Annotated in this window: 51 protein-coding genes, 1 pseudogene, 1 riboswitch and 2 other annotated features (1 of these 55 cut by a window edge); of the genes and pseudogenes, 9 read left to right on the top strand and 43 right to left on the bottom strand. The window is 44.0% G+C overall.

Translation table 11 applies throughout. The annotated features are described in order from the left end of the window. Positions 1–173: 173 nt before the first annotated feature. The 28 genes and pseudogenes from H539_RS0115550 to H539_RS0115705 all read right to left on the bottom strand — a co-directional run bounded on the left by H539_RS0115550 (position 174) and on the right by H539_RS0115705 (position 31,824). Complete coding sequence (locus H539_RS0115550; protein ID WP_026694282.1) at positions 174–1,355, bottom strand: iron-containing alcohol dehydrogenase; 1,182 nt, start codon at positions 1,353–1,355, stop codon at positions 174–176. 148 nt (positions 1,356–1,503) lie between these two features. After that, entirely contained in the window at positions 1,504–1,938 is a 435-nt protein-coding gene (locus H539_RS0115555; RefSeq protein ID WP_026694283.1) for a DMT family transporter, read from the bottom strand. Between the two features lie 130 nt (positions 1,939–2,068). Then, complete coding sequence (locus H539_RS0115560; RefSeq protein ID WP_026694284.1) at positions 2,069–3,166, bottom strand: 5-methyltetrahydropteroyltriglutamate--homocysteine S-methyltransferase; 1,098 nt, start codon at positions 3,164–3,166, stop codon at positions 2,069–2,071. 208 nt (positions 3,167–3,374) lie between these two features. Further along, positions 3,375–3,480: riboswitch (SAM riboswitch) on the bottom strand. A 239-nt stretch (positions 3,481–3,719) separates the two neighbouring features. Beyond that, positions 3,720–4,145: an organic hydroperoxide resistance protein gene (locus H539_RS0115565; RefSeq protein ID WP_026694285.1), complete on the bottom strand. Its 426-nt coding sequence runs from the start codon at positions 4,143–4,145 to the stop codon at positions 3,720–3,722. A gap of 156 nt (positions 4,146–4,301) precedes the next feature. Next, positions 4,302–4,565: pseudogene (locus H539_RS28745) on the bottom strand (peptidylprolyl isomerase); the annotation flags it as partial. Between the two features lie 469 nt (positions 4,566–5,034). After that, positions 5,035–5,475: a peptidylprolyl isomerase gene (locus H539_RS0115575; protein WP_026694286.1), complete on the bottom strand. Its 441-nt coding sequence runs from the start codon at positions 5,473–5,475 to the stop codon at positions 5,035–5,037. A 413-nt stretch (positions 5,476–5,888) separates the two neighbouring features. Next, a complete protein-coding gene (locus H539_RS0115585) occupies positions 5,889–6,434 on the bottom strand; it encodes a GNAT family N-acetyltransferase (RefSeq protein WP_051348616.1) in 546 nt (181 codons plus the stop codon). 22 nt (positions 6,435–6,456) lie between these two features. After that, complete coding sequence (locus H539_RS0115590) at positions 6,457–7,239, bottom strand: sugar phosphate isomerase/epimerase family protein (RefSeq protein WP_026694288.1); 783 nt, start codon at positions 7,237–7,239, stop codon at positions 6,457–6,459. Between the two features lie 337 nt (positions 7,240–7,576). Then, on the bottom strand, positions 7,577–9,058 hold the full coding sequence (locus H539_RS0115600) for an amidase family protein (protein ID WP_026694289.1): 1,482 nt from the start codon (positions 9,056–9,058) through the stop codon (positions 7,577–7,579). Positions 9,059–9,195: 137 nt separating this feature from the next. Then, the gene (locus H539_RS0115605) at positions 9,196–9,963 is read right to left on the bottom strand and encodes an alpha/beta hydrolase (RefSeq protein ID WP_026694290.1); all 768 of its coding nucleotides are present in this window, start codon (positions 9,961–9,963) and stop codon (positions 9,196–9,198) included. A gap of 188 nt (positions 9,964–10,151) precedes the next feature. Beyond that, on the bottom strand, positions 10,152–12,578 hold the full coding sequence (locus H539_RS0115610; protein ID WP_026694291.1) for a molybdopterin-dependent oxidoreductase: 2,427 nt from the start codon (positions 12,576–12,578) through the stop codon (positions 10,152–10,154). A 5-nt stretch (positions 12,579–12,583) separates the two neighbouring features. Next, on the bottom strand, positions 12,584–13,018 hold the full coding sequence (locus H539_RS0115615; protein ID WP_026694292.1) for a hypothetical protein: 435 nt from the start codon (positions 13,016–13,018) through the stop codon (positions 12,584–12,586). A 191-nt stretch (positions 13,019–13,209) separates the two neighbouring features. Beyond that, positions 13,210–14,217 (bottom strand): galactose/methyl galactoside ABC transporter permease MglC, encoded by a 1,008-nt coding sequence (gene mglC / locus H539_RS0115620; protein ID WP_035322714.1) that lies wholly within the window; start codon positions 14,215–14,217, stop codon positions 13,210–13,212. A 13-nt stretch (positions 14,218–14,230) separates the two neighbouring features. Then, the gene (gene mglA / locus H539_RS0115625) at positions 14,231–15,733 is read right to left on the bottom strand and encodes a galactose/methyl galactoside ABC transporter ATP-binding protein MglA (RefSeq protein ID WP_026694294.1); all 1,503 of its coding nucleotides are present in this window, start codon (positions 15,731–15,733) and stop codon (positions 14,231–14,233) included. A gap of 180 nt (positions 15,734–15,913) precedes the next feature. Continuing rightward, the gene (gene mglB / locus H539_RS0115630) at positions 15,914–16,975 is read right to left on the bottom strand and encodes a galactose/glucose ABC transporter substrate-binding protein MglB (RefSeq protein ID WP_026694295.1); all 1,062 of its coding nucleotides are present in this window, start codon (positions 16,973–16,975) and stop codon (positions 15,914–15,916) included. Positions 16,976–17,217: 242 nt separating this feature from the next. Beyond that, positions 17,218–18,783 (bottom strand): response regulator, encoded by a 1,566-nt coding sequence (locus tag H539_RS28750; RefSeq protein ID WP_245602201.1) that lies wholly within the window; start codon positions 18,781–18,783, stop codon positions 17,218–17,220. Further along, positions 18,767–20,248 carry a sensor histidine kinase gene (locus tag H539_RS0115645; protein WP_180321055.1) on the bottom strand — a complete coding sequence of 494 codons (1,482 nt, stop codon included), beginning with the start codon at positions 20,246–20,248 and terminating at the stop codon, positions 18,767–18,769. Before H539_RS0115645 ends, H539_RS28750 begins: the two co-directional genes overlap by 17 nt. Positions 20,249–20,251: 3 nt before the next feature. Next, a complete protein-coding gene (locus H539_RS0115650) occupies positions 20,252–21,247 on the bottom strand; it encodes a sugar-binding protein (protein WP_245602194.1) in 996 nt (331 codons plus the stop codon). Positions 21,248–21,420: 173 nt separating this feature from the next. Then, a complete protein-coding gene (locus H539_RS0115655; protein WP_026694298.1) occupies positions 21,421–23,136 on the bottom strand; it encodes an ABC transporter ATP-binding protein in 1,716 nt (571 codons plus the stop codon). 188 nt (positions 23,137–23,324) lie between these two features. Further along, on the bottom strand, positions 23,325–23,747 hold the full coding sequence (locus tag H539_RS0115660) for a VOC family protein (RefSeq protein ID WP_026694299.1): 423 nt from the start codon (positions 23,745–23,747) through the stop codon (positions 23,325–23,327). Between the two features lie 91 nt (positions 23,748–23,838). Further along, a complete protein-coding gene (gene trpA / locus H539_RS0115665; RefSeq protein ID WP_026694300.1) occupies positions 23,839–24,636 on the bottom strand; it encodes a tryptophan synthase subunit alpha in 798 nt (265 codons plus the stop codon). Then, complete coding sequence (gene trpB, locus H539_RS0115670) at positions 24,629–25,840, bottom strand: tryptophan synthase subunit beta (RefSeq protein WP_026694301.1); 1,212 nt, start codon at positions 25,838–25,840, stop codon at positions 24,629–24,631. Before trpB ends, trpA begins: the two co-directional genes overlap by 8 nt. Next, positions 25,833–26,450: a phosphoribosylanthranilate isomerase gene (locus tag H539_RS0115675; RefSeq protein WP_026694302.1), complete on the bottom strand. Its 618-nt coding sequence runs from the start codon at positions 26,448–26,450 to the stop codon at positions 25,833–25,835. Before H539_RS0115675 ends, trpB begins: the two co-directional genes overlap by 8 nt. Next, positions 26,447–27,223, bottom strand: a complete 777-nt coding sequence (gene trpC, locus H539_RS0115680) for an indole-3-glycerol phosphate synthase TrpC (RefSeq protein WP_026694303.1) — start codon at positions 27,221–27,223, stop codon at positions 26,447–26,449. The genes H539_RS0115675 and trpC overlap by 4 nt, the downstream gene beginning before the upstream one ends. Continuing rightward, on the bottom strand, positions 27,220–28,251 hold the full coding sequence (gene trpD, locus H539_RS0115685) for an anthranilate phosphoribosyltransferase (protein ID WP_026694304.1): 1,032 nt from the start codon (positions 28,249–28,251) through the stop codon (positions 27,220–27,222). Before trpD ends, trpC begins: the two co-directional genes overlap by 4 nt. Then, positions 28,232–28,834, bottom strand: a complete 603-nt coding sequence (locus tag H539_RS0115690; protein ID WP_026694305.1) for an anthranilate synthase component II — start codon at positions 28,832–28,834, stop codon at positions 28,232–28,234. The genes trpD and H539_RS0115690 overlap by 20 nt, the downstream gene beginning before the upstream one ends. Then, a complete protein-coding gene (locus tag H539_RS28755) occupies positions 28,831–30,207 on the bottom strand; it encodes an anthranilate synthase component I family protein (RefSeq protein WP_051348618.1) in 1,377 nt (458 codons plus the stop codon). The genes H539_RS0115690 and H539_RS28755 overlap by 4 nt, the downstream gene beginning before the upstream one ends. Before the next feature lie 70 nt (positions 30,208–30,277). Continuing rightward, positions 30,278–30,520, bottom strand: a binding site (T-box leader). A 54-nt stretch (positions 30,521–30,574) separates the two neighbouring features. Beyond that, positions 30,575–30,820: a binding site (T-box leader), on the bottom strand. Positions 30,821–30,888: 68 nt separating this feature from the next. Beyond that, positions 30,889–31,824, bottom strand: coding sequence for a Gfo/Idh/MocA family protein (locus tag H539_RS0115705; protein ID WP_026694306.1), 936 nt, complete (start codon positions 31,822–31,824; stop codon positions 30,889–30,891). A gap of 70 nt (positions 31,825–31,894) precedes the next feature. Between H539_RS0115705 and H539_RS0115710 the strand changes: the two genes are divergently transcribed. Next, entirely contained in the window at positions 31,895–32,098 is a 204-nt protein-coding gene (locus H539_RS0115710; protein ID WP_026694307.1) for a cold-inducible protein YdjO-related protein, read from the top strand. Positions 32,099–32,230: 132 nt separating this feature from the next. On the opposite strand, the gene H539_RS0115715 is transcribed toward H539_RS0115710, so the two are convergent. Continuing rightward, positions 32,231–32,503: a type II toxin-antitoxin system HicB family antitoxin gene (locus H539_RS0115715; RefSeq protein WP_026694308.1), complete on the bottom strand. Its 273-nt coding sequence runs from the start codon at positions 32,501–32,503 to the stop codon at positions 32,231–32,233. Positions 32,504–32,542: 39 nt separating this feature from the next. Next, complete coding sequence (locus H539_RS28760; RefSeq protein ID WP_051348619.1) at positions 32,543–34,690, bottom strand: alpha-galactosidase; 2,148 nt, start codon at positions 34,688–34,690, stop codon at positions 32,543–32,545. Positions 34,691–34,925: 235 nt separating this feature from the next. On the opposite strand from H539_RS28760, the gene H539_RS0115725 reads away from it, so the two are divergent. The 4 genes from H539_RS0115725 to H539_RS0115740 all read left to right on the top strand — a co-directional run bounded on the left by H539_RS0115725 (position 34,926) and on the right by H539_RS0115740 (position 38,463). Continuing rightward, entirely contained in the window at positions 34,926–35,363 is a 438-nt protein-coding gene (locus tag H539_RS0115725) for a Dps family protein (protein WP_026694309.1), read from the top strand. A 472-nt stretch (positions 35,364–35,835) separates the two neighbouring features. After that, positions 35,836–37,569, top strand: coding sequence for an AAA family ATPase (locus H539_RS0115730; RefSeq protein WP_026694310.1), 1,734 nt, complete (start codon positions 35,836–35,838; stop codon positions 37,567–37,569). Between the two features lie 149 nt (positions 37,570–37,718). Further along, positions 37,719–37,895 (top strand): hypothetical protein, encoded by a 177-nt coding sequence (locus H539_RS31615; protein ID WP_155890086.1) that lies wholly within the window; start codon positions 37,719–37,721, stop codon positions 37,893–37,895. A 109-nt stretch (positions 37,896–38,004) separates the two neighbouring features. Further along, the gene (locus tag H539_RS0115740) at positions 38,005–38,463 is read left to right on the top strand and encodes a DinB family protein (RefSeq protein WP_026694311.1); all 459 of its coding nucleotides are present in this window, start codon (positions 38,005–38,007) and stop codon (positions 38,461–38,463) included. 188 nt (positions 38,464–38,651) lie between these two features. Here the strand turns inward: H539_RS0115740 and H539_RS0115745 are convergent, their stop codons facing one another. Both H539_RS0115745 and H539_RS0115750 read right to left on the bottom strand, forming a co-directional pair. After that, positions 38,652–39,836 carry a DHH family phosphoesterase gene (locus H539_RS0115745; RefSeq protein WP_026694312.1) on the bottom strand — a complete coding sequence of 395 codons (1,185 nt, stop codon included), beginning with the start codon at positions 39,834–39,836 and terminating at the stop codon, positions 38,652–38,654. Positions 39,837–40,094: 258 nt separating this feature from the next. Further along, positions 40,095–41,792: a methyl-accepting chemotaxis protein gene (locus H539_RS0115750; RefSeq protein WP_051348620.1), complete on the bottom strand. Its 1,698-nt coding sequence runs from the start codon at positions 41,790–41,792 to the stop codon at positions 40,095–40,097. A 220-nt stretch (positions 41,793–42,012) separates the two neighbouring features. Here H539_RS0115750 and H539_RS0115755 point away from each other — a divergent pair, with 220 nt between their 5' ends. Further along, positions 42,013–43,677 (top strand): DUF2339 domain-containing protein, encoded by a 1,665-nt coding sequence (locus H539_RS0115755; RefSeq protein ID WP_026694314.1) that lies wholly within the window; start codon positions 42,013–42,015, stop codon positions 43,675–43,677. Positions 43,678–43,708: 31 nt separating this feature from the next. Here H539_RS0115755 and H539_RS28765 read toward each other — a convergent pair whose 3' ends face one another. Next, complete coding sequence (locus H539_RS28765; RefSeq protein ID WP_051348621.1) at positions 43,709–44,050, bottom strand: DUF2680 domain-containing protein; 342 nt, start codon at positions 44,048–44,050, stop codon at positions 43,709–43,711. A 254-nt stretch (positions 44,051–44,304) separates the two neighbouring features. Between H539_RS28765 and H539_RS28770 the strand changes: the two genes are divergently transcribed. Beyond that, positions 44,305–45,138, top strand: coding sequence for an MBL fold metallo-hydrolase (locus tag H539_RS28770; RefSeq protein WP_081415908.1), 834 nt, complete (start codon positions 44,305–44,307; stop codon positions 45,136–45,138). A gap of 49 nt (positions 45,139–45,187) precedes the next feature. Here the strand turns inward: H539_RS28770 and H539_RS0115770 are convergent, their stop codons facing one another. The 9 genes from H539_RS0115770 to arcA form a co-directional block, all read right to left on the bottom strand. Beyond that, positions 45,188–46,744 (bottom strand): fatty acid--CoA ligase, encoded by a 1,557-nt coding sequence (locus tag H539_RS0115770; RefSeq protein WP_026694315.1) that lies wholly within the window; start codon positions 46,742–46,744, stop codon positions 45,188–45,190. Positions 46,745–46,818: 74 nt separating this feature from the next. Beyond that, on the bottom strand, positions 46,819–47,970 hold the full coding sequence (locus H539_RS0115775) for a thiolase family protein (RefSeq protein WP_026694316.1): 1,152 nt from the start codon (positions 47,968–47,970) through the stop codon (positions 46,819–46,821). A 15-nt stretch (positions 47,971–47,985) separates the two neighbouring features. After that, complete coding sequence (locus H539_RS0115780) at positions 47,986–49,131, bottom strand: acyl-CoA dehydrogenase family protein (protein ID WP_026694317.1); 1,146 nt, start codon at positions 49,129–49,131, stop codon at positions 47,986–47,988. Between the two features lie 40 nt (positions 49,132–49,171). Next, a complete protein-coding gene (locus H539_RS0115785; protein WP_026694318.1) occupies positions 49,172–49,939 on the bottom strand; it encodes a 3-hydroxyacyl-CoA dehydrogenase in 768 nt (255 codons plus the stop codon). A 469-nt stretch (positions 49,940–50,408) separates the two neighbouring features. Then, entirely contained in the window at positions 50,409–50,858 is a 450-nt protein-coding gene (locus tag H539_RS0115790) for a DMT family transporter (RefSeq protein WP_026694319.1), read from the bottom strand. A gap of 11 nt (positions 50,859–50,869) precedes the next feature. Beyond that, positions 50,870–51,298 carry a DMT family transporter gene (locus tag H539_RS0115795; RefSeq protein WP_026694320.1) on the bottom strand — a complete coding sequence of 143 codons (429 nt, stop codon included), beginning with the start codon at positions 51,296–51,298 and terminating at the stop codon, positions 50,870–50,872. Between the two features lie 82 nt (positions 51,299–51,380). Beyond that, positions 51,381–51,695, bottom strand: coding sequence for an ArsR/SmtB family transcription factor (locus H539_RS0115800; protein WP_026694321.1), 315 nt, complete (start codon positions 51,693–51,695; stop codon positions 51,381–51,383). Positions 51,696–51,793: 98 nt separating this feature from the next. Next, positions 51,794–52,693: a WD40/YVTN/BNR-like repeat-containing protein gene (locus H539_RS0115805; RefSeq protein ID WP_026694322.1), complete on the bottom strand. Its 900-nt coding sequence runs from the start codon at positions 52,691–52,693 to the stop codon at positions 51,794–51,796. A gap of 112 nt (positions 52,694–52,805) precedes the next feature. Then, positions 52,806–54,122, bottom strand: a complete 1,317-nt coding sequence (arcA, locus tag H539_RS0115810; protein ID WP_081415909.1) for an arginine deiminase — start codon at positions 54,120–54,122, stop codon at positions 52,806–52,808. 163 nt (positions 54,123–54,285) lie between these two features. On the opposite strand from arcA, the gene H539_RS0115815 reads away from it, so the two are divergent. After that, complete coding sequence (locus H539_RS0115815; RefSeq protein WP_026694324.1) at positions 54,286–54,504, top strand: hypothetical protein; 219 nt, start codon at positions 54,286–54,288, stop codon at positions 54,502–54,504. 30 nt (positions 54,505–54,534) lie between these two features. On the opposite strand, the gene H539_RS0115820 is transcribed toward H539_RS0115815, so the two are convergent. Further along, positions 54,535–55,689, bottom strand: coding sequence for a cation:proton antiporter (locus tag H539_RS0115820; RefSeq protein ID WP_026694325.1), 1,155 nt, complete (start codon positions 55,687–55,689; stop codon positions 54,535–54,537). A 1,202-nt stretch (positions 55,690–56,891) separates the two neighbouring features. Here H539_RS0115820 and H539_RS0115830 point away from each other — a divergent pair. Continuing rightward, a protein-coding gene (locus tag H539_RS0115830) for a nuclease-related domain-containing protein (RefSeq protein ID WP_026694326.1) crosses the window boundary here: on the top strand, positions 56,892–57,671 show its 5' portion. The gene runs 171 nt beyond the window's last position; only the first 780 of its 951 coding nucleotides appear in the window; it begins with the start codon at positions 56,892–56,894; its stop codon lies off the right edge, out of view.

A 57,671-nucleotide genomic window follows, 5' to 3' on the forward strand; every position in this document is an offset into this window, starting at 1 on the left:
GGATAGCCGCCCATTCCTGGGTATCCTCCCATTCCATAGCCGCCCATTCTTTCATCTGGTTTTTTCTTTCTAAACATTTTATCTCTCCTCAAATTGGGTTACAGTCCAGATTATGCAAAAAAATAAAAATGGCATGGGCTCATGCCCAGTTATTTTGGAGAGAATAATTCCACTTAGTTTGATAATACAGCAGGAACAGCGCTATAAGCTTTTTCTAAAATCTGAAGATAATCCTGAGGAAGGATTTCTTTTACATTGCTTGAGGTTGAATTGTTATTCATTGATAACTCTACAATCCGCTCAAAATCGGCCTTCTTTACTCCAGGAAGCTGCTTGAGTTTTGGAATGTTTATTTGATCCGTCAGTTCAACAATGCCCTTTATCAGCTTTTCTGCTGCTTCTTCATCTGAATCTTTTTCAGCAGCGAAGCCGGCAATCCTGGCAATCCGGCCATGAATTTCTTCGTGGCCACTAATGTTATATTCCAAAACATGCGGTAAGAATATTGCATTCGCTACACCATGCGGGGTGTCATAGAGTCCCCCAAGTGCTTCGGCCAGGCAGTGGACGGCTGCTACGTCAGCTGAACCAAAACAAAGTCCGGCCAAAAGGCTGCCTTCCAGCATTTCTGCCCGGGCCTTCCTGTTTTCTCCATTTTGGTACGCGAGCGGAAGAGCCTTGACGATCTTTGAAATGGCACTTGCCCCAAGTGCCTGAGAGATAGGGTTGCTCACCCGGCATGTATATCCCTCTATTGCATGAACAAGCGCATCCACCCCTGTGGCGGCAGTAATGTCGGGCGGAACACTGAGAGTCAGTTCAGGATCCAGCACCGCTAATTGGGGCCGGAGATTCGCATGCTTCAATGTCATTTTCCGATGAGTAGATTGTTCAGTGATGACGGCCGATCTCGTCACCTCAGAACCGGTTCCGGCTGTTGTGGGTATACAGATCAATGGTGCCGTCTGTCCATAGCTTCTTTTGCCATCTGCATATTCAGACGGAATGCCTCCATTCGGTCCGCATAAAGCAATGGCTTTTGCGGTATCCATGGCGCTGCCTCCCCCAATGGCTGCCACTGTGTTTATACGGTTCATCCGGAACTCCTCTGCTCCAAGCATACAGTCTGTATCCCTTGGATTTGGAAACACTTTATCAAATACCGTTACCCGATAGCCGCCTGCTTCAAGAGAATCCTTAATACCGGAAATCAATCCAGCACGGATGATTCCTGGATCACTGACTAGCATGATAGAAGCTCCTGCCCCCATTTTTCCTAATAGCTCGGGAAGAGTTTTTGATTTTCCTTCTCCCATCTCAATCTTTGTTGGACAATGATAACTGTAGTTCATCAACATACCTCCAAGTTTTAATGGCCTCATTAGTATTATTGGGCACACAAACTGCAAATCCCTTCTTTTCGAGTGACTTTTCTGTAAAATCCAAATGGACGGTCTGATTATTTTCATGCTATCAAAAAAGAAGCAGGCAAACGCCTGCTTCTCATTTTTTATTAAATAGATATAAGGACACAAAGAGCAGGAGAATCGCTGCTATTTTTTTGCCGTCGATTGGTACTCTTACCCCGCCCAGCAATCCAAAGTGGTCAATGATTGAGCCGATGATGATTTGTCCTGCAATAACAGAAATAAGCGTGGTTGCCACTCCGATTTTCGGGACTGTCAGGACCATAATAAAAACATAAAATGCTCCCAAGAGGCCGCCGATTAACTGCCACTTCGGCACAGAGCCTGCCGCAATGACGCTTCCTTTACCAAAGAAGATGGTAACAAAAAATAAAGCGGCTGTCCCGATTAAAAACGAGATAAAGGCTGCTTCAATTGAGCCAGCCTTTTTTCCAAGGCCTCCATTAATCTGTGCCTGGAATGCAATGGCCACTCCCCCAATCAAAGCAAGAATTGGATAAATGAATTTCATGATTTATAACTCCTTACGTTTCTTTACTATGGGAAAGTATACAGGTAGATATCGCTTTTTGTCCATATTTTGGACTTATTGACAAGAATCCAGAAAAAAGACCCGGATCCCGGGTCTTCCATATTTTTAATTATCCCCAAATATCACGGGCAATATTGATCACATGCCTTATTTTTGCCCACTGCTGCTCTTCGGACAAAATATTCCCATCCTCTGTGGATGCAAAACCGCACTGAGGGCTTAGGCACAGCTGGCTGATATCAACATACTGACTCGCTTCTTTAATTCGTGCTTTAATTCTTTCGGGGTTTTCTAATTCACCATTTTTAGACGTAATCAAGCCAAGGACAATTCTTAGATCCTCACGATTTACATGCTTGAGCGATTCGAATCCTCCAGACCTTTCATCATCGAATTCAAGGAACAGCCCATCAACATTCAGCCTGCCAAAAATGATTTCAGAAACACTGTCGTATCCTCCGCTTGACATATAGGTGGATTTATAATTCCCTCTGCAAATATGCATGGTGATCGTCATATCCTCTGGCTTGCCTGCAATGGATTCGTTGACAGCCCTAGCGAAGGTCAGAGCCAGCTTATCAGGATCTTCCCCTTCTTTTCTTAATTTCTCTCTTCCTTCCTCAGAAAAGAACGCTGCCCATGAAGTATCGTCGAGCTGTAAATACCGGCATCCTGCTTCATAAAATTCTTTGATTGCTTTTTGATAAGCTGTTACCAGATCGCTTAGTAATGCTTCACGGTTTTCATAGGATTCAATGACCGCTCTAAGAAGCAGCATATTTGGGCTCGGAATGGTAAACTTGACAGTCGTATCGCCTGCAGCCTCGTGCAGGAACTTATAATGCTCCAGCATAGGGTGGCCGGTAAAGCCTACTTTTCCTGTTACCTTGATTCCATGAGGCTTGGTTTCCACTCCTTTAAACTTCAAGCCTGTTTCCGCTTCAAACAGCTCTACGCCATCAAGGCCTGCCAAGAAATCATAATGCCACCAGGCTCTTCTGAATTCCCCATCTGTCACAGCACTGAGTCCCGCTTCCTTCTGCTTTGCAATCAGCCTGATGATTTCTTCATCTTCAATGCCGCGAAGCTCTTCTGCTGTAATTTCCCCATTCTGCTTCTTCTTCCTTGCATCCTTTAATCTTTTGGGCCTTAAAAAGCTTCCCACATGATCCGCGCGGAATGGTATCTGCGTTAACGTTTTTGTCATTTCAATTTCCTCCTTGAAGATGCTGATTTCTAAAAAAGTGGTCGATTTTCAAACGTGTATAGCGGCTGAAAACTAAATTTGAAACAACCTCTATGTCACTTGCCATACACCTTACCAAAAACAGACTTTTAAAAAGCCGCAAGGACGTAAAAAACGCTCCTCCTTATAAAAGGAAGAGCGTTATCGCACAATACGGCCAATGATCCCTTCCTTATCTTCCAGAGTAAATTCTGCAGGATTTAGCACCAGCTGTTATAAATAACAGGGGTTGCCGGGTTTCATAGGGCCAGTCCCTCCACCGCTCATGATAAGGTTTTTATTATAGTAAGAATATTCATAAATCATATAACATTATGACGGAAAAGTAAATAGTCTATTTTAAATGAATGAAGTAATAAAACAATAAAAAGGCACCTGACGTATCAGGTGCCCGCGTATTGAGGCGAATGACAACACTCCACATTGCGCTTGCCATTTAAGGCATGTCATTCGGCTTACACAATTCAGCTCATCGCTTTATTAATATAACATGATAAAAAGAATTATACAAGCTTTATTTTTCGGCGTTCACTTGAAGTTCCACATCAATATTTCCTCTTGTAGCCTTGGAGTACGGACACATTTGATGCGCCTTTTCAGCAAGGCTCTGTGCTTCCTCCTTAGAAACTCCATCAATATCCACATTTAATACTACTGCCAGTTTAAAGCCATTATCACTTTCATCTTTAAGCAGGCTGACATCAGCGGTAACAACCGGATCGACGTTCAGCTTTTCCTTCTTTGCGATAAGGGCCAATGCAGAATTATAGCACGCTGAATACCCTGCAGCGAAAAGTGCCTCGGGATTTGTCCCATTCCCGCCTTCCCCATTCAAAGCTTTGGGATTGGCAAGCTGGAAATCAATGACCCCGTCATCCGAACGGACAGTACCAGCTCGTCCTCCTCTTGATGTAGCAGATGCAGTAAACAATACTCCCATTAGTAAAACCTCCCTTGGATTGAATACTCTTGTATTTTTCCCGAGTATACACGCTTCAAACCTATTAAGAACACTGCACTTAAAGTTTACATAATATATTTATTGTCTAAAAAAAGAAGCTGTCTCCATGCAGTGAGACAGCTTCCCTAGTAATGATTATTCTTCTACGATTTTTACTTCCTTCATTTTGTCACCCTGCTGGATGTCATCCACATACTCCATTCCTTCAACTACCTTACCGAATACAGTATGCACACCGTTTAGATGCGGCTGCGGCTCATAAACGATGAAGAATTGGGATCCGCCAGTATCTTTTCCTGCATGAGCCATGGGAAGTGAGCAGCGTTCATACTTATGGGGATTTCCTGCTGTTTCACATTTGATCGTATATCCAGGGCCGCCAGTGCCTGTTGGAACGGGAGTCATTTACCCTCCCCTAAATTATTTACATCCTCAACAGTACCAATCTCATTCAATAAAGCATTTTGAATTGCTATCTTAAATTTAAGTACAATCCTTTTTTTAGTAACAGCTACTTCTCTAGCACCTGTCCTAGCATAGCTTTCTTTTCATCTAAGCTAACAGAGTTTTTAAAAGTATCTACCCATTTATCTAGCTGTACCTTTAACTTTTCTAAATCATCTGACTCTACCTGAGTCTTTTCAATCTCATCTTTTAATGAATTAAGTTGAGAAGAAAGCTCTTCTTTTTTAGCCTTATACTCATCTATTTTACTTTGTACAAAGTCTAAGCCATTTAGTGACCTCTCCCTTGTCCAATTGTCACTACTCCCATTAGATAATTATTTTCAAGTGTGACAGACTGAGCCAAAAAGACATAAAAAAAGAGCAGGTGCTTTTGCACCTACCCTAGTTAATTCCTACTATAATTACTCTGCATCAAATACTTTTACTTCTTGCATCTTATCCCCATTTTTCATGTTAAGAGCTGTCTCTAGACCAGATGTAACTTTACCAAAGACTGTATGTACTCCATTAAGGTGAGGCTGTGGCTCATGTACAATAAAGAATTGACTTCCACCTGTATCTTTTCCTGCATGAGCCATAGACAAGCTGCCTGCCTCATGTTTATGAGGATTTCCAACTGTCTCACATTTAATTGTGTACCCTGGACCACCTGCTCCTGTTCCTGTGGGATCTCCACCCTGACTTACAAATCCAGGAATTACTCTATGGAATGTAACTCCATCATAAAAGCCCTCATTAGCTAATTTTTCAAAGTTAGCTACTGTTTTAGGAGCTTCATTAGGGTAAAATTCAAGCTCCATTTTTTCTCCATTTTCCATTACTATATATCCTTTTTTAGCCATGATAACATCTCCTTTAGTAAGTAAAAATCAATTATAATAATAACATTATATGATACCAAAAGGAAATACAGAGCTTATGCCCTACCTGATCTTATCTACTATCTGCTTTAATAGCTTTAATACCTCAGCATCATTACTTTCTATCTTGCCTATCTTATTGCCAATTTCCCCTCTAAACTCTGACATATCTTTATGTAGCTTCTGTATTGCCTCTAGGATGTCCTGTACCTTTTTCCAATGTCTTTCTCCATGTTATCTAACCTCCTGACCTGCTCCTGATGCTTTTAATTATAACAAAAAAAGCAGAACCTAAGCCCTGCTTAACTCTATTAGCTTTTTCAGAAGATGACTGACTTTTATTTCTTAGTGATTCATCAATTAAAATAAACTCTTCAATTATGATTCTTTTTCCACTATCCATCTAAATCCTTTGCAAGAAGTGCATACAGATAGTGATCCTTCCATTCACCATTGATAAGCAGATTCTCTCTCATCAATCCTTCCCTTCTAAAGCCGTTTTTCTCAAGTACCCGCATAGAGCGGGGGTTCTCTGGTGAAACACCTGCTTCCATCCTTCTCAATTTCAAGGTCTGAAAGGCAAAGGTAATCATTAAATCGAGCGCCTCACTTGCAAAGCCTTTGCCTGTAAGGTCTGTATCAATGGAATAACCTGTTGATGCCGATTGGAAGAATCCCATTTTCACATCGTAAAGACTTATATCACCGATCAGGCCGCCATTGTCATTTAGGAAAATTCCAAAATTATAAGCTCGCCCTTTTTTAAATAATTCCTTGTCTTCACGGATGGCCTTTCTCTGGTTTTCAATCGTATAATACTCCTTGCTCCTTGAAGGTTCAAAAGCCTGCCAGACATGGCGGTTCCGTATCAATAAATCTGTATATGCGGCTGCATCCGATTCTTCCATTTGTTTTAAAACAATTCGATTTCCTGTAAGCATGGTCATTCTCCTGTAAGGTTATTTAAGCGTGATCAATTAAGCTGGTCAAGAGCTCCTTTTTAAGATCCAGGATAAACTGCAGGCTTTGTTTACAGCTGTCGACAGGGCTTTGTTCAAACTGCTCCTGTTCAATGATATACCAATCGATTTCCTGCTCCATTCCAGCCGTAATCAGGCTTTTAATATCGATCGTGCCTGTCCCAAGTTCTGTGCTTCTCTTCTCTCCGTCCCCGATTTTCATATCTTTTAGATGCAGGGAGATGAACCGACCGGGATGTTCCCTCATCAACGCAATCGGATCCACACCAGCATAAACAGCCCAGTAACTATCAAGCTCGAATTTCACGTTTTCAGGAGAAGTATGCTTCAAGAGAATATCAAGCCCTGTTCCTTCCCCGTATCGCTGAAACTCAAAATCATGGTTATGGTAAGCGAACATAAACCCATTTTCCCTGCATTTCTGTCCTATCTCATTAAGTAGCGAAGCAGTTTCCTTATAAGCCACTGCGGTCTTCCTTTTTTGTTCAGGAAGCCAGGGAAGGACGATCAACTTATTTCCTATCCCCCTATTATAATCAAGAACTTCCTCCAGCTTTTGTATCAGTTCCTCAAGCGGGGTGTGGCTTCCGGCAGGTTTAAGACCTGTTTCCTGCAGCAGTTCTTTTAAACACAGAGAAGAGGCCTGGTAAAACCCAGCAAATTCAACTCCCGGATACCCCATTTGAGCCAGCTTCCTTAATGTCCCTTCAAAATCCTTTTCTGTCTCTTCTTTTACTGTCCACAGCTGGAGCCCAATATTGAACATCTCTCTTCCTCCTCTGAGATTTTCTGATATGAAATAAATTGGCTATTCATCGTAAAAATCCCTTTAAAAACGGAAAAAAGAAGCAAGGAGGTGTCCAATAAGTCCCTGAAATAAGCAGGAGGAGAAAACAAAAAGTTTTCTCCTCCTGCTTTTGTTTTGTTCGACTGATTTCATCATCTGCGGATTTATCAGCCCGGGATCAGCACATACAAGGGAGCTGGCACTGTTTACCCCATCTGACACTTCTGCCTGTCAAGAAGATCACTTGCATGTATAAGAAGGGTGTCCAGCACGTCGGTTTACCCCACTTTCCGGACAGCCCCTTCAAAGGAGAACCTTATTTAACGGTGAGTTTTTCAAAAACCGGAGCCTTCCGGACAGGCGCCGCCTGTTCATAGGAATACGAGATTTCGATCAGCTGCTGCTCGCTATACGCGGTTCCTGTAAAGGTAATCCCAACAGGCTCCCCTTCCTCCGTATAGCCCGCCGGCACCGTGATGGAAGGATAGCCGGCTTTAGCCGGGATGCCTGCTCCGATGTTATTAGGAAAAACAATGGCATCAAGCCCATGCTGTTCAAGCGCAGCATCAATTCCCTTTTCGGTGGATAAGAAGTAATCCTTTTCAAGAGCATCTAAATAATCGGCTTCTGTAAGGCTCCCGCTTGTTTTTTCTGCTTCAATCAGCAGCGTCTGGCCGTATTTCAGCCTATTTTCCGGGTCTGTCTCGTTGAACGCGATCACATCTGCCAGTGATTGAACACTGCCTGTGAGCCTGCTTAGGTAGGCATTCAAATCCGCCTTAAATTCGTAGGTGAGTACATCATAGCTCCAGTCCTCTTTGCTCGAGGGAATCTCCACTTGATCTATGATCACTGCTCCCTGCTGTTTAAGCACCTCTATAGCAGAGTCAAGGATGTGCTGTTTTTCTTCACTGAGATAATCAAAATAAACCTCTCTCGCAATCCCGATTCTTTTCCCTTGAAGTCCATCTTTCTTTAAGGAGGCCGTAAAATCGACAGATGCTAAACGATTGGCACCTGTCGCAGGGTCAGCAGGGTCCTGCCCCCTGAGAGCATTTAGAAGAATCACAGCATCTCCTACCGTTCTGGCCATGGGACCTGCCGTATCCTGGGTATGTGCGATAGGTATGATGCCGGTCCTGCCGATGAGGCCGACGGTTGGCTTGATTCCCACCAGAGAATTCTGGCTGGCCGGACTCAAAATCGAGCCGGATGTTTCTGTTCCCACAGAAGCAGCCGCCAGGCTTGCAGCAATAGAAGCTCCGGAGCCTGAACTGGAACCGCCCACATCAAATTTTCCGGGACCATAAGGATTCAGTACCTGTCCCCCCCTTGAGCTATAGCCGCTCGGCATATTGTCTGTCATAAAATTGGCCCATTCCGTCATATTCGTTTTACCCAGGATGATCGCCCCTGCTTCCCGAAGACTGGCAGCCACAAAAGAATCAGATGGAGCAAACGAATTTGCAAGCGCAAGCGATCCAGCGCTTGTATGCAGCTTGTCTCCTGTATCTATATTATCTTTAATCAATAAGGGAATTCCGTGCAGCGGCCCCCTCGCACCCTTTGTTTTTCTTTCGGCGTCAAGGGCATCCGCGATCTGCAGGGCATCTGGGTTGATTTCAAGGACAGAATTAATGCTTGGCCCCTTTTTATCCAGTTCACTTATTCTCTTTAAATAAAGAAGTGTAAGCTCTCTTGCTGACAGCTCTCCTTGATCCATTTTAAACTGCATGTCTTCAATTGATGCATCCTGCAGCCACTCTTTATATAGCACTGCTAGTTTTTCATTATTCATGGTTATGGCTCCTTAATACTTTGTTGAATTTTCAGTTTATTCTTAACTGATTATACCTTAAATCTCGCTTTATGTAAGCAGGAGGAATTCATTATGGGAAAAAGCGGCAGATGCCTGGACACCTGCCGCTTTCCTGATTACTGCAGCTCTTTGTTAAACCACTGAAGAGACGCCTGCATAAGCTCTCTAAAGTGCTTTTCCGTAGAGTACGTATGGCATGCCCCCTTTACAATATGAAGACTGCAGTTCTTGTTTTTCTTATTAAATTCGATACTATATGAACAAGGGATTTCCTTATCCTCAGAACCATGAATCAAAAGTGCGCTTCCATTATAATCATTTAATGCATGTCCTGTCAGGTAGCCTTTCAAGGAATCAATGTACTTTCTCGTAAATTCAAATCCTGCGTAATCAACAGCCTGTCCAGCCTGAAGCCTTGAGACCCTTTCACTGCCGAGTATCTCTGTTATGTCTTGATATGGATTTCCGACAGCAGACCAAAGAAGCAGTTTCCTGATTCTTTCATCCCTTGAAGCGTTTATGGCTGCCGCCGCTCCCCCCAGACTGTGGCCAAGGAGGAATATATTCTCGGAATCAGCAAAATCCAATGAACATGCATAATCTACAACTGTTCTTGTTTGACTGAGGATCTCCTCAAAGCGGGTATGCCCGTACTCCCCTTCACTCTCGCCGCATCCTGTATAATCAAACCTTAATACGGCAGCCCCAGCCTTATTGAATTCCTCCGCTGCTTTAACAAACAGACGGTTCACCCCGGTCTTGCTGCCGATAAAGCCATGGCAGATGATGATCAGCGGAAGCTTTGACCATGCCCCTTCAGGCACATCCAATGATGCTGAAAGATTTCTGCGGTCCCAGGGAATGAAAAAATGCTGTCTGCCCATCTAATGACGCCCCCCTCTTTCTTACTCTTTATAAAATTCCGTCATCTATTTCAAAACATTTTATTCCTATGAGTTTTATAGGATTTAATATAACGGAAGTGGAGGATCCATGTCAATTTCTTTTTTTATTTTTCAAAAAAACTGTCTCATGCTGAAGAGTGCAGACCTTCATGAGACAGTTTTTTGTGTTACATCTTCTGCCGGTATGGCATATAAGGCGGAATGGGTGTATTAATGACAGACAAAGGAATTTCAAGAGTTTCCCCTGTTTGGATTTGATAAGGATTTGTGAGCTTATTCGCGGCCTTAAGATCCTCCACTCGTAATCCGTATTGGCCGGCAATGAATTCCAGGGATTCTCCTGTCTCCGGTCTATGTTCTTTCCTGATTTTTTCAATCTTGCAGGCAGACTGCTTGAAAGTCGGCTGCTTGGATAAAGGGTCCACAAAATCAGCTGTAAGCTCATTGGCGGATTCTTTTTTCTCCCAGCTTCCAAAATGGAACGGAACGAACACCAATCCTTTCTGCACTGCCTCCCCTATCCTTGCCGGTACGCTGATCCATCCCCGCGGTGAAGAGATCCGCACGACTTCTCCCTGAATGATACCCAGCTTTTTGGCATCTTCTTCATGAATTTCCACATACGCATGCTGTGCGGCCATATGGAGATTTGGAGCACGTCCTGTTTTTGTCCGGGTATGCCAATGCCAGACAAGCCTCCCTGTGGTAAGCCAAAATGGATAGTCATCATTGGGCTGTTCTGCAGGCGGGACAAACCTTGTCGGGTGAATGATAGCACGGCCATCTGCGTTTAAATCCGTAAATTCTTTTTTTGTCAAGGCACGGCCTGTCACCTGGTCCTTTGCAAAGCTTTGGGCATAATCCGGATTTGTATGGAATTGAAAGTCTGCGTACAGCCGGGGAGTACCTGTTGATTCTTCGTCCTTTACCGGCCATCTTAGCCCGTTATATTTCTCAAGCCTCTCATATGTGATTCCCATCATATCGCAGGGACGGCCCTTCGAAACAAGCTTGAATTCCTCAAAGCATTCTTCCGGGCTATGATAGGAAATCAGCGGGTCTCCATCTTTGTCCGTAAAATCCATACGTCTGGCAAAATCGAGCAGAATGTCAAAATCTGATTTCACTCCATGGGGAGGATCTACTGCCTTGCGCAATAGATTAATCGTCCTGTCCGCATTCTCCATTGTTCCCTCTTTTTCTCCCCAAAGAGCAGCCGGGAGAACAACGTCCGCGACTGAGGTTGTCTCAGTTAAAAAAGGATCCTGTACGACAACAAATGTCTTTTCGAGTGCTTTTCGAGCTCTCTGCCGGTTCGGGAGCGACACTAAGGAATTTGTCCCGATATTCCAGAAAAGCCCTATTTCATCTCTTTCCATCATGGCAATCTGTTCTTCAATCCCTTTTTCAGGACCAACCGGAAGGACCATCTTATCCACATTCCAAAGAGCAGCTATCTCTTCGATATGATCGGGATTCATAGGATTCCTGTGGGCTGGATACGTCCCTACCCCGCCCGCGGTCCGGTTCGCCGAAGAACTAGGCTGCCCTGCCATATGAAGAGGGCCCGAGCCAGGCTTCCCGATCAGCCCGCGCATCAAATGAAGATTATTTATCGCCACACAGGCCGTGGTTGCATCTGCACTCTGGAAAGTACCCTGGAGAGTGGTTGTGACAAGCGAAGATGTGGTCCCAAGCCTGTGAATGGCTGTTTGTAAAAGATCCTGGCTTATACCTGTAAAACTGGCCGTCTCTTCTAGTGACCATTCAGAAACAGATTTTTTCATTCCATCCATTCCTATGGTGTGATTCTGGATAAAATCATGATCAAGATTTCCCTGCTGGATCATGCCGTTAATGAGCCCGTTCAGCAATGCCACGTTGGAGCCGGGATACAGCTGAAGATGGAGATCGGCCTCCATGGCAGAAAGTGTCTTCCTCGGATCGACGACGATGAGATACGGTTTTCCCGTCCGTTTTTTTCTCTCCATAATACGTTCAAATAGTACCGTGCCTGTTTCGGCTGGATTATGGCCAAATAACATAAGAGTTTCTGTTTCATCAATGTCATCAAAGGAAGCGGGCGTCCCATCTGCCCCAAACGACTGCAAAAGGCAGAATTCGGTCGTTGCAGTACACAGGCGGGTATTCGCATCCAGCAGATGCGTTTGAAGCCCAGCCCTGCCGATCTTGGCAATTGTATAGTAATCTTCCAGGAACCCCTGGCCCGTTGAATAAATCGCAATGCTGTTCGGCCCCTTTTCCCTTAGAGACTTTTTCGCCTGCTCCGTGATCCGGTTCATGGCTTCATCCCAGGTTGCCGGGATTAAATTTCCTGATTCATCACGGACGAGGGGAGTGGTAAGCCTGTCACTGGCATTATTGGCATACCACTGGTTTTCCCCTTTTGGCCCAAGCCTGCCCCGGTTAATGGGATGCTTCCCGTTGCCCTTGATTCCCACTATTTTTCCATCCTTTACAGCCGCATAGCAGCCACAGCCTACCGAGCAGATATTACAGGTGCTGTACACCCATTTATCCACCTCTCCCTGCGAATACACATGACTGTCAATCCGTTCCTTTTCCCATGCCATTATTCTCAGGCCTCCTTTTGAACAGAAGGAATATAAAAGGAAGGGACCACATATTTTATATTCTCTGCTCCATAGATATTTTTCAGTTCTTCTGCTGCTGCCTCCAGATTTCTCTTCATCTCAGGAAAAGCGGGCTCCAGCCTTTCCGCTGCGGATTGTGAGGACAGATTCATCCACTCACCCGCCCTCTTCCATGATTGAAACATAGGATAAGAAATTTCATGGTTATGGTAAACGATGCTTATGTATTCCTTAACGGTGTCCAGTTTCACTTCCTCTTCCTTCTCCAGTTCAGGAAGCAGCTTTTCCAATACTTCCTTTTGCTCCTGAAGCGAAACCGTCAAGATTGTAACCAGCGGGTGGTCAAAAGAAATAATTTCCTTCAGGACCTCTTCCGTGCTGCTGTGCACTGTGGAAAAAAGATTTTGCAGATGCTTCACACTTTTCCCCTTCTTTCAGAGTATTTATATCTATATTTGAATTTTTCCTTATTTCTCCGGTTGTAAACCAGGGCAGAAGATTCTCTGACAATTCTATGACCATTTACCCTACAACAGGCTGCCTGTATCTCTGAAATAGAAAATGAAAAAACACCGGGCACAGAGACTGCCCAGTGTTTCTACTTTGTTTATTATTTTTTCTTCGTATGTTTTCTCATGTCAAACGCAACAGCAACGATGATGATCGCGCCTTTTACGATGAACTGGATGTACGGGCTTACTCCAAGGAAGGCGAGTCCGTAGTTGATCACTTGGAAAATCAGCACGCCTGTGATAACGCCAGGCACGGTTCCGATACCGCCTGTAAGGGAGACGCCCCCGACCACGCAGGCTGCGATGGCGTCAAGCTCATACATGTTACCTGTATTGTTTGTGGCACTTCCTACACGTCCTGCTTCTAGTGTTCCTGTAAGGCCGTATAGAAGACCGGCAATTGTGTAGATAATAATCAGGTTTTTCGCTACGTTAACTCCTGATACTTTGGCAGCTTCGGGATTTCCCCCGATTGCATACATATTCTTACCAAGCTGGGTTTTATTCCAGACAACCCAGATGATGGCCGACACGATTATGGCATACAAAATGAGATAAGGAATTTCCGTACCGCCAATATTGATGCCGCGCTGGGCGAATGTTGTGAACTTTTGGCTGAGCCCGCCGATTGGCTGTGCTCCGTATGGCGGCCTGTCGAAATAGATGGAGGTGAGGCCGTATACACCAATCATCATGCCGAGTGTGGCAATGAACGGCGGTACATTCAATTTGGATACAATCACACCGTTCAAGGCGGCGATCAGGCCGGTTGCAGCCATTGCGATTAATATAGGCACAAACAGCGGCAGGTCAGGAAGGTTCGGATACATTTTATAGGCATAGTCGCCTGCCTGGAGCATGGATGCAGAAATGACAGCCGCAAGACCGACCATCCGGCCAGCGGACAAGTCGGTGCCGGCCGTAATCAGGATACCGGCAACCCCCAGGGCGATAATGATACGGGAAGACGATTGACTTAAAATGTTGATTAAGTTGGTAACTGTAAAGAAATCTGGAGAAACCGCTATGATTACAAGCACTAATAAAAGTAAAACTGCATAAATGACATTATCAAACAGCCATTTTCTTACAACATTCAGGTTCATTCTTCATTTCCTCCTAATACAAAGCTGCCAATCTCATAATTTCTTCTTGTGAAGTCTCTTTTGTATTTACGATACCAGCGGCTCGTCCATTACTCATGACTAAAATTCTGTCCGTTACACCCAGCAGTTCAGGCATTTCGGAGGAAATCATGATGATTCCCTTTCCTTCAGCCGCTAAGAGATTAATAAGCTGATAGATTTCGAACTTTGCCCCGACATCGATTCCCCGTGTTGGTTCATCCAGCAGCAGGACATCCGGTTTTGTCAGCAGCCAGCGGCCGATAATTACCTTTTGCTGGTTTCCTCCTGAAAGGGAGCCAATCGACGTCTTTTGTGAGGGTGTTTTTACCTTCATGGAATCAATGACCCATTTCGTGTCATCATGCACTTTGCTGTCGGATAGAAAAATTCCTTTTCTGTATTGAGGCAGATTCGAGATGATGGAATTAAAGCTGATGCTTAATTCCGGGAAAATGCCTGTCGAACGCCTCTCCTCCGTCACAAGGGCAAATCCATTTTTGATCGCATGCTGAGGTGAATGGTTATCGACCTGTTTGCCATGAAGCTCAATGGTTCCTGACTGCAGAGCCCTCATTCCGAATACCGCCTCAAGGACCTCGGTTCTTTTTGACCCAACCAGCCCGGCAATTCCAAGAATTTCACCTTTTCTAAGGTCAAAATTCACTTCCTTAAAGGAAGGCTGTGTTTCTGCCGTAAGATTGGATACTTTTAATATCACGTTCTCCGGATGATTCACTTTCTCAGGAAAACGGTGGGAAAGATCCCGGCCCACCATCAATTTAATAATTTCATCTGTGGTGAGATCTTCGGCATATTTGGTTGCAATATGCTGGCCGTCCCTCATGATGGTGACTTCATCTGATATTTTTAAGATTTCTTCCATTTTGTGTGAAATGTAAATGATGGCCACGTGATCATCCTGCAGCTTTTTTATAATCCTGAATAGATGATTTACTTCCTTCTCTGTTAACGAAGAGGTCGGCTCGTCCATTACGATAATCTTAGATCCATAAGAAACGGCCTTCGCAATCTCCAGCATCTGCATTTCGGATACCGAAAGGCTTGTAACCTTCTGGCGGGGGTCGATATTAATATCAAGACTTTTGAAGATTGCTTTCGTATCTTCATACATTTTCTTTTCATCGATAAAAATGCCTTTTCTCGGATACCGCCCGAGCCAGATGTTGTCCATTACATTTCTCTGCCGCACCTGATTTAATTCCTGGTGTACCATGGAAACTCCGCTTTCAAGCGCCTGCTTTGAATTTGCGAACGAAACCTCTTGTCCTTCGAAGAAGATTTTCCCCTCATCCATTGAATAGATGCCAAACAAGCATTTCATCAAGGTGGACTTTCCTGCTCCGTTTTCTCCCATTAATGCATGTACGGTGCCTGCCCTCACTATTAGTGAGACATCATCCAGGGCGGTAACACCCGGGAATCTTTTCGTAATATGCTGCATTTCCAGTAAAATTTTGCTGCCCGCTTCAGACATCCGCTATCCTCCTCTGCAATTGAACTTAAGTGTTATGTCTTAAGGCTTCTGCATATCCTGTTCTAACTTTTTAAGAGATGCCCCGAACGAAGGAAAAGCAAAAATCTTTTCCTTTGTTCGAGGAGCGCCCTGCCGGGTGTTTTCAGTCCGCCCGGCACAGGCGCTGCTCCAGAAAGCAGATTATTTATACGCGTCTTTACCAACCTGAATATTGTCTTTTGTAATTTCTACATATGGAACACGGACCGCTTTTTTATCATCAAGCTTCCAATCCGTTCCATCCAGCACATCTTTCCCTTTTGCAGCATTAGCGGCTAGATCAACCGTTGCTTTACCCTGGTTTTTCGCATCGTTCAGTACGGTTCCAATCATTTTGCCTTTTTCAATCATTTCAAGCGCTTCCGGAATTGCATCTACACCCACAACCGGCATGAACTTGTCGCCTTTAAAATAGCCCGCTTTTTCAAGCGCTGAGATGGCTCCAAGGGCCATTCCGTCATTGTTTGCGATTACCAATTCAATCTTGTCATTGTATTTGGAAATCCAGGCATCCATTTTCTCTGTTGCCTTAGTGGCATCCCACATCGCTGTGTCCATAGCCAGCTGCTCTACATCTATTCCTTTTTGCTTAACAGTATCCACTGCATACTTTGTACGGGCTTCAGCATCTGGATGTCCAGGCTCCCCCTTCAGCAGTACGTATTGGATCTTCCCGTCGCCATTTTTGTCCCATTTAGCTTTATTGGCTTCCCAGGCTTTAGCAATCAGCCCGCCCTGGATCACACCGGATTCGGAAGATGTTGTACCTACGTAATAGGCCTTGTCATAGCTCTTCATTGCGGTTTCGTCCGGCTCCTTATTGAAGAAGATAACCGGCAGATTCTTCGCCTTCGCTTTGTCAATGATAGTCGGTGCCGCTTTAGGATCGACAAGGTTTACAGCCAGTGACTTTGCACCCTTGGCAATCAGAGTATCCACCTGCTCAGTCTGCTTTGCCTGGTCATTTTGGGAATCGTTGAGCATCAGGTTTACTTTTCCTTTTGCTTCTGTTTCCATCGCACGGCGAACATAAGACATGAAGTTGTCATCGAACTTATAGATGGTTGCTCCTACTGCCGCTTCACCTTTTTTACCGCCAGAGCCGCCTGACCCTCCGGATGAACTGCTGCTGCAGCCTGCTGCAAGCAGAAGGCTCGTAGCTACTGCTGCTGATAAAAATAATCGTTGCTTTTTCTTCATCATCATTCTCCTTTTAAAATACTAAATTAGAATTGTGAGCTGCCTACACGGTGTGTAAGCCCTTACATAAATACTAGCATGGAGATGTCAATACGCACAGACTGAATCAATAGCACTAATTTGCGTTTTCCTAGATTATTTTGCAATCCCTGAAACATTCCTGTAATCTTCTTGAAAAATATCCCTGCTAACAAAGGAGCCCGCCTCCCCATTTTTCGTATGGGGGGACAGACTCCTATCAGACATTATGATAAATTCACTTCAGACGCCGTATTGGCCGGCAAAACTGATTTGCGGAATTCAGAAGGGGAGTGGCCGGTCATTTTCTTAAATACCCTGCTGAAATAGTTCGGATCCTTGTAGCCGACGGAGAAGCAAATTTCCTTCATGCTTTTCCCTGGATCGGTCATTTCCTTTTTCGCTTTATTAATTCGTATATCAGTCACATAATCGATAAACGTCATTCCAAAACGTTCCTTAAATAACTTGCTAAAATAAAAGGGGCTTAATTCCACATATTCGGCAACCTGTTCAAGGGTAATAGATTCAGAGAAATGCTTTTCAATAAATTCTTTTGCTTTATAAAGAATGCCTCCTGCATGATTCATTCTAAACGTCTGTACCTGCTGTACAGCTGTGAGCAGATATAATTTGCTTTTTTCAATGATCTTAATTGGGGTTTCTGATTCAACGAAGGCTGGCGGCGTTTGGGAGGTAATACCAAAATCGTGCAGCATCCTGGATATCAGAACAAACAGTTCCTCAAACGACTTCTTGAATCCAATGCCTTCTTCCTCATTATGAAGATTCTCCACATATACTCCGAGATCAGCCATTACCTGGACAGTATCACCCTGCTGTATAGATTCCAATAATTTTTTTTCGGCATCAAGCGGATTTGCCCTGGCCGCTTTTTGGCTGGATGCTATACTGCCGTTCTCCATGGCTGAAACTGCTTCATGGTAAGAGAGGTGCAATTCGCGCGCTTCATTATAGGGAGAACCGATTCCGATATGAAGCCTTGCGTTAGGAAATTGTGCCTTAAATAAGCCAGGAAGTGTAATATGGATATTTTGTGCACTTGTTTTGATCTGACTTCGTTTTAATTGGGCTTTGCAGAGGAATAACACAGGCATCTTCAAATCATTTAGAGAGCCCGCCATAATCTCTTCATTCCTGGCAGCTGTTTTAAGAGCATCCCTCAGCCACATATACCACTTTTGCACTTCATTTTCCGAAGGATTTTTTCCATTTAACGGCTGAATAGCGAACACTCCTATATAACCATGTGCAACCTCCAGACCCAAGAGCTGCCCCCACTCGTCAAAACTGATATCCTGTACCTGATTGACCAGCAGTGAGGTGATCCACTCTTTCTGAACCAATGATACAGCGTGAGTCAGGTTTTCCTTTAAATGGCGGTGTTCCTCCTCTATTCTTCGTTCTTCAAGAATTTCCCCTGCTGCGCGTTTTAAGCTGTCTAAAATATCCTGCCTGCTGCTTGGCTTCAGGATATACTCCTTCACTCCCAGCCGCATCACTTCTTTTGCATATTCAAAGGTATTAAAGGCAGATACCATGATGAATCTGATAGAAGAGCTAAACTTCTTAATTTCCTTTACTGCCTGGACCCCGTCAATTCCCGGCATCTTAATATCCATAAATATGATGTCTGGAGAATGATTTTTCGCCAGTTCGATGGCTTTCCTCCCATTCGGTGCCTCGCCGATCACCTCTACTTCTTCATCAGAACTGCTGATGAATTTGGTCAAAGCCTTTCTTTCCAGGACCTCGTCATCCACTATAAGCACTTTCAGCAAGCTCTTCACTCCCCTCTATCTCATCTGGAATGATAAGAATAAAAGCCGTCCCTTTGTGAAGTTCTGATTCGATCTCCACTACATCATTCCTCTGATAAAAAAGCTGAAGCCTTCTTATGACATTTTTTACACCAATCCCTGTTGAATGGCTGTTCACTTTATCAGGCTCCATGTGCTCTTCCCCGTTCTTTCCATCAAGAAGCTTTAGCAAACGGTTCTTGGTCGGCTTGTCCATTCCGCGCCCATTATCTCGTATTTCAATCTGTACGGTATGATTTCGTTTAAAAATATGGAGCCGGATTTCTGCATTATCCTCATAGGATTCCACACCATGAATGAATGCGTTTTCGACAATAGGCTGCAGAATCATAGAAGGGATTCCCATATCAAGGCATCGATCATCAATATCTGTGATATATTGGATTCTTTCTCCGAATCTAGTGCGCTGTATGAAAAAATATTCCTTTACAATCCTTACTTCATCTCTTAAAGTAGACGCCTTATTTACATCCCCTAAGTTGTAGCGCAGCAAGGCGGCAACAGCTTCAATAAGTCTGGATGTTTGTTCAGCTTCTTCAAGATAAGCCATCTTTGAGACAGTATTCAGCGTATTAAATAAAAAATGGGGGTTGATTTGATTTTGGAGGCTCCTTAGCTCCAGCTCCTTCAAAAGCTTATCCAATTCTGATTTTTGTTTGATTTCTTTTACCAGCTGCCTCAGGTTTGCCCTCATCTGGTTAAATGTTTCAGTCAAAGGCATCAATTCGTCTTTAGTCGTAACTTTAATATCTTCTCCTTGCAGATCGCCTCTGGATATTTCCCTGGCAGCTCTTGACAGGGAGCTTATAGGCTTCGTGATTCCACCGGAAATCCAGAACGCCAGCAGGGCGCTTAAAATGGCTGCCGCTGAAAACAAAGAGAGAGACATCAATTTATAATAATGGTTCTGCTCCTCCATCTGACTGTAAAATTTCTGGTATTCTGTCAATTTATTATTTAACAGGGCCAGCGTGCTTTCCTGGAGATAGCCGTTGATTTTTATTACTTCATTAAAATGGCTGGAATAGGAATTGATCTCATCCTTTTTCAAGGCGCCAAGAGTCGCATCTCCTTCATCCAGAAAACTGTCAATCATATTTTTATAGTTTACTAAGCTCGTATTGCTGCTTGTGAATTCGGTATACAATTTATTTTGGTCCCTGATGAGCTTCAGTTTTTCTTTCCTATATTCCTTAAGATATGCCGGCTGTTTATCCAATATGTAGGCGTGCAGCTTTTCCGTCATTAAATTGGTCCGCTGCGAGATGTCATTTAAAAAGAGGAAACGCTTGAATCCTCCATCATACTCATTCATCAGCTTTTCGCTGCTATTATAGAAAAAAAAGCCTACCGATGTCAGCAATACAACCAGCACAATGAAGTATAAGAGAAGCTTTGATCGTATGCGGATCATCATGGGTTATTCTCCTCCACTATCATAATCACCTGAACGGATGTCTTTTTTTCTTAGTATGCGTGTTTCTGTATGGACGATCGGAGGCACTTTTTTTCCTTTGATAATGTCAATCATCATCTTTACAGCTCCATATCCCATCTCGTAGGGCTGCTGCACGACCGTCGCCTTGATAATTCCCTGGCGCATCAGCTGTATCGTTTCTGGCAGCGTATCAAAACCAAGAATGTAAATATCATTCTGCTTTCTGTACTTTTTCACAACATGAGCGATCTCCGGCCCATCCAGTGCACTTGTCCCAAAGAAGGCATTTACCTCAGGATGTTCCTGGATGATCTGATTCGCCTTTTCTGCAGCCTTCACCCTGCTGATATCTGATTCCTCCACCGCCACTATATGGATGTTTTTCTCCTTTTTCAATGCGTCCTTAAATCCCTGGACACGCTGCACTTGATGATTTCTATGGAAGCTTCCTGTTATGATTGCGACATTGACCTCTCCCTTTGTATCCGCAAGCAGAGCCTTTCCAGCAAGGAATCCAGAGTAATAATTATCTGTTCCTATGTAAGCCAGGCGCCTGCTGCCGGCGGCATCCGTGTCGACGGTTATGACAGGGATCCCTTTTCCAACAATGTGCTCAATCAAAGGAGGAAACTGTTCATCGCTTAACCCTTGGGTCATGATTCCATCGACCTTGGCTGCTGCAGACATTTCAATGGTTTTCAGATGGTCATCTATATTTGCCTGCTTTGGACCCGCATATTCAAGCATCACTCCATATTTTCTGGCTGCTTCCTTAGCCCCTTTTTCCACCAGCCTCCAATATTCATTATCTAGTTCCTCAGGAACAAGAACAAAATGATAGTTATATTCGGTTGTCTTCTTTTTTTCTCTGGGAAGCTGATGGGATACGACCTTCGAGCCGTAATAGACTGCAAATGAGCAGCTGACTAGAAAAAGTAAAGCGCCAAGAGTATAAGCTGCGGTGGATAATCTGCTCAAATCGATCTCCCTCATTCGGTGTTTGGTATCTAGCATCTTATGTCTAATTTATGTAGTATCAGGGGCAAAGTCAATACTTTTTCGAAAGGGCTTTCATCCCATATGCAGGAAAAGGCCGTCTTAGCAGAGGCCTTTTCCTGCATTCTATCAATTATATGAGCACCTGAAATGATTCACTGCTGAAACTGGACCCGATGCAGGTTTGCAAAGATCCCATCCTGCTGAAGCAGTTCATCATGGCTGCCTTGTTCTGCAATTCCTTCCTCGGTGACAACGATGATTCTGTCTGAATTTTTGATCGTCGCCAGCCTATGAGCGATGATCAGTGTGGTGCGGTTTTTGGCCAGCTCGGCGAGGGCATTCTGAATGATCCTTTCCGTTTCTGTATCAAGAGCAGAGGTTGCTTCGTCCAAAATTAAGATAGGAGGATTCTTCAGGAACATCCTGGCGATTGCGATTCGCTGCTTTTGACCGCCCGAAAGCTTCAGTCCCCTCTCTCCGATTTGAGTTTCATAGCCGTCAGGCAGGGACGATATAAAGCTTTCAAGGTGTGCCATCTTGGCCGCTTCAATAATCTCTTTATCGGAAGCCCCTAATTTTCCATAGGCAATATTCTCCTTCAATGTGCCAGTAAACAGAAATACATCCTGCTGGACAATCCCTATCTGCGACCTTAAAGATTTTTTGGTCACTTCCCTGATGTCCAGTCCATCAATGGTAATGGTCCCAGCATCTGTATCATAGAAACGGGGGATTAGTGAGCAGATGGTCGTCTTGCCTGCACCGCTTGGGCCTACAAAGGCTACCGTTTCCCCTGATTGGATCTTTAGATTAATATCTTTTAGAACCGGCTTTTTCTGATCATAGCTGAAGGAAACATCCTTAAAGGCAATATCGCCTGTAAGAAGACCTGCGTCCTCTGCCCCCTCCCGGTCCTTCACGTCAGGCTCCTTGTCAATCATTTCAATAAATCTCGAAAATCCGGCCATCCCTTTCGGATAAAGCTCCATCAGGGCACTGATTTTATCGACAGGTTTGAAAAGTACATTTACATATAGAAGAAACGCAACCAGCTTTCCATATGACAGCTGATCATGAAAGCTGAACCACGCACCAACTACAAGAACGGCCAAAGTAATGAGCCTTGTAAGCATGTATATTCCCGAGGAGCTGAAGCCCATAACCTTGTATCCCGACAACTTCGCCTTCCGAAAGCGCTGATTATTGAGATTGAACCTTTTATTTTCATACGCTTCGTTTGTAAAAGACTGTACCACGCGTGCACCGGAGACGCTGTCTTCCACCCGGGCATTGACATCCGCAATTTCACTGTACATGGAATCCCATGCTTTATTCATCCGGACATTGCTGTATACGATCAGCCACACCAGAAACGGCAGGATGATCAAAACGATAAGTGCCAGCTTCATATTGATCGTGAACATGATCCAAAAAGCACCGGCAAATGTCATGACCGCGATGAATAAATCCTCCGGTCCATGATGGGCAAGCTCTCCAATATCAAAAAGATCATTTGTGATCCTGCTCATGATATGACCTGTCTTTGTACCATCAAAAAAAGAAAATGACTGCTTCTGGACATGCTGAAACAGCTGCCGGCGCATATCGGTTTCAATATTGATTCCAAGCATATGCCCCCAGTAATTCACAATGTATTGCAAAAAGGTACTGATTATATAAAAGACCAGGAGGCCAATGCTTACAGAAACGATGGCCGGCCAGTCCTCGCCAGGCAGCAGGGTATCAATAAACCACTGAACGGCAAGCGGAAACGCAAGCTCAAGCAGAGCCACTATGATGGAACTTGAAAAATCGATGATAAATAGTTTTTTATGGGGCTTATAGTATTGAAAGAAACGCCTGATCATTAAACTTTCTGCTCCTTTTCTTATGTACTTCATAAATCATACCACGTATATTTACAAAATTATGAAAAATAAATTCATACACGCAATTGGCCATTGCTCTTTACCTGCAAGGGTATCCACTTACTTGAATCACTGCATCCATCCAAACATAGTTAAAGGCTGGCAGCTTATCTGCTGCCAGCCTATTTTTAGGAAGAGAGTTCTCCATGCTTCTCAATGAAGTCCCTGCTCAATTCACTCCATACATCAAATTTGTTTCCATCAGGATCGTAAAAAACAAAATTCTTTCCTGTATGTCCCCTGTCCTCAATTTGTCCAATCTGCACTTCCAGGGACTCCAATTCATGATGGAGAGAAGTAAGTTCCTTGACTCCATTTACTTCAAATGTCATGGAAAAGAGCTCTTCCCCCCGATAATCAATGAAATTCAGCCGCTGGTTTGGAGCCGCTTTTACAAGGAAGAAGCTTTGATTCGCCATATTGATAATCGCTTTTTCTTCATCCTGATAGCTAAGCTGCGCGCCGAGCTTTTTTACATACCAATGTGCTGAGAATGTGACGTCACTTACAGGCAGATATGCTGTGCCGACCCTTCTTAATTGCGTTTTCAAGGAATACCCCTCCTTATTATGAAGCTATAAGATAGATATTCTCCCTTTTTCTACATTTTCCTACTTTCACTTTTGAATTAATGTGACTCTTTCACCCGCTGATTAGAGATAGGCCCTTAATGCTTGAAATGAATTCCCTTATCTCTTCCTTCCGTCCCTCATGAAATGCCTGGACGATTTTGCTGCCTACGATGACGCCTTCGCAGGATGGCAGCAGGGACTGCGCAGCATCAGCGGAGGAGATGCCGAATCCTGCTAGAACAGGAGTATTTGTAAAGCTCTTGATTTTATCGATTTTATTCTTGATTTCAGCAGCATTTAGTTCTGCTCGTTCACCAGTGACTCCATTTACAGTGACCGCATAGATAAAGCCTTCGCTGTCACTTGTCAGGGTTTTCAGCCTTTCTGCTCCGCTGGTAAGGGCGGCGAGTCTTATGATCGCAATATCAGCTGCTGCCAGGTGCTCTTTAACGAGCGCTTCCTCTTCATATGGGAGGTCAGGGAAGATGCAGCCTGCAATTCCTCCCTGTCTGCTGGCATCAGCAAATTGTTCAAGTCCATATTGCAGGACTGGATTGATATAGGTCATTAAGATTATGGGAACAGTGATTTTTTCTTTTATCTCTGTCAGCTTATTCAGGATCATTTCCAGGGATACTCCGTTCTTTAATGCCCGAAGTCCAGCTTCCTGGATGACAGGTCCGTCTGCAACCGGATCTGAAAAGGGCACCCCTACCTCGATGAGATCCGCTCCGCTTTCCTGAAGGAATAAGAGGTCTTTTTCAAGCCTGTCTATACCCCCGTCTCCTCCCATGATATAGGCTGTGAATGCCTTTTTATCTTCTTTTATTAAAGTCTGAAAGAGTGCTTCCAGTTTCCGTTTACTCATGTTCAGATCTCCCTTCCATTTTTCTTATGGTATCTACGTCTTTATCTCCGCGGCCTGATAAACAAATGACCATACTTGAATTCTGATCAAGTCTTGGCGCCAATTTGACCGCATGAGCAATCGCATGTGAGCTTTCAAGGGCTGGTATGATGCCTTCTGTTCTGGTCAGGAGATGGAAGGCGGACAAAGCTTCCTCATCAGTGACCGAAGTATATGTGACCCGCCCTTCTTCCATTAAATAAGAATGCTCTGGACCTACACCGGGATAATCGAGTCCGGCTGAGATGGAATGCGCCTCCTGGATCTGCCCGTCCCCGCTCTGCAAAAGGTACATATGCGCTCCATGAAGGATTCCCTTTTTTCCTTTTGTCAGGGATGCCGCATGAAAAGGGGTTTCAAGACCTTTTCCTGCTGCCTCCACTCCTATTAAGCTTACTTCTTGATCTTCAATGAACGGATAAAACATCCCCATGGCATTGCTGCCTCCTCCGATGCAGGCCACAACATAATCAGGAAGCCTATTTTCTGCAGCCTGAAATTGGGCCTTTGTTTCACTTCCGATAACACTTTGAAAATCCCGTACGATCTGGGGAAAAGGATGCGGACCGAGGACAGACCCCATGATATAGTGGGTATCATCAATATTGCTGACCCAATAACGAAGGGCCTCATTGACGGCATCCTTCAGAGTCCTGCTTCCCTGGGTCACCGATACAACCTTGGCTCCGAGCAGCTCCATTCTGTACACATTCAGTTTTTGACGCTGGATATCTTCTTCTCCCATGAAAATAACGGCTTCCATATCCAGAAGGGCGCAGACCGTTGCGGTGGCTACCCCATGCTGGCCGGCTCCAGTTTCAGCAACCACTTTGTTCTTTCCCATTCTTTTTGCCAGGAGGGCCTGGCCAAGAGTATTATTGATTTTGTGTGCCCCTGTATGGTTTAGATCTTCCCGCTTCAGATAAATTTTGGCTCCGCCCAATTTCTCAGATAGCCTTTTGGCAAAATATAAAGGAGTGGAACGGCCGACATAATTTTTAAGCAGGTCCTGGAACTCTTCCCTAAATTCTTCTGAACGCCCGATGGTCTGGTATGCTTCTTCAAGCTCGGTTATAGCAGCCATTAAAGTTTCAGGCACAAATTTTCCGCCGAATACCCCGTATTTACCGTTTTGGTCAGGCATTGAATATGATGGTTTAGACATTTTCCTTCACTCCCGTTTTTGCATTTTCTATAAATCTTTTAATCTTCCCGAGATCTTTTCTTCCGTCTGTTTCGACTCCGCTGCTCACATCTACCATATAAGGTTCAACGATGGAAACAGCTTCCGCTACATTTTCCGGGGTCAAGCCGCCGGCTAGAATGAGATTCTTTGTATGGCTTCCAAGCCCCCGTATTGCCTCCCAGTCAAAGGCTTCCCCATTGCCTCCATGGTATTTTCCTCTCGGAGCATCAAGAAGGATAAATTCACTTCCGAACTGCTGGATCACGCTTTTACTTCCTGGCTGAAAGGAAATACCTTTTATGACGGGCATTCCAAGCGTTCGAATAAAATCAGCACCTTCATCTCCATGCAGCTGGATGAGGGTAAGACCGGTATATTCCGCAATCTCTCTGATTTCTTCGGCCGTTTCATCCACAAACACGCCTACCTTTTCAATATGAGCCGGAAGCGTGCTGATAATTTCCCTTGCGGTTTCTTTCTCGATTTTCCGCTTGCTTTCAGCAAAGACAAAGCCCAGGGCATCCGCTCCATATCCCGCAGCAGCTTCTGCTGTCTGAATATCCATGATTCCGCAAATCTTCACTTTCATCGGCTTTCCACCTTAAGGTTTTTCATATCAGCTAAAAACTGCCTTGGATTGTCCTGCCTCATGAATGCTTCCCCCACAAGTATGCCGTCAGCTCCGGCCTTCACTACCCTTCTGCAGTCATCGAGAGAGGTAATGCCGCTTTCACTGATGACGTAGGCATTGTTCTTTTTCGCCTTTGCTGCGAGTTCTTCGGTTACAGACAAATCGATTTGAAAGGTTGATAGATTGCGATTGTTAATTCCTATAATATCTGCCCCTATCTCCAGTGCCCGGTCCAGTTCCCGCTCATTGTGGACCTCAGTCAAAACATCCAGCCCGAGGGATACTGCGTACTGATAAAGTTCCTTTAACTTCCGGTCATCCAATGCTCTTACGATTAATAGGATGATATTTGCACCAAAGTGGAATGCTTCGTCAATCTGTGATGTCTCCAGCATAAAATCCTTGCAAAGGATAGGGAGCTTTATGGTATTTCTTGCGAGGTCCAGATCCTTCATACTTCCCTTGAAAAAAGTTTCTTCGGTAAGAACACTCATGGCATCTGCTCCTGCTTCCTCATACATCCTGGCAGTTTGGACAGGATCTGCTTGAAGATTAATGGCTCCCTTGGAAGGAGAAGCCCTTTTAAATTCGGCTATGACGGTGAAGCCCCGTTCCAAAGCTTTCTTTAAGCTGTAGTCCGCCTGTCTTTCATTTTTATTTATATAGGGAAGACTCCGCTGGGAAAGACTTTTCCTTTTCTCCTGTAAAATCGGCTCTAAATAATCTTTCATATGATTGCCTCCTCCTTGCTGACCGCTTTTGATATTTCCAATATCTTTTTAAAATGAGAGTAGGTCCTGCCTGACTGCAGGAGTGAATCTGCCAGCTCTATTCCTTCCTTGATCGTACCTGCCTTTTCTGAAGCAAAGAATCCGATGCCCGCATTCAATAAAACCGTATCTGTAAACGGCCCTCTATCTCCTTCCAATACAGACAGTAAGATATCCGCGTTCCTCTCAGGAGACCCGCCCCTGATTTCCAGATTGCTGACCTCTTTCAATCCCAGCTCGGCCGGCCTTACCGTCTCGGCTCTGCTGCTGCCGTTTTCAATAATCCTAAGCTGGTTCTCTCCCTGGAGGGAAGCTTCATCCATGCCGCCTGCCCCGTGGATGACAACCGCCTTTTTTCTGCCTAATTTAAGAAAGACTTCTGCATAAGGATCCAGCAGTTTAGGTGAATATACCCCCGTTACCTGATAGGTTAAGGAAACTGGATTTGTTAGCGGGCCTAGACTGTTAAAAACGGTCGGGATCCCTAAATCCTTCCGTACCTTCACAATCTTTTTCAGCTGCGGATGCACATGCTGGGCAAAGAGAAAAGCAATGTTGGTTTGCTCTATCATCTTTTTCGCTTCCTCCGCATTCTGGGATAGTGATATCCCCAGGCTTTCCAGTACATCCATGCTCCCTGAGCGGCTGGTAATGCCCCGGTTCCCATGCTTAATTACTTTCACTCCGCCGGACGCAAGAACAAATGCTGTGGTAGTACTGATATTAAAGCTGTTGGAGCCATCTCCGCCGGTTCCGCAGATATCCATGGCCGCTTCTCCAGCTGTGAATTTATGGGTAGATGCTGCACGGATCGCCTGGGACAATGCTGCCATCTCGTCTGGTACAGCCCCCTTAACATTAATGCCCATCAGAAAAGCCGCAATTTCGCTTTCAGATGTTTGGGGATGAAGAAGGCAGGCCGCCGCTTCTTCCATTTCTGTGTAGGATAATTCTATTCCGTTTACAAGTTTAGTTAGGTACTTTTTCACGAATATCCCTCCTGTTTACCATTTCTACAAAGTTTTGAACCATTTCTTTTCCGTATTCTGTAGCAATTGATTCTGGGTGGAATTGGAGCCCGATCACTTGATGGTCTTTATGGCGGACAGCCATAACCGCACCATCATCGGCTGCTTCTGCTGTTATTTCAAGACATTCCGGTAAATTTGTACGGTCCACCAGCAGGGAGTGATATCTCATCACTGTAATTCCGTTTTTGACATTTTGGAAAATACCCTCTCCAAGATGTGTGATCACCGATGTTTTGCCATGCTTGACGGCCCTGGCCTTTTTGACAATGCCTCCATATGCTTCGCCTATTACTTGATGGCCCAGGCAGATTCCAAGAATCGGGATTCTGGATGAAAACTCCTTAACAAGCTGCAGGCAGATTCCTGCGGTGTGCGGGTTTCCAGGACCGGGAGATAAAATGATTCCTTTTGGATTCAGCCTGTTTATATCTTGAATGGTCAGCTCATCATTTCTTTTGACCAGAATTTCCTGTCCTTCTTCCTTTAACATTTGATACAAGTTATACGTAAAGGAATCGTAATTATCAATTAGTAAAATCATCTTACCGCCTCCATTAGTCCGCTTGCCTTATGAAGCGTTTCTTCCCATTCCTTCTCAGGTATGGAATCGTGTACAATGCCTGCTCCTGCCTGCAGATAAGCGTGGCCGCCTGAGAAAACGAGCGTGCGGATGGTCAGTGCCAGGTCGAGCGTCCCATCAAAGGTAAAATAGCCGATGCCCCCTGCATATGCCCCTCTTCTGGTTGTCTCCAAATCATTGATCAGCTGCATGGCCCTTATCTTTGGTGCGCCTGAAACAGTACCGGCGGGCAGACAGGAAGGAACGGCATCCAGGAAGTGGACCTGTTTATCCAGGGTTCCCTCTACATCGGAGACCAGGTGCATCACATTTACATACTTTTCAATCTCCATCAGTCTTGTTACTTTCACAGATGAAGTCTCACTAATCTTTCCAAGGTCATTTCTTGCTAAGTCAACGAGCATATAATGCTCAGCCCTTTCCTTTTCGTCCTCTAGAAGCTCCCTGGCAAGGTCATCATCCAGAACAGGACTTTTGCCTCTTGGCCTTGTACCTGCAATCGGATTGGATAAAATCTTGTTTTCCTTCACGGTAACAAGCCGTTCGGGTGAACTTCCCGCAATCTGATAAGCTCCAAAGTCCATATAGAAACGGTAGGCTGACTGATTATACGTGCACAGCTTAATAAAATAGTCGAAAGGATCTCCCTGATAACCACTCTTGAGCCGGTGTGAAAGGACAGCCTGGAAGATATCGCCCTCCAAAATGTGATGCTTCAGGGTTTCGACCGACTTAATAAAGTCTGCTTTTCCCGTATCGGATACAAAACCGAAAAATTGGAAATCTTCTGCATTTTCTTTTTGCGGCAAAGCCTCAATCTCTTCGATTCTTTGGTTCAGCAGACTGTCTGCCTCTGCTTGTGAAAGAGCATGATCATAATCCAAAAGGTAGTAAGCAGCTTCCTTGTTTTCGTTTATAATCAAGAATTCAGAGTGGAAAAGGAAATACGTATCATAGACTCCCAGGTCATCAGCCTTTTCCTGGCCTATGCTTTCCAGGCTGCGGATCATATCATAGCTGAAATACCCGATCGCTTTCGCTATTCCGCCTGGCTCACTTCTGTACCTGTCTGTCATCTCTTTTAGGATCTGAATGGGATCGCCCGCAAGGACCTCAGTCCTTCCTTTTTGTATCCTTTCTGTCCGCCCCTCCCTAGAGCGGATTTGGATGGCAGGATTAAATCCAATCATCGTCTGTGTTCCACCTTTATCCCCCGGAAACATCAGATATGCTTTGCAGCTGCCAGCGAGGCCTGCGTATACAGATTGTGCATCAACCGGGGAACTTAATGTCCTTTTGTATACCTTCAATGAATTCGTACAATTAACAGCCAATTAAATCCCTCTTTCCTGATTCTTTGTCAGTGTGTGTAAAATAAAAAAAGCCCTCCATAAGCCGAAGCTTATGGAGGGCGAATATTCCGCGGTGCCACCTCCGTTGGGAAATCAAAAACCTTTCCCATCTCTTCGGATACAGAAGGCTGCCCTTCGATATCCTATCCCTTTAACGGAGGAGTCCGTGTCCCTCTACTTCTCTTTCAAGGGACCTCTCGGAAGCCCATTCGCTTAAACTCCTGTACCGGTTCACACCTGCCACCGGCTCTCTGGAACATTTGTTTAAGGTACTCTTCTTCCTCAGTGATTTTGATTATACAGGGACTATCCCCGTTTTTTGAACGCAAAAAGGGCCTCCCATCCTTAAAAAAAGGACGGGAAGCCCGCGGTACCACCTTTAATTGATTGCATTGCAATCCACTCGACAGCATCAAGGCGAAATCCTGATGCCTGACTCCTTAACGCGGAGCAAACGTTAAAGCCTACTGCCTGGATACAGGGTTCGGTTTAAAGGCTCTGAAGTCCATTCACTTAGGAAATTCACCGGTTTTCACCTGCCACCGGCTCTCTGGATCATTTCGTTTAAGCTACTACTCTTCGTCAACGCCGTTCGATTCAGTTGATTTAATAAAGACTATAAAACTTTATTCTGTGATTGTCAATTATTTTATTCAAAAAGAATTATTTTATTCCCGCAGAGTGCTCCACGTTTCTTTTTTCAAATTTCTGGACTGCCTGCTCACACAGCCAATGGGTCATAAGAGCATCTTCTGGTGTTATGTATATCTCTGCTTTTCCCGTCAGGAAGTCGATAAAGTTCTGAATCATGGTCCGGAACCCCCTCTTCGACAGAGTTTCTTCCCAATCATTTCCGCCTAGCTTCGTTTCATTCTTTTCCTGTATTAGGACATTTTCATTCACATTTAAAGCAATCCTTTTTCCTTCAGACCCAAATGCCTCCAGACGTTCCTCAGTGGTGCCGCTGTCACGGTTCATGATGCCGATGGCAGTTCCTTCGTCTGATACAAGCTGCATCGTCACATGAAATAATTTATTCGAAATCATTTTCCCTGTAATAATCGTTTCATTAAAATCATAAGGATATAAATGTCTGATTGTATCCACGACATGGATAAAATCATCAAAGATAAATCTTCTCGGTGAATCCGGCAGACTGCTCCGGTTTTTTTGCATTAATACCATATTTAGTTCAGGGGTCTCTCTTACAAATTGATAAGGAGGAGCGAATCGCCTATTAAACCCAACAGTCAGCATGAGATTTTTCTCTCTTGCCAGCTCTACCAATTTTTTGGAAGATTCATAGTCTGCCGTAATGGGCTTATCCACAAATACATGGATCCCTTTATGTAAGAGGCGTGTAACGATTTCTTTATGTGAATCAGTGGAAGTATGCACGAATGCACCTTTGATTCCTGCTTCAAGCAGAGAATCCAGGCTTTCATGAAGATGGGACCAGCGGTATTGATTTCCTAGATTTTTCAACTTTTCCTGATTTCTTGTATAAAGATGGAACTCTGCATCCTCTATGCGGCTAAAAATGGGCAGATATGCTTTTTGGGCAATATCACCTAAGCCAATTATACCTATTTTTAACATGTTTTCAGCCCTCTCTCTATTAAATGGCCATTCATATGATACAATCGATAAAAGGAGTTGTGATAAAACAATGTATAACGGTAAAAAATGGGAAGAACCTCTGCCGAAAGAACAGATCGCAGTATGGGAATGCCTTTCACAGGAATGCAATGGCTGGATGAGAAAGGAATATTCATTCCAGGAGCTTCCAGACTGCCCGCTCTGCGGCGAAAAAATGGAAGCCGGAGAACGCCTCCTGGTAAAAATCCCGCCAAATATCCAGAAAAATTCATAACTTCATACATCTTCTCGGATTTATTATGACATACTTACTTCCTCCAGCAAAAAGATTCGAATAAAAAATGAAGCAGCCTCATCCGGATTAAAGCCGGATTATGGCTGCTTCATTTTTTTGTCCTTCAAAGCCTCATGATATTTCCCTGAATAAATCCGTATGAATATGGACGAGTACGAGCTGCTCATTGTTCTTTAAATCAAGATCCCCGGTCTGTGCTGGCCGGGGAATCTCCTTTTTTTCATCTTCGCAGAATGCAAGATAAACCCCCAGTGATTCTTCCGCAAGATTTATTGCTTCAGAAAGTGTCCTTCCTTCAGCAAAACAGCTTTCCACATCGGGAAATTTCACGAAATAACTGGTATCATTCTGCTCCACAACTCCCAAAAATTGATATTCCGCCATGATATCCGCCTCCTCTTCTGCCATTGATGCCATCAGCTGTTAAAAAATGGAGTTCCGCTTGTTTTGCTTTTTATAAAGCTCTCCAGCCTTTGGATACACCTCGAAAATCCTGCTGGTGTACCCTCCCGGAAGATAAAGCTGAAGACCTGCATTCATCAAGTAATCTCCTGATTTTATGGCAATAATTTTTTCACCATACGAAATGCAGTATCGTTTTTCTGCGGCCAATCCGGCTAACTTAACTCGATGCCTGGTATCAGTACTTTTTCCCTTTTTAAAAACAAATACTACACTCTTTTCTTTTTTTATATATTGAACCGAGTGAATCTGCCCTATATCATTGGATGCGCTGATCCTCAGAAGATCCCCATGCTGGATTACATCCCTGATCTTCTTGTAATAGGAAATCTTATCCCTGAGCAGTTTCAGATCATCCTCCTTGAGTTTAGATAAATTGCAGCCAATTCCCATCACTCCCGTCATCGATACATCACAGCGGAACGAGAGTGGCAGCTTCCTTTTGGTGTGTCCATTAGGGGAATCTGTCACCCATGAAGCCATCACTTTGGCAGGATACGCGAAACTGAATGCATGCTGGATGCCGATCCGGTCAAGAGCATCTGTATTATCGCTCGGCCATAATTGATCAAAGTATTGGATGGCTTCAAAATTGACCCGTCCGCCTCCTGATGCACATCCTTCCCACATGACGGAGGGATGCTTTTCCCGAAGTCTGGAAAGCAGACGGAACACGGTCCGATTATGCTCCACCCAGATTTCCTGCCTCCTGTCTGCCGGGAGGTTTAAGGCACCCGGCTCGGAAAACGGCCGGTTCATATCCCACTTGATAAAGGAGATCTTATACCGTTCCAGCAAAGTGTCCATAATAAAAAATAAATAATTGAATACCTCTGGCTTTGTCAGGTTTAAAACAAGCTGTGATCTGGACATGGTTGCTTCCCTGTTTTCAAAACCATAGACCCAGTCTGGGTGCATACGGTATAAGTGGCTGTCTTTACTGACCATTTCAGGCTCAATCCATAAACCAAACTTCATTCCCAGTTCATTCACCTTTTGAATCAATGGCGCCAAACCATCGGGGAATTTTATCTCATCCGGATACCAGTCACCCAGTCCTGAACGGGAATGATTCCGATTCTTGAACCACCCATCATCCACGACAAAAAGCTCTGTTCCCAGGGATGCGGCCTTTTCAGCCAAATCCTCCTGACTTTTAAGGTCCACATTAAACTTTACAGCTTCCCATGAATTATAAAGAACCGGACGGACTTCCCTTCTCTGATTATCCGGCAGAAGCCGATCCAGAGAGAATGTGTGCAAGGCATGTGAGGCAGCATTAAACCCATGGGCTGTATGCCCAAAGAATACCTCTGGCGTCTCAAAGCTTTTCCCTGTTTGAAGGGAAAGAAGCGAATCAAAATCATTGATTCCAAGAAGGACCCTTGTATCCCCAAATGGCCTTTGTTCTGCCACAAGCTTAAAATTCCCGCTATAGGCAAGGCATCCGAAAAAGACATCCCCAGAAAATTCCGAAGCTTCCTGATCCACCATAAAGCAGGGATTGTAGTTGTGACCGGTAATACCCTTCCTGCTTTCGAATATGGTTTTCCCGCCGGCTAGTTTCCTCCGGAATAAGTTCCCCTCATTTGCCCAGGTACCTTCTACATTGGTCAAATAGAGCTGATCGTGCGGAAAGTTCCATTCCCCGCTATAGAATAAAGCCAGCTCAATATCCTGATCCTCTTTATTTTCGATCACCAGTTTTCTTTTAATCATTCCATGTTCAGAATAGACCTCATAATTCACGTGAATATGTACTTTATAGAATAAATCCGAAAAATGGAGTTGCAGCTTTTCATTTTCCAGTGAAAATCCATCAAAGATTAAACATAGATCCCTGGTTCCATCCTGGAAATGAATTTTCAGGGAGGGCTCCTTATATCTCAGCTGACCCCAGGCAGTCATTTCTTCAGGCAGAATCTCCTCCCTTCGTTCAAAGGTGGAATAATTTTTATAAACCGGGAGATCCAGATCCTCAAGATTGCTGAGCCTTTTCCCCCAATAAACATGAACTACCTCCCCTTCCTGTGTCACATGAAAAATATAGCTGCTATCCAAAGCATCCAGCGAAATAACTCTTTGGTCACGGCTGATCCTGATTCCCATTAGCCCACCTGCCCTGTTTAACTTTGTTGAACTGCCCTTTCTCCTCATTACCTGTACATTTTAATGTCCTACTTAAAGAATATGCCTGTTCCCCGGCATAAAATCACTTACCGTTTATGTATTTCATGTTTAATTTCCTTTGCTTTGAGGAAAACATATGGAGAATAAGCAGAGAATAATTCTTGCTGCTTAAGAAAAAATAACCATTGAACATATTTTTTGGGAGGAATAAGTCATGCCGGAATTGCACAATATACTGAATCAGCAAGTAGCGAATTGGACGCTTCTCTATACAAAGCTCCATAATTACCACTGGTATGTTAAAGGAGAGAATTTTTTCACACTGCATGTGAAATTTGAGGAGCTGTACAACGAAGCGAATCAATATGTCGATGAATTGGCGGAGAGACTCTTGGCAATCAAAGGACGTCCTGCCGCAACCTTAAAAGAAGTATTAGAAATAGCGACCATCAAGGAGGCTGCAGGCAATGAAACCACAAATGAGATGGTTGAAAGCCTAAGCAGCGACTTTAAACAGCTGATTGATGAACTCAAACAGGGAATGGAAACAGCCCAGCAGGCGGGAGACGAAGGCACGAGCGACCTCTTTCTTGGAATTTCCGTTTCACTCGAAAAACACTTATGGATGTTCAGCACATTTTTAAACAGCTGATACTAGGAAGGCGCATGAAAAACACATCATGCGCTTTTTTTTAGGCAGAAAGGCAGGCTCGACATGGTTCACAGTTAGGAATATAAGAATGATTTGTTCTAGGCTCGGTTCTTATAGAGGTGAGCCTTGGATCATTCTGAGCTTGGATCATCACAAGGCTCCAGCCCTGCCTGATGGATCAGAATACAGATTTTTATTTTCTTAAGTATCCGCTGACACCAGTATTTCACCAATTTACTATCCGCAAACCCACTCCACCATGACTTCAAACCTATTTTTTACATTTACCACTATTTACCGCCAATAATTTAGAAATAATACTTTAATAATATATTCAAATTTTCTATAATCTAGTTATATTTATATTAGATTGATAGCTACTCTATTTCAAAGTCACTCCTGTTTTTAGGCAACATTCTACCTGCCTGTAAAATGAAGGTGCGCAGGCCACCATTAAAAAGGAGATGAGTTTTTGAATACACGTCCAAAACTTATGACAAAATTTGTTCTGCCTCTGGCAGTTTTACTGATAGCAGCTGTTTCCGTTTTTTGGATAATTAAAAGTTCTTCAAAAGAAGTTTCCATTCCCTTTTCGTCTCTGTCCCAGACCATCCAATCCCAGAAGGGTGAACCTGTTTCATTGAAAGAACAGCAGGATGGGAAGCTCATCTTAACGACCCCCCATGGCACATTCGTAAGCTATGTCCCGCCTAACAGCCAGATGGTAGACAAGCTGGTTGAAAAATATAATGTACAATACTCATACTCGAACAACAGCCAATATGGCGGATGGATCATCGGCGGCTTGCTGATTATTCTGGCATGTGCGGCCATTTTTTATCAAAAGAAGTACAAAGAAGGAGCAGGTACCGCTGCCAAGAGCAAGAGCAGCATCTCGAAATCCAAACCACTCCCTTCCATTACACTTAAAGAGGTAGGCGGCCTACCTGATGAGATGAAGGAAGAAATCGCACAAACTCTATCCATTTTCAAAGAACCGGAAAGAGCATCCAAGATCGGCATTAAACCGCCAAAAGGAATTTTGCTTTACGGACCTCCCGGAACCGGGAAAACCCTTCTTGCCCAGGCTATGGCCCATGAAATTGGTGCAAGCTTCTTCTCGGCAAGCGGCGCTTCCTTCAATGAAATGTTTGTGGGAGTCGGTGCTTCAAGGGTAAGAAGCCTGTTCCAAACAGCTAGAAAGCAGTCTCCTGCCGTTATTTTCATCGATGAGGTAGACGCACTTGCTGCAAAGAGGAAGCAGCACGGTGGTGAAGAATCCGAGAAAACCCTGACTGAGCTTCTAGTACAGCTGGATGGCGGAATGTCCAATGACGGCATCTTATTCATAGCCGCTACCAATAGAAAAGACATGCTGGATGAAGCCTTCCTTCGTCCAGGACGGATCGACTTTTCTTTTGAGGTTCCGCTCCCTGACACAAAAGGACGCCGCGATATCATTGATATTCATGCTAAAGGAAAAAAACTGGCTGATAATGTAGCAGCCTCTCTTGATATACTGGCTGAGAGTACATCCGGATTTTCAGGAGCTGAGCTGAGCTCTTTATTCGAAACAGCCAGCAGAAGAGCTGTCAGAAATGGCATGGAGAGGATCCAGCAGGCAGATCTTGATTTTGCACTTGACCGTACGATTTTAGGAAGCACGTCGAGGACCTTGAAAGATAACGAAACAAAACAGCGTGTCGCGATCCATGAGGCCGGCCACGCTCTGATCTCTGCATTGACCAAGCCAGGATCTGTCAGAAAGGCCACCATCATTCCACGCGGACAGGCGCTGGGATATGTAGCTCCAATCCAAAAGGAAATGCATCTATCCACTGCATCCGATTTGATGGACCAGGTGAAGATGATCCTAGCCGGCGGTGTCTCTGAGCGCCTCTTCCTGGGCGAACACAGCATCGGAGTCGGAGGCGATGTACAGCAGGCCAGAAGAATCATTGAACAAATGGTCGACCTTGGCGTCCTTCAGGATGGCTTCACCCTTTCTTTCTCCAAGGAAGAAAAAGAGCAGAAAATGAAGGAATTATTCCACGAAGCACTCGAGCAAACAGAAATGCTCATCGAGACTCACCGTCTTCAATATGATGCATTGGTCACAGCCCTTCTCAAGAAAGAAACATTAGAAGGCTGGGAGGTTGACCAAATCGTAAATGAAACAGACCTTATCGATCTGGCAACCGTTTAAACAAAGAGGGTGTCCCAAAAGGTATAAACTTTTGGGACACCCTCTTTTTATTTGGGTCTTTTCTAAAAGATTGGACCCGATAAGGAAAAAAAAGGATATCTTTGAATCGAGTGGAATATAAAAAATACAGGGATCGGAGGGACTATAACATGAACATGACAAAACCGATGTTCTATTTTTGGATTACAGGGATTGCCATTCTTGCGATTTTCACAGGGGAAATTGCTACGGTCATGATGCTGTATTTGATATTGCTAGTATTAATGGGGATACACTCTACGATTAAGAATTTTTATGAAGATTGGAAAAGCAGATATTTCAATTAGATGAGATACCGTGCTAAGCAGGTTTTTTTAAATTTTACGTCCAAATCGATATAATATATCTAACAAGGCTGCAATCGATCCTTGTATAAATGCATTTGGAGGCAGTTACATGAATCAATCAGAAACATTTCTTCAATCCTTTTTAAGCCACCGCCAGGTTACCAATGAGTTAATCCAATTCATTACACCAGAGAATTATGGGTTTAAGCCTTCGGAGACATCCATGGAAGCGGCCAAACTGGCCAGGCATATTATGGAGTCTTCCTACAAATTTGCCTCTGTGGTGAAAACAGGGAGCCTTGCGCCGTTTCAGGAAAAGACTGCAGAAGAGCCTGACTTACATAAATTCGCTGAAGTGTATACCAATAAAACAAAGGAAATCCTTGCATCATTATCTGACCAGGATTTCGAGAAAGATGTAGATGTCTCAGCTATATTCGGCAGCTCTATGACAGGACTGCAATTGCTGCGTTCAGCGCTCGAGCACGAGATTCACCATAAAGGAGCTCTTTTTGTCTATGTGAGAGGAATGGGCCATACGGAACTTCCATTTTTCGTTAAGAGGTAAATATGAAAAGCAAAGAGGCTGTCCCGGGACAGCCTCGTTCTTTAAGGGTCTTTTCTAATAGATGCGGCTTCAAAGAAAATTCCTTTATAAAAACGGGTTGATTGGAGCGGATATGCGAGTCTCCTCGATCCTGCTCTTTGTTCCAGTGCCACAATGTATGCGAAAAGAGCCTTCTTTAAAGAAGTACATCATTTACCTGAACGGTAAGCAGCATAATGCTTTCTTAAATAGTCCACATAAATATCATCCCTTACCAGCCAGGCATAATGATTACGTTTTATATGCCTTTCCGCTTCTTCAAAGGATGGATACATGCCTTCTTTTTCCGTGTTGATTTCAATCTGCCACTCTTCTCCGGAACGGCTGAGTATAATGGTATCCTGCTTATGATTGCTGAACATACAGAAGGTGCTGGTATCCTTCGTATTAAATTTATTGTGGAAGGCATCGGCTTTTAAGGGCTCCAATTGAAATGTATGTTCAACGAATGTACGGAATCCCTCTTGGGTCAGATTGCAGCCGGAGGCCTTCTGATGGCCGCCTCCCTGATAGCGCCCAGCTATTTTAGAGACATCAATATCATCATGGCTTGTCCTGAGGGAGATCCTTTTTCCTCCAACCATGACAATGGCTATATAATCCAGATGATTAAATTCCTTCATCAATTCATTGCCAAGTTCGGAATGGTAGGATTCTGCATGAACGATACCGGCACAATCTCCTTCAATAAACGTTTGATATACTTCTCTTTTCTTTCTTCGGATGTATCTCTCAATTTTGTTTTCTTCAATATCCAGGAGCTTGGTTTCCAGCTCATCAAACCCGAACTGTTCATTTTCAAGCAGACGGCGGGTCATTTTTTCTTCGAATTCTTCAAAGGACAGCATAAAAAACAAATCATTCAGCCGTTTTGCATCCTGATTGGCAAGCCGTTCCCATTCCCATGTATCATACTGCCTTACAAGTTCCACAAATTCGTCGATTGCCCGTGACCCTGTTAGAAACTCATGGGTCATTAAGTATTGATAAAACAAAGAGGTTGCAGATGCCGGCCTTCCTTCTTCATCCTCCACTGCAACAAATCCCCATTCGTACTGGTTTAAATGAATGGCTGTGACATGGTGGTCTATGAGGGTCACCTGTCCCCCGTTTCGAAAAAACTCCTCCACCGCTTCTTCATTCTTTTCACTGACTGAAAGATCCGTAATGAGGAGTGTCTGGGATACGTCCTTTTTTTCTAAAAATTGCTCGACCTGCCTGTTAAGGCTTGCTATGGAGTTATATCTCACATCAATCTGGTCTCCGAAGGCAAGCTTTCCCAAAATCCCGCAGCCTACCCCGTCTAAATCATTATGAGTCAAAAGCGTATACATATGTACCTCCAAGTTGTAAAAGGAAACTCCTCTTATGTTTTGAAAACAGGAAGTAAACTATTCCTGCTTAAGCATATTTGTCCTTCTTTATTTTAACTGCATCGAGGCTTTCTAAACACTCCGGGTTGTAAGATTAATTAAACAGGCAAATGTGGAAAGACTCTATGGACAAGTTCTCTTTTAAACCTAAATCTAACAGCATGCCTTTTCAGCTTTCAAAATAAAAATTCCCGGAGAAAGGCTCTCCAGGAATGGTGTTTATAATTTAAAATGTGAAATCGATGTCTGAAGGTCCTCAGCCATCTTGGATAAAGCTTCTGCAGAAGAGGTGACCTCTTCCATCGTAGCCAGCTGCTGTTCTGTTGCTGCTGAGCTTTCGAGGGCTGCTGCCGTACTGGTTTCGTTTATTTCTTTTACCTCCATGACTGCTTCTTCGATCTGTACGCCTGCTTCGGATAGATCAATGACTGATTCGGATACTTCCTTTACCTTGACAGCAACAGAACCAATGGATTCAGAGATCATCACAAACGCAGCGTTTGCTTCGCTTGTATCCGCAAGTCCCTGGTTGATTAGCTCGTTTCCTTCATCCATTGCCTTAACCGTCTCTTTAATTTCTTCCTGGACCAGTGCAATCAGGCTCGTTATTTGGTCAGCTGATTTTTTGGATTCTACGGCAAGCTTTCTCACTTCGTCTGCAACCACAGCAAATCCTCGGCCCTGTTCGCCTGCCCTTGCAGCTTCAATGGCTGCATTTAAGGCAAGCAGGTTAGTCTGATCGGCAATTCCCGTTATCAGTCCCACTATATTGCTGATTTCTTCAGAACGGACATTAAGGGATTGAACCGTTCCGGCTGCCTGACTGACGGTAGTATTTATGGATACCATCCGCTCCACAACACCTTCAATCGAGTTTGTCCCTTTTTCCGTCACTTCACTGGCTTTTTCAGCTGCGGAAAGCATTTCACTGCTATTGTGTGAGATTTGCTTCAGCCCTGCTATCATTTCATTTACAGAACTGGAAACCGTTTCAAACTGCTGAGATTGAACTTCCATTCCATGTGAAGCGCGGTGTGTATTTTGGGCAATTTGTTCCGCGGCGGCAGTACTCTCCTCAGAACTTGCTGCCAGTTCTTCACTGCTAGCTGCCAGCTGGCTTGCAGACATGTTGACTCCATCAACAATGGATTTAAGATTTTGGATCATATCATTCAGTGCAGTGGCCATTATACCTATTTCATCACGGCTCTTCACCTTAAGCGGATTTACCGTAAGGTCTCCTTCCGCGACTTTTTTCAACTTAAAGGATGCTGCCACAATCGGCTTGGTAATTTTAGAATTGATAATGGCTGATAATAATAATGCAAACAAGATACTGATCAGCAGTGCTGCTCCTTCTATTACCTGGACCTGCCTTGTCAGGCTGGAAGCTTTTTTACTGACTTCTTCCACTTTATTAATTTGAAAGGAAACCAATTCATCTGCTGCCTCCGTAAAATTTTGGGTGACTGCTGCAGCGCTTGTTTTAACAAGCGTTAAGTAAACTGTTACATTTCCCTCTTTCTTGGCTTTAATTTCTTTTTCTGCCACCAGCTGGTAGTCCCTGGATATGACCTGAAGGTTTTTTACCTTCTTTTTCAGCTCTGGATCATTGGTTTGGGATTGTAACAGGATGATTCCTTTTTCAAGATTGTTAGAAGAATTTTGATAATCTGTAAGATGGGACTCGTCACCAGTCAATAAATACCCACGGATATCCCCCGATTGCTTATAAAGGGCAGATTTCAGGTCCCTGATTAGATCCATGTTTCTGACTTCATTCTTTAACAATGATGAATAGGCATCGTTGATTTTTTTCATTTCATAAATCCCTAAACCTGCCGCACACCCCATTAACAGCAGAACAATGAAAAAACCTCCCCTGATCTTCATTCCAACTTTAAGCTTCATACTCATACCAACCTTCTCCAAAGATATGTAACTCATTTTTTATATCGGCTGATTTCGTAAGAATTTTAAGACATTTTAAAAAAATAGTCTTTTAGAGGGTCGCATAAAAAGGAAGTAGGCTTATTGTACTATATGTTTTTACAAAAATTACAATAATTGAAATAATAATACAGGTTCATTTGATATAGTAATAGTACGATTGATTTATATTATCCGGGAGGTGCCTATGAACTTAGAACAAAGGGTGGAAGAGCTTGAAGAAAGAGTAAGGCTGTTAGAAGGGGAACTCAGGGAAAAGAAAAATCCAACCATGTCCGTTACTCCAGTAAAAGCTGAGAAACGTCCCGAGAAAGCATTAACCTCTATCCAAAATCCTGTTGCACAAAGAATACTTTCTAAGCCGCTTGAAAAAGAAAATGGAGACTATGAAAAAATGATTACACAGGTATGGCTGCCGCGTATCTTTATCCTTGTTCTCCTTGCGGGAGTCATCTGGGGATTTAAGGCTGCTTCTAATTATGGAATTATCAACCCGAAGATTAAATCCGTACTGGGCTATATCATCTCTGCTGTGTTAATTTGGCTCGGATACAGACAATTCCCTAATAAAAGAGAAGTGCTTGGACAGGTTCTGCTTGGAGGCTCTATTGCCCTCCTGATGCTTACTACTTTTGCCATGACCAATCTTTATATGCTGATTTCCTCCAATACCGCATTCTTTATAAACATACTGTGGATTGCGGCAGGTATTTACTTTACGATTCATTTCAAATCCCAGGCACTTGGTCTGCTTAGTGTGATAGGCGGCTTTTTGGTTCCGTTCCTGATCGGGAGCAAAACGGGGAATGCCTTTGTTTTTACTGGTTATGAAACCATCCTGTATCTTGCTTTTCTTTATATCGCCATGAAATACCGATATATCGTTTTATATTTTGCTTCTGCGATCCTGCTTAACATGGTTCTATTGATTTATGCAGTGATCGGGTCAGGAGATTTGGAAACAGGCAGGCTGCTCGCTTCGGCTGTGATTATCCAGCATATCTTCTTGCTCGCGGCTCTTCTGCTGCGAAACAGATTTATGCTCCAGCAGGCAGGGGCTGTACTTGCAAGCTTCGCGGTTACCTACGCATGGGTCCGTGGAGAATTTCAGCATACAGGTATTTCTGTTTTTCTGCTGGCTTCTCTCCTGTTATACGTAATCATCGGATATACCTCCTATAAGAGAAAGCAGGAAACAATCGGTTCTACAGCCATTACCACAGCGCTGGCTGCCATGCTGTTTTACATCGTTTATGCGGTTGACCAGGATGCGAACGGCCTCTTTCTCCTAATGGAGGGGACTCTTGCCATCTATTTAAGCAGCCGGCTGCGTTCAAAACTTCAGCTGATCACAGGTTTCCTGGTGTTCTTGATAGGATGCTGCCTGACTTTTACCGCTGATATTCAGAACATACTGTCCATAGAGACACTATCCTGGCTTATCTTTTTTGCTGCAGCGTTCTTTATATGGCATTACTACGTACAGAAAAGAACGTTTAAAACGGATGATAAAACGATTCTTTCCATTCTTGCAGGTGGAGCTGTATCCCTTCTTGGGCTCTACTTTCTCACCCAAGAAACAAGTATTGCGGCCGAGGACCTTTCCATCAACGGGCAGCATATGATTCTTTCTCTGATTTGGAGTTTATACGCAGCATCGCTGATCCTTGCCGGCTTGCTAAGAAAAATAAAAATGGCCAGATATTTGGGAATAGGATACCTATTGCTTACTTTATTAAAATTAATATTCCTTGATATCCCGAGTGTATCGATAATGATCAGAGCGATATTATTTATCGGCCTGGGTACTTTGGGACTTATCATTTCCCGTCTCTTTTATCAGAAGTCATAAAGAAAGCACGGCTGACGCCGTGCCTTCTTCGTTATTCTCCCGGTTTTTCATGGTGTCTTCTTCCATGTCTTTCATGGAAGAAATGAGGAGCATATCCATTCTTCTCAAGCCATTTGCTGTGTTCCTCGAATCTAGCCAGGATCCGGTCTCCCTTTTCTTTGCTGATGATTCCATATTCCACATACTTTTTAATAAGCTGTTTTTTCTGCTGCAGGATGCTTTTTTGGATTCCCGCCAGCTCATCCTTCTGCGCTTGCGACAGCTCAGGCTTTGCAGCCTCTGTCCCCTGGCTTTCCGCCATGGTCATGGACCCGGCAGAAAATGAAAGAAGAATCACACCCGTTATGGAAAGTAAAAATTTTCTTAGATTCATCTCTTTCCCTCCTTTTTTATAGCTTACCTTTTCTGCCAATTTTTATCCGATTTTCCTTTCATTCGTCTTTTTGTGTTTAATAAAGGATTCCTCCTTTAAATGTAGAAGATTACCTTTAAGCACAATCTGTATGAGAGGTGGTTAGTATGACGAATGTAATTTCAAAATCCGTACATTTTGATCTCGAAGAATTAGAGAATGGGATATTTGCAGCTATATCAAAGCCTGAGGGAAACGGTTAATCCAATGCAGGCATTATTGACTTAGGAGGAAAGACGCTGATCTTCGATACGTTAAACTCCCAAAGCGCCGCCAGCGACCTTGCGGAAGCAGCCCTAAAAACAACGGGAAGACCGGCATCTTATGTGATCAACAGCCATTGGCACGGAGATCATATCAGAGGAAACCAATGCTTTAAAGGTGCAGTGATCTTTTCTTCCCTTGCGACAAGAAATAAAATGCTGGAAATCCATCCGGAAAGAATTTCTGACCAGCAGGCTAGTATTCCCCAGCTTAGAAAGCATATAAAAAAACTGGAGACGGATCTAGCAAGAGAATCTAATCCCGAAAAAAAGAAAAAAGTGAACATACAATTAAACTTTCTGAAGGAAATTGAGAAGTCCCTTCCAGGTCTCGAATTTACACTTCCAGACTTGACTTTTGAACATAAAATGGTGTTTACCGGAAATAGCAGACAGGCGGTTTTGCAAACCATGGGAGGAGGCCATACTCTTTGTGACTCATTTCTGTATCTTCCGGAGGAGGAAATTTTATTTGCAGGGGATTTGCTCTTTTCAGGGACACATCCCAATATAAAGGATGGAAATCCAATAAACTGGCTAGGAATTCTTCAGAATATAAAACAGCTATCAGCCAAGGTCCTGGTACCCGGTCATGGTCCAGTCAGCGATGAATCAGCTATTACCGGAATGGAGTGTTATTTAACTTCTCTTTTGGAAATGGCTGACGCCCTCCATAATGTGGAGGAGACTCAAATCCCTTTGCGCTTCGAAGCATGGGAAGCACCTGAGCTATTCAGCCAAAACCTGTTGTTTCTTTCCCAGCAGACCTTTCCAAAAAACCTGTAAACAAATAGGAGTCTATCATTCAATTTAGATGATAGACTCCTTATTACGATCAGCGGTTGACTGGATTAGTTTCTTTTCTAAGCTGGTACTTCAAGATCTTCCCGCTTGCATTCCTCGGAAGGGCATCCATAAATATATACCTTCTAGGCCTCTTGTAGTTCGCTAATTTATTGCTTTCCCTGCAGAACACATCTAAGTCCTCTTCCGTCAACCCTGGATCTTTTTTTACTATGATGGCGGTTACCGATTCTCCCCAGCGGTCATTCGGTTCCCCGATTACTGCGGCCTCCAGAACGCCTTCATGCTCATATAAAAGATCCTCTACTTCCCTGGGATAAATATTTTCCCCGCCGCTGATAATCATGTCATCCACCCGGTCCTTGACGTAAAGGTATCCTTCATCATCTAAATATCCTATATCCCCGGAATGATACCATCCTTTATATAAGGCTTTTTCCGTAAGGGATTCTTTTCTGTAATATCCCTTCATGATACAAGGGCCTTTAACGATGATTTCTCCTGGCTCAAAGGCACTCAGAATCTCATCTGGATCTGATGGGCTGTCTTCCCTTCCCCTTACAATTCGTATTTCGTGATTAAGGGCCGCCTGGCCGGCAGATCCTGCTTTTGTCAGCTGGTCTTCATTCCCAAGAAAGGTGATTGCCGGTCCCATTTCCGTCATTCCATAGGCCTGGACAAGCTCAGCCCCAATTTTTTCCCGGCAGGAGCGCACAAGGGCAGGAGGCATCGGAGCTGCACCATACAGGCTGATCCTAAGTGAGGAAACATCATATGTGTTCAAATCCTCCTGCAGGATCATATTCCACATAGCCGGGGCCGCAAAAAAAGTGGTGATCTTTTCCCTCTCGATTAATTCGAGCACCTGCCCTGGATGGAACTGATGAAGGACCACATTACTGGCCCCTGCATGGACCCTTGGCAGAAAGGCGCAATGCAGCTCTGCACAGTGGAACATCGGTGCCGTAATCAGCCCCTTATCTTTTTCGTCCAGCTTTGTTGCAGCTATGCACAAGAGGCTTTGTTCAGCCATGTCACGATGGGTGTGCATGACACCTTTTGGACGTCCGGTTGTTCCGCTGGTATACATGATGGAATATAAATCATTTTCATCCACATCAACCTGAATCGGTTCTGGATGATAGACTTTTATTCTAGTTGAATAGCTTTCTGCAAAAGCAGAGGGATCTTCGTCAATATAAATAAAGGCAGTATGGGGAAATCGGTGCCTGATATCCTTTATGGCAGCGCTGGTTTCTTTTTCAAAAAATACTAGCTTTGGCTCTGCATCATGAATAATATACGCAATTTCTTCAGCAGTCAGGCGGAAGTTCATTGGATTGAATACGGCACCAACTTTTGCGGAAGCAAAATACACGGAAGCCAGCTCGCCCCTATTCATTAAAAAGGTGGAAATACGATCGCCTTTCTGGATTCCAGAGGCAAGAAAGGAATGGGCCAGAGAGTTTACTTCTTCCGCCCACCCTCCGTAAGTCTGCCTCTTCCCTGTTTTCACATCATAAAGAGCTTCTTTATTTGGGTATTTCCTTACAGTCAAATCAAAGATCTGTCCTATGGTTAATCCCATGGTTTTTCCTCCTCAATAATCAAATTTTGAAGCTTCATTATGGTGACACTCTAGACGGCTTTGCTTAAAAGGACCTAGTCTAACCGTTCCAGGATGGTAGCATTCGCCATGCCATGGCCTTCACACATGGTCTGGAGTCCATATCTTGACTTTGTTCTTTCTAATTCATGAACAAGGGAAACCATTATTCTTGCTCCGCTTGCTCCCAGAGGATGACCGAGGGCGATGGCCCCGCCGTTTGGATTCAGCCTGCGTGGATCGGCATCTAATTCCTCCAGCCAGGCAAGCGGGACAGACGCGAAAGCCTCATTTACTTCATAAATATCAATGTCCCTAAGAGTTAGACCGGACTTTTCCAGTGCTTTTTGGGTCGCTGCGATCGGCCCTGTAAGCATCAGCTCCGGATCTGAACCGACAACCACCCTTGTATGAATTTTACATTTAGGCTTTAACCCAAGCTGTTTGGCCCTTTCAGCAGACATGATCAGGAGGCAGGCGGCACCGTCACTTATTTGAGAGGAATTGCCGGCTGTTATCACCCCATCCTCTGTAAAAACAGGCTTTAAATTTGCCAGGCCTTCAAGGGAGCTGTCCTTCCGCGGGCCGGAGTCTTCTTTGATCAGGACAGGCTGTCCCTCTTCCGTTTCAGCCTCAACCGCAAAAGTTTCCCTGTTAAAATAACCGTTTTCCCAGGCATGCAGTGCCTTTTCATGGCTGTGGAGAGAATAAATATCAAGCTCTTCGCGGGAGAAGGTATATTTATCAGCGATTCTTTCAGCAGAGATTCCCTGATGGACGACATCGTATTTTTCACGATATAAGCTGGAAGGCTTCACGCCTTTATAGTTCGATCCTATCGGGATCCTGGACATACTCTCTACTCCTCCGGCAATGACCACATCCATATCACCGCTGATAATGGCCTGGGCTGCAAAATGGACAGCCTGCTGACTGGAACCGCACTGCCTGTCTATCGTTGTTCCCGGGACTTCAATCGGCAGACCAGCAATCAGGGCAGCCACCCGTGCAATATCTCCTGCCTGCTCGCCTATCTGAGAGACACAGCCCACTATCACATCCTCAATTTGGGAAGCCTCGATTTCTGTTCTCTTGACCAGCTCCTTGATGGTCATAGCCAGCAATTCGTCCGCCCTGATATTTTTCAGATCACCATTCTTTTTTCCTACAGGCGTTCTTACTCCTTCAATGATGACAGCTTCCCTCATTGGTTTCCCCTCCATTTAGAGATTCATTTTTTTAGCTATGATCAGTTTCATGATTTCATTCGTCCCGGCATAAATGCTTGCCACCGGGATATCCCTGTAGCGCCTGGCAATCTCATATTCCTCCATATAACCATAGCCTCCATGAAGCTGCATGCACTGAGCAGCAATCTGCTTAGCCATTTCTGTGATTTTCCATTTGGCCATGGAAACCCTTGCCGTAATGTCTTTTCCTTCCATATGTTCGAAGATAACCGCATCAAGAAAAGCTCTTCCCATTTCGATGTCAGTTGCCATTTCTGCCAGCTTAAACTGTGTGTTTTGAAAAGAGCTGATGGATCTGCCGAATGCCTTCCGGGATTTAACATAATCCAGGGTAATCCTCAGCATTTCCTCAGATGCCGTCTGGGCAGATATTGCTACGATCAGCCTTTCCTGCTGAAGCTTTTGCATTAAATAGTGAAATCCTCTGCCTTCCCGTCCTATTAAATTTCCCTCAGGAACTAAACAATCTTCAAATATCAATTCCGCCGTATCCTGACAGTGCATCCCGAGCTTCTGGAGCTTTCTGCCCCTGCTAAAGCCCGGCGTCCCCCGTTCCACTGCTATTAAGCTGATCCCTTCATGCCCCTTTTCACCGGCTGGACCTGTCCTGCAGGCGACAATCACCAGATCGGCATGGATGCCGTTTGTAATAAACGTTTTCTGCCCATTCAAGACATAATGTCCATCCTGCTTTTTCGCATAAGTCTTTATCCCGGCAAGATCAGAGCCGGTTCCTGGTTCTGTCATCGCTATGGCCGTGATCCTACTCCCTTCAATACATCCCGGAAGCCATCTTCTTTTCTGCTCCTCCGTGCCAAATGCTGTTATATAAGGAACGGCTATGTCATTATGAAGGCCGATGCCGACCAGACCGGAGCCCACCCTCTCCAGTTCTTCATTTAATACGACAGAATATCCCCAGTCAGCTCCTGACCCTCCATATTCTTCAGATACATCTGGACATAAAAAACCTTCCCTGCCAAGCTTTTCCCAAAATTCTCTCGGGATGATTCCGTCTTCTTCCCATTTTTCATAATGGGGATACGCCTCTTTTTCTAAGAACCGCCGGAAGGCCTTCCTAAAGATTTGGTGATCTTCTCCTAAATAATGTCTGGCCATGTCACCCTCCAGTTTTTTAAACATTCTGATAATTAAACTCCTATTTCGGCTGCATCCGAACCGCCCCATCCAGCCTGATGGTTTCTCCGTTCAGCATGTGATTTTCCGCAATCATCTCAACCAGACCTGCAAATTCCTCCGGCCTTCCCATTCTTTTCGGAAAAGGCACTGCTTTTCCAAGAGCGTCTCTTGCTGGCTCAGGAAGCGCCTCAAACATTGGGGTCTCAAATAAACCGGGTGCAATCGCCATAACCCTGATTCCCACTGAAGCCAGCTCCCTGGCTAGTGGTAGGGTCATAGATACAATGCCGCCCTTTGAAGCACTGTATGCTGCCTGGCCGATTTGGCCTTCAAATGCGGCGATGGAAGCAGTATTGACGAACAGCCCTCTCTCTCCTTCAGCATCAGGGGTATTTCGGGCCATTCCCTCAGCCGCCAGACGGACCACATTGAAGGTCCCAATTAAATTAATTTCAATCACTTTTGAGAACGTCTCTAGGTCATGGATGCCATTTTTACCAAGCACCTTTTTCCCCGCTGCGATACCGGCACAATTTACGGCAAGATTCAATCGGCCCCATTTATCCATCATAGCTCCGATGGCAGCCCTTACTTGCCTTTCATCCCTTACATCCGCCTGTATATAAAGAGCTCCGTCTCCCAGCTCCTCCTTCAAAGCCTCGCCTTTCCCCCGGGCAGCATCCAGAATGGCTGCCCTTCCTCCTTTGTCCACAATCCTTCTTACCACAGCTTCCCCGAGACCCGATGCCCCACCTGTTACAAGGGCAATAGTTTCTGCAAATTTCACGCGATCCCCCCTCCAAATTTTTCTATTTTTCCCCTCCATCTATGAAGCAATAAAATATGTAATTCAATATTATCAAAATAAGTGTTCTTTAAGTCAATAAAAAAGTAAGCGCATTCAAAATTAACTGCTGGGAATAAAGTGGGGACCACTTTCATACATTAACTTACATTTATATATCTTACTTGTAGTAATTCTTTTAGAATTCCTCATATCCCTTTAAACGGAATAATTTTTTTCACAAAGCTAGACAGGGGCTGATGAATCATGTCAGATTCATCAAAATGATTTTGCTGTCTAGGAACAGACAAGGGTCGTTCCGGAATACAGGGAGCGTCCAGACAGCCTTTTACTGGACCGGAGGCTTGTCTCCATAGGGGGTAAAGATCTCAATTAAAACCGAAATATGGATTCCTATTTCAAAAAAGCAATAAATCTAAACCGCTGCCCCAAATAAGGTGCAGCGGTTTTATCAGTTTGCCCGTTTATTTCCTTTATAAATAAAATAAAGAGCAAGAATCATAAATACGAGTGCAATGGCTCGTTTCGTATCAAAGGGAATTTCTAAGCTGCCGAACCAGCCGAAATGGTCAATAATCATCCCAATGACAAGCTGGCCGATGATACCTGAAATAGTGGTGGCAATGACACCAATACGCGGAACGGCCACAACTGTAAACAGTAAATAGATGGTTCCCAAAAATGCAGCGCTTAATTGCCATTTCGGCGCTTTAAATATGTCAAGGATATCTCCGTGGCCAAAAAATAAGATTGAGATTGTAAGAAACAGCAGTCCAGTGACAAAGGTTAAAAGCGTCGTTTCAATCGTCCCTGCCCTTCGGCTGAACGAACCATTGATTGAGGATTGCGCGCTTAAGGTGATCCCGCCTAAAAAGGTAAATAAAATCATGATGACACTCATGCTTTTTCCTCCTAACTAATGAAAATCAGTGCAATAATCATGGAAATAACCGCTAAAATATTTTCTTTATTCACTTTTGTTTTCTTACTGCCCAGCCAGCCATAATGTTCTATAACCATGCTCATGACCAGCTGGCCAATAATAACGGCAACCATCGTTATGCCAACCCCAACAAATGGCACACTTATGACGATGGAAGTTAAATATACAACTCCTAAGACCCCGCCAAGCAGTGACCATTTGGGCGCTTCCAGTGTATAGGACAGTTTTCCTTTCCCAAAGAACAGCCATAATAAAATCATAATGATTGAACCCATAAAGAAGTTATAGAAGCTGGTTTCAAGCTGTCCTATTGTTTTTCCCAGCTCCCCATAGATCGCTCCTTCAAAGCTAAGGGCTGAACCTGCCAATAACGCCAATAGATAAGCAAGATATCGCAAAGAAATCTCTCCTTCATATATTTATAATTAGATATCTAGAAAAGTAGATATTTTATCAAACAAAAAAACAGAAATCATGCGTTTAGATTTCTGTTTTAAAATAATCCGCTATCTGCTGAATAGCTTCTTCATTCCTCCTGTAATAAGTCCATTGACCATAACGGACAGATTCAAGAAGGCCTGCGCTCTGCATCATGCTCAAGTAGTGAGAGACCGTGGATTGGGAAGCCTTTGCTTTTTCCTGGATATCTCCTACACAGACTCCGCCTTTGATGCTTACCTCCTTCGGAAGGTGTGCGCCTTGTTTAGGAAAGTGCTTCTCTGGCTCCTTCAGCCACTGTAAAATATTCAGTCTGGTTTCGTTTGATAACGCCTTGAATATATCGATTGGTTTCATGGCCCTATTATATATCGGTTTTTTTCGATATGTCAATCCAACAGCTAAAAAAGCTGGTTTAATTGCCTGCCAGAGGCCCTTTAAATCTGCTCCTATCTTTACTTATTCTTCTCTTTATCCGCAATTTTTTCCCAGGTCATTCCCCTATCTTTGCTCAAGAAAATCTCATTGTTATACGAAGCGGCTGCCATTCTGCTTCCATCATCCGGGTCGACCGCCATATACAGGATTGGATTTTCTGAAAACACGCTTGGAATGCCTGCCAGCTCGGTCGTCCTTTTTGTTTTCAAATCCAAAACATACATGTGAATTTCGCTTTCTTTCTGAAGGCTGTACACCATGGAATCCGACCCGAACGCCATGGAAGTTACAGCTCCATCAGTCGGAAACAAGTGAAAGGAATTTCCGTTATCATTAGAAAGGTATATTCCGTTTTTAGCATAAATGGCCAAGCTTCCCGCTTCAGTTGGGTGGGCTGCCATTCCTCCCAGCTCTGCAGTCGGCAGTCCCTTCAAATGGCTTTTCGTCCAGGTTTCACCCTCGTCCTTGGAATAAAAGATTCCGCCCTTTTTCGGGCTTAGGATATATAAGGTATGTGTTTTGGCTCCTACTGCGAATTCCTGAAAACCCTCACGGTCAAGGGATTTTATTCTCTCAAACTTTTTACCTTCATTCACGGTCCGCACTAAACCAAGCGCAGTCTTATTTTTTCTGTCCGTGTACCCGCTCGTGTATAAATACTTGTCCGCCGTTTGGAGGAAGGTTAAATTATAGGCATTCTTACTGGGTGAATACCAGCTGGAATTTTTGTACTTATGTATGCCATCCCCTGATGCCGCGTAAAGGAAATTCGAATCAGAATCAAAGCCGATCCCCCTCACATTGAAAATTGTATTTTTTTTCTGTTTCTTATAATAGCTTTTTTCTTTGTTATCACAGCCCGTCATAATAACTGCCAGGCAGAGAGTAATCAGAAGAAAAGCTGCTGTTTTTCTCACATGTCATCCCCCTTTTACATTCCTTCCCCATCATACTATAAAAAAAGGATGTAATCCTATTTTCTGGTGCATAAAAAAACCTCCTGTCCAATCAGGAGGCACAATCTATTCATTAATGACGGGGCAGGATATCTTCCCTGTACAGCGGCATACTCATACAGCGCGGGCCTCCCCTTCCCCGGGCAAGCTCCGAGCTGAGAATCTCGATAACCTCAATTCCGTTCGAACGGAGCGTTTCATTTGAGATATAATTCCGGTCATAGGTAACCACCACGCCTGGGGCAATGGCTAAAGTATTGGAGCCATCATTCCACTGTTCTCTCGCAGCTGCAATCGGATCTCCGCCGCCGCATGGGATCAGCACTAAATCTTTAAGATGGAGGACATCCTTCAAAACGCCAAAAAGATCGTCCCTGTGGGTTATCCTTATATCCCCTTCTTCCTCGGGTTCAATAATATAGATATCCATTTTGCCGTCCGGCTTTTGGATGCCGGGATGAATGGTAAACTTATCATGATCCACCATCGTGAAGACTGTATCCAGATGCATAAATGCCCTGGTCTTAGGAATCTCTATAGCGACAACCTTCTGGACGTGCCCTTGTCGGGAAAATAAGCTGCGTGCAATTTCCTCGATAGCCTTTCGGGAAGTTCTGTCACTTATCCCAATTGCAACTACATCCTTGTTGAGAACAAGAATATCTCCTCCCTCAAGGGAATGCTCCCTGTCACGATTAAACCAAACGGGGATGTCGTGGGAAGTAAAGCGAGGATGATGGTTAATAATATAATCCATAAAGAGGGTCTCTCTTTGTCTCGCTGTACGGTCCATGCGGTTGATCGATATTCCATTCCCGATAACCGCAGCAGGGTCACGTGTAAAATATAAATTTGGCATAGGATCCAGACAGAACGGATATTCCGCATGTAAATCCAATGCTTTTGCCGAAGGATTCACCTCTGCTTTCAGCATTCCCTTCATAACCTGGTGAATCAGTTCGCGGGGTGATAAGCTCATGAGGTATTCCTTAATGGATTGCTGAATGTAATCAGATTCAGTACAGCTTTCCTTTATGATATCTTCAATGAATCGCATGCGTACTTCTCTTGAATGAATGGCTTCCATAGCCAAGTTTTCTAAGTAAACGACTTCCACTCCCCTTTTCCGGAGGGAATCAGCAAAAAAGTCATGCTCTTTTTGAATAGCTGGAAGATAAGGTATATCATCAAACAGAAGCCGCTCCAGGTAATCCGGAATGAGGTGTTCAATTTCTCCTCCCGGCCGTTTTAACATCACCGTTTTCAGTGCTCCTATCTCTGAATGTACATGTAAAGGACTTTTTCTTTTATCCTTTGTTACTGAAAAAGAAAAGCTTTTATTTTTCTGGTCTTGACCAGAATCCGTTGTGGCATTTACCGATAAGGTCATATAGTATTCCCTCACTTCTAATTATTGCGTCCACCTATTACATACCCTTTCTAATTACGGGCTAACCAAATAACACTTCGTATATTTTTCCAGTATAAATTTTGAAATTTCAATCGTACATAAAACGCCGCTTTTGCTGCAGACTAGGATTGAGGTGATTGTAGTGGAACCAAATGAACCAGGAAGTAAAGATCTGCCTGATTTTAACGAATTAAATGACCGGATCATCGCTGAACGAAGGACTTCCGGCCCGTCGCTTGTGATTAAAACCAACCTGGACCCCGGCAATTCTACGGAAGATAATCCTTATTATAAAAATGAAGAAGAGACGGACACAGGAGAATTCAGGAAATACTTTGAAGATGACAGATATGATGTATAGGAAAAGCTGGCCCAATTGAGCCAGCTTTTGTTATGCAGAATAAGTTGAACCGCTTGGAGTACGTTCTGTAAAAAACCATTTAATAAGCGGAGGAGTCACAATGGTAGTAATGAGGACCACAATGACCATAACCGAGAAGGTTTCCTTGCTCATCAAATCGGCTTCCACTCCAATGGAGGCGATAATTAATGCCACTTCCCCCCTCGAAATCATCGCTGACCCTATGCCCAGCGAGCTTTTCCAATTGAAAGCGGAGAATCGGGCAGCCAGTGTGCCACCAATTAATTTTGTCAGGATAGCAATAATACTGAATATCACAATCAAAAGCAGATTATCCTTCATTCCGCTGAAATCCACGGCTAATCCGATGCTGGTAAAAAAGATAGGAACAAAGAAGGAATAGGCAATCGTTTCAGCTTTTTCAAACACTCTTTCCCGGAAGTCCGTAACAGAAATGGACAGACCGGCAATATAGGCGCCGATAATTGCTGCGACCCCTGTATACTCGGCAAAGAAAGCAAAGACGAAGCAGAGAATCAGTGCTCCAGTAATCACCGATTGCGAAACCTGTAAAGCCGCAAACCTTTTAAGGAGCCACGGTACAAGCTTCCATGCAGCCAGGATCGCGATTACAAAGAAGACCACTTTCTTTCCGATAACAAACCCAAGATTCATGTCTCCTGCAGAAAAGCTCATTACAAATGCAAGAGCCACGATAACTAAAATGTCATCAATAACTGCTGCCCCGAGGATAGTAGCTCCCTCTTTAGACTGAAGCTTTCCCAATTCTTTCAGGGACTGAACGGAGATACTGACTGATGTGGCTGATAAAAGCAGCCCTAGAAAAACGGAGGCAGTGACAGAGAATCCAAACACGATTCCCGCCAAAAAACCAAATCCGAGCGGGAACACAACTCCAAGGATCCCCACTGCTGCCGAGCTCTTACCCGAACGCTTAAACTCATCCAAATCCGTTTCAAGGCCCGCAATAAACATCAACAATATCACACCGATTTCACTCAACTCAGTAATCATTTCAGATTCCTCAATAATCCCAAATACTGCAGGACCCACCAGGATCCCAACAATCAGCTTTCCCAATACAGAAGGCTGCCCCAGCCTCACACTGATATCTCCGGCCACCTTCGAAGCCAGAAGAATAATAGCCAACGTTAATATAAACATGATCTACCTCCTAAAAAAATAAAAAAGAGCCTGAAACTCAGGCTCTAGGATTTTAAAAAAGACAGAAAGGAGCCTGAGTGACAGGCTCCTCCAAAAAAACAATTTTTATTTAATTAGTAATATCTTATCATAGTTGATTGGGAAACTCAAATTGGTTTGGGATGGGGGTGGTCGTTACTCTTTATGATCCTTCAGAATAAATGTGATCTGTACTTAGCCTGGAACTGTTTCGAGCATGAATTTGGGATTTTCGAGCATGGATCCGGGATTTTCAATTATGATTTATCAATATCGATCCGGTACCACGGAAATTCGAGCAGCCCCTTTATAGTTGTTGAGGCTGCATGCCCTGGACCACCCTGAACTGTCCTCCCGCCTGTTTCGAGTATGGATCCAAGATTTTCGATCATGCTCCTGAGTTTTTCGAGCATGAATTTTCAATTTCGAGCCGTCCCCTTTGACTATCGAGCAGGCCCCCCGGAATTTCGAGCAGCTCCTATGTATTAGTTGAGGCTGCATGCCCGGGACTACCCTGAACTGTCCTCCCGCCTGTTTCGTGCATGGATCCAAGATTTTCGATCAGGATCCTGAGTTTTTCGAGCAAGAATTTTCAATTTCGAGCCGACCCCTTTGACTATCGAGCAGGCCCCCCGGAATTTCGAGCAGCTCCTATGTATTAGTTGAGGCTGCGTCCCCGGGACCACCCTGAACTGTCCTCCCGCCTGTTTCGAGTATGGATCCAAGATTTTCAATAAGGATCCTGAGTTTTTGGAGCATGAATTTTCTATTTCGAGCCGACCCCTTTGACTATCGAGCAGGCCCCCCGGAATTTCGAGCAGCTCCTATGTATTAGTTGAGGCTGCATGCCCTGGACCACCCTGAACTGTCCTCCCGCCTGTTTCGTGCATGGATCCAAGATTTTCGATCAGGATCCTGAGTATTTCGAGCATGAATTTTCAAATTCGAGCCGACCCCTTTGTCTATCGAGCAGGGCTTCCAGAATTCCGAGCAGCTCCTATGTATCCCATTACGAACCATGCCCTAGACCCTTGCTTGCTGCTTTGAGCAGGATCATTCCAAATCCGAACAAGGTTCCTGGATTTTTGAGCAATTCCATATCTCTTTAATGTTGCTGAATTTTATCCGAATTTTAACTAAAATTCCATTTCTATATGATACAATCACCTAAAAGGAGTGATAGTTTGATAGTTAAGGATAGAAAAGTTCCTGTCAGGATTCTTCAATTAGAGGCGCTGCTCAGACGGCTGTCTGTGCATCATAAAAAAAGGGGAGAAATTGAATCAGATTTAGCTAAGCGATGGGCTGGATATAGGGGAGAACTATCTGTGGATTTTCATCTTAACCATTTGGATGATAATTATCTTATCTTTCTAGATGTGAATCTGTACTATAAGAATATTCATTTCCAAATTGACTCATTAATTCTGACTGAAGCTTTTGCTTTAATATTGGAAATTAAGAATATCGCCGGTACTTTGTTTTTTGACAGCAGTTTCCATCAGTTAATTCGAAAAATCCATGAGAAAGAGGAAGGCTTCAGCGATCCGATTCTTCAAGCACAAAGGCACCAATATTTATTAAGCAATTGGCTTCATCAAAATAATTACTCAAACTTACCTATTAGACATTTAGTGGTTATATCTAATCCCTCAACAATTATTACTGCAGAAAAAGGAGATAAGCATGTTCACAAAGTAGTCTGTCATGCTTCTCATCTGATGAACAAGCTGCAGCAAATCAAGATCGATATACCTACCCCTTTGCTATCCTCAGAACATTTTCAATTGCTATCGGAAATCATTCTCCGTGAACAGAAAGCCCCTTCCACCAATATTCTGGATAGTTATAAAATTTCTACCACCGACATTGAAATGGGAGTTATCTGCCCGGAATGCAGTATGAAACCTATGAAAAGAACTCACGGGCGATGGGTTTGTCCTGAGTGTAATCATCAATCAAAA

Origin of the sequence: Peribacillus kribbensis DSM 17871 (assembly GCF_000430765.1) — a bacterium.
GTDB classification, from domain to species: Bacteria; Bacillota; Bacilli; order Bacillales; family DSM-1321; genus Paraperibacillus; species Paraperibacillus kribbensis.

Bases quoted from the DNA above. Each gene is read 5' to 3' on its own strand.
- H539_RS0115555 (WP_026694283.1), bottom strand. From the start codon at position 1,938: ATGAAATTCATTTATCCAATTCTTGCTTTGATTGGGGGAGTGGCCATT.
- H539_RS0115560 (WP_026694284.1), bottom strand. From the start codon at position 3,166: ATGACAAAAACGTTAACGCAGATACCATTCCGCGCGGATCATGTGGGA.
- H539_RS0115565 (WP_026694285.1), bottom strand. From the start codon at position 4,145: ATGGGAGTATTGTTTACTGCATCTGCTACATCAAGAGGAGGACGAGCT.
- H539_RS0115575 (WP_026694286.1), bottom strand. From the start codon at position 5,475: ATGGCTAAAAAAGGATATATAGTAATGGAAAATGGAGAAAAAATGGAG.
- H539_RS0115585 (WP_051348616.1), bottom strand. From the start codon at position 6,434: ATGCTTACAGGAAATCGAATTGTTTTAAAACAAATGGAAGAATCGGAT.
- H539_RS0115590 (WP_026694288.1), bottom strand. From the start codon at position 7,239: ATGTTCAATATTGGGCTCCAGCTGTGGACAGTAAAAGAAGAGACAGAA.
- H539_RS0115600 (WP_026694289.1), bottom strand. From the start codon at position 9,058: ATGAATAATGAAAAACTAGCAGTGCTATATAAAGAGTGGCTGCAGGAT.
- H539_RS0115605 (WP_026694290.1), bottom strand. From the start codon at position 9,963: ATGGGCAGACAGCATTTTTTCATTCCCTGGGACCGCAGAAATCTTTCA.
- H539_RS0115610 (WP_026694291.1), bottom strand. From the start codon at position 12,578: ATGGCATGGGAAAAGGAACGGATTGACAGTCATGTGTATTCGCAGGGA.
- mglC (WP_035322714.1), bottom strand. From the start codon at position 14,217: ATGAACCTGAATGTTGTAAGAAAATGGCTGTTTGATAATGTCATTTAT.
- mglA (WP_026694294.1), bottom strand. From the start codon at position 15,733: ATGTCTGAAGCGGGCAGCAAAATTTTACTGGAAATGCAGCATATTACG.
- mglB (WP_026694295.1), bottom strand. From the start codon at position 16,975: ATGATGAAGAAAAAGCAACGATTATTTTTATCAGCAGCAGTAGCTACG.
- H539_RS0115645 (WP_180321055.1), bottom strand. From the start codon at position 20,248: ATGATGATCCGCATACGATCAAAGCTTCTCTTATACTTCATTGTGCTG.
- H539_RS0115655 (WP_026694298.1), bottom strand. From the start codon at position 23,136: ATGATCAGGCGTTTCTTTCAATACTATAAGCCCCATAAAAAACTATTT.
- trpA (WP_026694300.1), bottom strand. From the start codon at position 24,636: ATGAGTAAACGGAAACTGGAAGCACTCTTTCAGACTTTAATAAAAGAA.
- trpB (WP_026694301.1), bottom strand. From the start codon at position 25,840: ATGTCTAAACCATCATATTCAATGCCTGACCAAAACGGTAAATACGGG.
- H539_RS0115675 (WP_026694302.1), bottom strand. From the start codon at position 26,450: ATGAAAGTGAAGATTTGCGGAATCATGGATATTCAGACAGCAGAAGCT.
- trpC (WP_026694303.1), bottom strand. From the start codon at position 27,223: ATGAAAGATTATTTAGAGCCGATTTTACAGGAGAAAAGGAAAAGTCTT.
- H539_RS0115690 (WP_026694305.1), bottom strand. From the start codon at position 28,834: ATGATTTTACTAATTGATAATTACGATTCCTTTACGTATAACTTGTAT.
- H539_RS0115705 (WP_026694306.1), bottom strand. From the start codon at position 31,824: ATGTTAAAAATAGGTATAATTGGCTTAGGTGATATTGCCCAAAAAGCA.
- H539_RS0115710 (WP_026694307.1), top strand. From the start codon at position 31,895: ATGTATAACGGTAAAAAATGGGAAGAACCTCTGCCGAAAGAACAGATC.
- H539_RS0115715 (WP_026694308.1), bottom strand. From the start codon at position 32,503: ATGGCGGAATATCAATTTTTGGGAGTTGTGGAGCAGAATGATACCAGT.
- H539_RS28760 (WP_051348619.1), bottom strand. From the start codon at position 34,690: ATGGGAATCAGGATCAGCCGTGACCAAAGAGTTATTTCGCTGGATGCT.
- H539_RS0115725 (WP_026694309.1), top strand. From the start codon at position 34,926: ATGCCGGAATTGCACAATATACTGAATCAGCAAGTAGCGAATTGGACG.
- H539_RS31615 (WP_155890086.1), top strand. From the start codon at position 37,719: ATGAACATGACAAAACCGATGTTCTATTTTTGGATTACAGGGATTGCC.
- H539_RS0115740 (WP_026694311.1), top strand. From the start codon at position 38,005: ATGAATCAATCAGAAACATTTCTTCAATCCTTTTTAAGCCACCGCCAG.
- H539_RS0115745 (WP_026694312.1), bottom strand. From the start codon at position 39,836: ATGTATACGCTTTTGACTCATAATGATTTAGACGGGGTAGGCTGCGGG.
- H539_RS0115750 (WP_051348620.1), bottom strand. From the start codon at position 41,792: ATGAGTATGAAGCTTAAAGTTGGAATGAAGATCAGGGGAGGTTTTTTC.
- H539_RS0115755 (WP_026694314.1), top strand. From the start codon at position 42,013: ATGAACTTAGAACAAAGGGTGGAAGAGCTTGAAGAAAGAGTAAGGCTG.
- H539_RS28765 (WP_051348621.1), bottom strand. From the start codon at position 44,050: ATGAATCTAAGAAAATTTTTACTTTCCATAACGGGTGTGATTCTTCTT.
- H539_RS0115770 (WP_026694315.1), bottom strand. From the start codon at position 46,744: ATGGGATTAACCATAGGACAGATCTTTGATTTGACTGTAAGGAAATAC.
- H539_RS0115775 (WP_026694316.1), bottom strand. From the start codon at position 47,970: ATGAGGGAAGCTGTCATCATTGAAGGAGTAAGAACGCCTGTAGGAAAA.
- H539_RS0115780 (WP_026694317.1), bottom strand. From the start codon at position 49,131: ATGGCCAGACATTATTTAGGAGAAGATCACCAAATCTTTAGGAAGGCC.
- H539_RS0115790 (WP_026694319.1), bottom strand. From the start codon at position 50,858: ATGAGTGTCATCATGATTTTATTTACCTTTTTAGGCGGGATCACCTTA.
- H539_RS0115800 (WP_026694321.1), bottom strand. From the start codon at position 51,695: ATGAAACCAATCGATATATTCAAGGCGTTATCAAACGAAACCAGACTG.
- arcA (WP_081415909.1), bottom strand. From the start codon at position 54,122: ATGACCTTATCGGTAAATGCCACAACGGATTCTGGTCAAGACCAGAAA.
- H539_RS0115820 (WP_026694325.1), bottom strand. From the start codon at position 55,689: ATGTTTATATTAACGTTGGCTATTATTCTTCTGGCTTCGAAGGTGGCC.